Here is a 57,671-nt window from a genome sequence, read left to right as displayed (position 1 = left end):
CGCAGATCAACCAGACGGGCTATATGCACAACCGCCTGCGTATGGTGGTGGCGAGCTTTCTGGTCAAAGACTTGGGTATTGACTGGCGCTGGGGCGAGGCTTACTTTGCCACGCACCTCAATGACTTCGACCTGGCCGCCAACAACGGTGGCTGGCAATGGGCCAGCTCCAGCGGGTGCGATGCCCAGCCTTATTTCCGCATCTTCAATCCGGTAAGCCAGAGCGAGAAGTTTGACCCGGAGGGCAAGTTCATCCGCCGCTACCTGCCGCAGCTGGCCGAGCTGCCCACCAGGGCATTGCACGCGCCCTGGCTGGCACGCCCCATGGAATTACAAGGTGCGGGAGTGCGGCTGGGGGATACCTACCCGCTACCGGTGGTGGAGCACGACACGGCGCGGCACCGCACCCTGGAACGGTATGCAGTGGTGAAGTCAGCCGCAGCCTGAGCCCCACACTCAACGGCGCGCGGTAGGCGGTGGAACGCTATCTGGCCCGGCAGGCTCGTCGGGACTCATCTGCATGCCCTCGCTCCCGAGCGAAGCACCGGCCGCCAGCCGAAGTCGTAACCGCACATCGGTGCGGTTGTCGGCGTTGGCAATCGCTTCTTCGGGAGATATGGCGCCGGACTCGACCATGGCCAGCAAGGATTGGTCGAAGCTCCACATACCCTGCTCGCCGCTGCGGGTGATAGCAGTCTTGAGCTCATCAATCTGGCCCTTCTGGATCAGCTCCGCCACGTAGGGCGTGAGCAACATGATCTCGGTGGCAGGCACGAGGCCGCCCGCCCGCCCCGCCACCAAGCGCTGCGCCACGACTGCGCGCAGGTTGAGGGAGAGGTCCATGAGCAGCTGGCGGTGGGCCTCTTCAGGAAAGAAGTTCAGGATGCGCTGCACCGCCTGGTTCGCATTGTTGGCATGCAACGTGGAGACGCACAGATGGCCGGACTCGGCATAGTGCAGCGCGTGCTGCATGGTGGCCCGGTCGCGGATCTCGCCGATCATGATGACGTTCGGGGCCTCGCGCATCGCGCGGCGCAGGGCCTCGTCGTAGGACAGCGTATCGAGCCCCACCTCGCGCTGTGTCACGAGTGACTTCTTGTGGGTGTGCAAGTACTCAATGGGGTCTTCCACCGTCAGGATATGCCCGCCAGTGTGCGCATTGCGGTGGTCCAGCAACGCCGCCAATGTGGTGGTCTTGCCCGAGCCTGCCGACCCCACCGTGAGCACCAGCCCCCCTTTGAGAAATGCCAGTTGCTGGAGTACGGGCGGAAGACCGAGCGCCTCCAGGCTAGGGATGTGGGCAATGACATGACGGATCACCATGCCCACTTGGCCACGCTGCCGGTGCACATTCACACGAAACCGCTCACCCTCCGGGGTCTGCAGGGAGAGGTCGCACTCCATGGTGGCATCGAACTCCTGCCGCTGCGTTTCGCGGAGGATGGAGTGCGCCATCTGCCTGACATCGTCTGCCGACAGCAGTTGCTGCCCCAGTGCCACGAACACCCCTTGGCGCTTGAGCGTTGGCGGCGCGCCCGCCATGATGAAAAGATCAGAGGCCTTTTCCCGCACCACCACGGCCAGACAAGCCAGGAGACGGGGGTCGGGAGAGGAAGCAGTTGCCGGCGATTCCATCAGGACAACCTCTGGAACGAAACTGACAAAGCAGCTGCCGGAATCGATGCGTGCATTTGCTGGCCACAAGCCCGCCGGTTCAAGGCAGGCCTGTGGTGCATCTGCATGCTGGCTAGGCCTCTGCGGTCGCCGCGATGCGGGCGTAGTGCTGGATGAGGCTCAGCAGTTCTTCGTCGGAGTACGGTTTGCCCAGGTAATGGTTGACGCCCAGCTCCATGGCATGCTCGCGGTGCTTTTCAGCAATGCGCGAGGTGATCATGATGATGGGCAGGTCGCGCAAGGCACCGTCTGCACGAATATTCCGCGCCAGGTCGAACCCATCCATGCGGGGCATTTCGATGTCGGACAACACGACGGTCGGACGCTCTTCCTGTAGGCGCTCCAGCGCTTGCAAGCCATCGGCCGCGAGCGCAACACGGTAGCCTTCGCGCTGCAGCAACCGCTGCGTGACCCGACGCACCGTGATTGAATCGTCCACCACCAAAACCAATGGCACCTGGCTGGGGCCAGCAAGCTGGGGAGAAACGACCGACTTGCCAGCACCTGATGAGCCATCAGCCTCCAGGACTGAAGGCAGACCTGCGCTGGCGGCACGCACCTGATCTCCGTACACCGTGGCCAACGCCACAGGGTTGTAGATCAGAACCACGGCACCCGACGCCAACACAGACATGCCGGCCAAGCCGGGCAAACGGGACAACTGAGGGCCCAGGTTCTTCACCACGACTTCCTGGTTGCCCAGAACTTCGTCCACATGCATGGCGATGCGCTGCGATGCGCTGCGGAAAATCACCACAGGTCGCGTCTTGCCAGCCGGCTCGTTGCTGCGCGCAGAAGCCTGCAGCAGCGCCCCGGACCAGAAGAACTGCAGCTGCTCCGTGCCATCGTCGAAATGGCCGGTGCGGTATGCAACTTCAAGGTCTGCCGCCGAGGTGCGCCGCACGATCTCGACCACGTTGGCGGGCACACCGATCGCCAGATCACCGGCACGCAGCATCACCACCTGCGTCACCGCCGTGGTCAAGGGCAGCACCATGCGGAAGGCGGCTCCCCTGCCAGCTTCTGTCGATGTCTCGATCCGACCGCCCAAAGCGTTGATTTCGGCACGCACCACGTCCATGCCAATGCCCCGCCCTGCCAAGCCGGTCACCTCGGAGGCCGTGGAGAACCCGGGCATGAAAATGAGGTTGGCAGCCTCGGTATCGCTCAGCTCGGTATCAGGCGCCACGATGCCTTGCGCCAGCGCCTTTTCACGGATGCGGGGCAGATTCAGCCCGGCCCCGTCGTCCCGGAACTCCACCGACACGTCGTTGCCTTCATGGTGCAACTCCACGGTGATCGTGCCCGAAGCAGGCTTGCCCGCTGCCGTGCGCACCTGGGGATCTTCGATACCGTGTGCCACGCAGTTACGCAACAAATGCTCGAACGCGGGGGTCATACGATCCAGCACGCCACGGTCCATTTCGATGGAGCCGCCGGTAATATCAAGCTTGATCTGCTTGCCGGTTTCCTTGGAGGCCTGCCGCACCACGGCATACAGGCGCTCTGCGATGCCTTCGAACTCCACCATGCGGGTGCGCAACAAGTCGCGCTGCAGTTCCCGCGCCTGACGGCCCTGGGCAATCAGGTCATCTTCCGCACCTTCCATGGCGCGCTGCAGGTTGCGCTGCACGGTGGCCACGTCGTTCACCGACTCGGCCATCATGCGCGTGAGTTCCTGGACGCGGGTGAAGCGGTCAAACTCCAGCGGATCGAAGCCGGCAGCGGAATCCTTCGACAGGGCCAGGCGCGACTGCATCTGCGATTCAGCTTGCAATTCGATGTCCCGCAACTGCTGGCGCAGGCGGTCCAAGTTCCCCGACAAATCGGTCAGCGAACTGCGGAACTGCCCCAATCGCACGTCCAGGCGCGAACGGCTGATCATCACTTCACCCGCCTGATTGACCAGGCGGTCCAGCAACTGGGCGCGCACGCGCACCGACTGATTGGCGGCCACGCGCAAAGGCGCAAGCTGCGACGGACCAGGCAGGCGTACCGCTGGGGCGGCAGGCGTCACCGATGCGTGGACAGCGGCAGATGCTGGAGCCACCTGTGCCTCGGAGGCTTCGGGACGGGTGCGCGGTGTTTCCACCGGCAAAGAGACCACCGTATCAGCAGGCCCCTGGCCAATGGCGCGCAATGCGTCGAAGTTCGCCTGAAGACCGTCGAAACTCCCTTGCAAAGGCTCGATCTGGTCCGCTGTCACCGTTTCAGCGTCAAGCTGCTCGATAGCGGACTCCAGCCGGTGGGCCATTTCACCCAGGCGCATGGCACCGGCCAACCGCGAACTGCCTTTGAGGGTGTGGAGCGCACGCAGCACTTCACTGCGGGCACCCAGATTGTCGGGGCGCGAGGCCCATTGACGCAACGCACCACCGAGCTGGGGCAACAGCTCTGCAGCCTCTTCCTCGAAGATCGGGAACAGATCCGGATCAATAACGTCGATCGCGTCGATGTCGTCATCCACATCCGAACCGAGCGCCACAGCGTGGGCAATCGCGTCATCAACGTACTGGTCGTGGTCGTTGTCGTGGACCACGGCAGACAAAGCGGGAGCCACGTGCCCCCTGGGCACCACGACCGGTGCGGGCTCTGGCATGGCTGCCACGTCGGGTTCAGGTTCTACTGGGGGCAACGGCTGCGCTGCTTCTGCCTCCACGGGCGTGATGGGCTCTTGCTCCAACAGGTACTCGCCTGCAGCCTCTTCTTCGGGTGGAGACAACGTGTTGTCCACCTCGGTTTGCAAGATCTGACGCAGTTGCTCCAACACCTCCTGGCTGGGCTCCTTGAGGAAACCCGCTGCGAACTGGTGCAGCAAACGCCGGATATCCTCGGCTGCCGCCATGAAGGCCTCGGCCTGCTCCTGTGTGCCGCCAGACTGCAACTGCACGTGCTGCAGCGCATGTTCAAGCACCCTGGCCATCTCCGACAGGGCATTGAACCCCACCGTGGCCGAACTGCCCGCCAGCGAGTGCGCGAGCGCCACCGCCATGTCCGGCAGAGGTTCATGCAGTTCCAGCGACCATTCCTGCAGGCAGGTCACCAGTCGGCGCGACCACTCATCGGCTTCGTTCAAATAAACGTTGTAGAGCGGGATGCCAATGCGCAGCGTGTCAATGACCTTGACCGCTTCATCACCTGCACTGTCCTCCAGTTCCTGCGCCAGCGCATCGACTACCTGTGGTTCTTCAGGAGACGCTCCCGCAGCCACATCTTCTGCGACTTCTGCAGACACTTCCTCCTGGGCCACAGATTCCAGCTCATCAGTGCTTGGCAGCATCGGCTCGGGCTCTGCCAGGTTCTGCACCTCCAGCGGCTCGGCTGCGTCCATCAATTCGACAGGCAGCGCAAAAGCACCATCCGCCACCGGTTCATCAGGCAACACGGTGACCTGCGGCAGAGCGCCCACATCAGGACCCGCTGTGGCTGGCTCCAAGTCCGGCAGTTCGAGATCCAGTACGAAATCGATGCTGGAGGGATCGAGAACCCCAGGGACGGCAGGCGCTTCGTTGAGCGCGGCAGCAAACACGGAGAAATCGATCTCCTCGGCTACTTCGGGGGCCGAAGTAGCCAGGTCTGCCGGCGGTTCTGGCGCATGGTCGAAAATCTCGGTAGCTTCAAAGTCTGGTACCACCAGCTCTTCTTCCACAGCCAGGGGCACCTCTGCAATCGCCTCTTCAGGCGCCTCAAGGGGCAGATCCTCCAGCGCTGCGACCTCGGGCTCAGGCGCAATGATGGCCAGAACAGGGCTCTCTGCCCCGGCGGAGGGCACCACAAGCGGCAACAGGGTTCCGTCCAGGCGCATGGCATCCGCCGACTGGCGGAATGCGTCCTGCTGCCAGCCAGAGGCACGGCCCGCTGCGATGTCGTCAGCCCAACGGCTAAAGGCACGCAACGCATCGGAAGACAGATCCAACAAACTTGGTTGCATCGGTTTTTGCTCGGCCAACCAGGCGTTGAGCAATTGCTCCATCGACCAAGCGGCCTCGCCAAAATCGTTCAGCCCCACCATCCGCGAACTGCCCTTGAGGGTATGGAAGGCACGGCGCAGCGTGGTCTGTTCGCTGAGATTGCCCGGCTCATCCCTGAGAACGTCGATCGCGGCCAAGCCATTGACCACCACCTCACGGGCTTCTTCCAGGAAAACCTCGAGCAATTCATCTTCGATTTCAGGCACCGATACAGGTGCAGGCGTTGCCGCAGCCTGCGGCAGCGGTGCCTCGCCACTTTCTGCCACGGCGGGCAGATCGAACGAAATATCGGGGGCGAGTGAATCAGGATCGACCGAAGCAAGGGGCGGGTTGGCTGCAACGCCGGGAATGTCCGGCAAGGAAGGCAACGAACCAAAATCGGTGGGCTCGCTGAGGGGTTCCTGCACAGGAAAACGCGGCACCACATCGGGCATGGGAATGGCCGACCGCTCCTCCAGCTTGGCAGGGGCCTCTTCCACGGCGTCTGAAGCGCGCGGCCGGGTTTTGCCCATGAGGATGCGCAATTCGCCCAGTTCTTCGTCATACACGAACAGCTTGCGCGCCATCGTGCGCTGGTAGCTCAGCATGTCGATCAGGAACCCCAAGGCGCCCAGGCTGTTGCCCAGCTTCTCGAACACTCCTTGACGATCTGCCTCTGGGACTTCGTTGATAAGCAAGCGCTCCACCATGTCGCGCATGCGGACCACTGCGAGCGAAGCCTGATCAAGGCCCAGCACCGACAACACACCGCGCATTTGAGCGAGGTGTCCCGGAACAGTTGCCAGGACAGCGGTGTCCTGAGGACTGCGGAAGAACTGGTCAAGCGCCTTCTCCGCTTCGCCGAGCGTAGAGCGCAGTTCGTCGACCACACTGCCCATGGTCTGGTTGTCGCTGACCCTGCGGTACAGCTCTTCCATCCATTGTTCAAGGGGCTCCGGCTCCGCGCCAGCGCCCACCGCATCCAGACGCTCTGCCAGCCGAGCGGCGCGGATTTCCATCTGATCGTCGTCCGCATCCAACTCTTCAAAAGCTGCTTGCAGATACAGGACTGAGGTTGCCACCTCCATGGCCAACGCGGCCGAAGGAGGTTCACCGGAACGCGTGGTGGACTCCAGCACGCGAGTCAACGCCTGGGCGAGGCTTTCACTGCCAGGATGCAACTTGCGCAGCGAGTCGCAGACCAGGCTGAATTGATCTGCAGCGGGCTTGAGCTTGTTACGATCCCCTCCCGCCAGCGCAGACCAAGTTTCCGTGGCAGCGGCAATCCGCTTGCGTGCCTGGGCCAGCATGGCAGGGTCAAACCGGCCAAAACGCGCAGCCTCGTAGTCCACGGGCTTGAACCGGTCCAGCGCAAAAGCCTGACGCACCGCCTGCAGAGACGGCGCTGCGATACCCGCCGAATCGGCTGGCTTGGCCTGTGAGCAGAAAAACAGCAGATCCTGAACCAGGCGGTCTGCAATCGTCGTATCACCCTTGGCGAGCGTGGCGTACTGCATCAGCACGCGGGATGCCACGCGTTTGACATAGACGTCAGCAGGCAAAAGGCCTGAACCGAAGGCTTCAAAAAAGCCTGCACATATTTTCCAGAATGCGCGGGACTGGCGGTCATGCTGTGCCGCCACAAATCCCAGGCAGGTATCCCGCAGACTCAATGAGGCACGGAGATCCCCGGATTTCACGATTCTCAGAACCGCAGCATCCAGCCGAGCACGCGCTTCGGGCCCATAGGGCAGCGGCGTGACAGAAACAGCACCCTCGGGCTCGCGAAACCGGCGCTCCACCGGCCACAGATCGGCAGGATGGACACGGTCCGCGCCCGCCAATGCCTGGGCATCGCGGTACTGAGGGAACAGCGCAACGGGCGAAGCCGCCTTGCCGGCCAGAACGGTTTCCAGATACTCAATCAGCGCAAAGCTCGCACGCTCGATCACCGCTGCAGCATCGTCGCTGCAGGTTTCCGGACGTTGCACGAACTTCTGGACCGCCGACTCCATAGCCCGCAGGACCAGCGCCGGAGGGCCCATGCCCACCATTTCCAGCGCGCCGCACGCTTGGTGCAGCTGCTGGCGGGCGATACGCAATGGGCCTGCGTCCAATGCCGCAAGATCTGATTCGCGGGCAGCTTCTGCATCGCGCACAAAGCGCCGCATCGCCTTGACAGCTCCGTCAAGGGATTTGCGCAGTTCGTCAAGCACCCAAGCCAAAGGACCCAGGTCCTGATCCCCCTGGGTCCCATCCGCGGCCGGTGCATTGTTGACATCAATAGATGACATGGATTCGTCCCCGGCTGCTATGAGCCAGCTGGTTGATGACTAAGCGTCAGGCGATCTTGAACCGTGCCACCGATTGGCGCAGTTCCTCAGCCATGTGCGAGAGCTCGCGCACCTGCTGCGCTGTGGTGCGGGTGCCCTCACCCGTCTGCTCGGTCACCGCAAAAATGTGCTGGATGTTGTCGGCCACTTCGTTGGCCAGAACAGCTTCCCGCGATGTTGACGACGAAATCTGCTCAATCAGTTCGGCAAGGCGACGTGACACACGGTCAATCTCGGTCAGTGCAGTACCTGCGCTGTCGGACAGACGAGCCCCTTCCACCACACCCTGCGTGGAGCGTTCCATAGCGGCCACGGCATCCTGGGTATCGGTCTGAATCGCCTTCACCAGCGCAGAGATCTGGCGCGTTGCATCTGCGGAACGTTCAGCCAGTCGCTGCACTTCTTCGGCCACCACTGAGAAGCCTCGGCCGGCCTCACCGGCGGACGCGGCCTGAATGGCGGCATTCAGGGCCAGCACGTTCGTCTGTTCGGTAATGTCGGAAATCAGCTCGGTGATTTCACCGATCTCCTGCGACGATTCGCCCAGGCGCTTGATCCGCTTGGAGGTGTCCTGGATCTGGTCGCGGATGGAATTCATACCGCCGATGGCGTTCTGCACGGCCTGGAGACCCGAGTCAGCAGCTTGCAGCGACTGGCGGGCCACTGTGGCCGACTCTTGGGCCTGTGTAGACACTTCATTGATTCGGGTCGCCATGTCCAGAACGGAGCGGCCGGTTTCGCGAATTTCGCGCAGTTGCTCGGTCGAAGCGGCCAGCAGTTCCGTGGATGTGTTGTCCACCTGGGCGGTCGTCTGGGCCACGCGGGTGGCCGTGTTCTGCACGCTGCCCACCAGTTGGCGCAACTCTTCCACCGTGTAGTTCACCGAGTCGGCAATGGCGCCCGTGATGTCTTCCGTCACGGTGGCTTCCTGGGTCAAGTCACCTTCAGCGACCGATTGCAGTTCGTTCATCAAACGCAAAATGGCGGCCTGGTTGGCGTCATTGACACGCTTGGCTTCCTGCTCCTGGCGCTTGGCGTCTTTTTGCTGCATTTCAGCTGCAGCCTGGCGTCCCCGGCTGTCCAGCAGTTGGACGCGGGAAATTCCCACACCGCAAAAGATCACAAACAAACCGGCGAGCGCGAGAGCTGCCAGCTGACCACCACCCACACCCGTCTGGGCCGACAGCTTGGTTTGCAGGCCTTCGAGCTGGCGACGCAGCGGCTCACTGTCGGCAATGATGGCGGATTGTGCTTCCCGGGCAGACACCAGGCCTTGCAGATTGCCCAGAATGGCACTGGCTTGGGTGCGGGTCTGCTCATAGAGCTTCACTAGGGCTTCCAGCTGTTCGCGGGTCTGGGCGTCCTTCGTCGCAGCCAAGCGCAGTTCAGGGCTTCCATCCAGCAGGCCCTGGGCGATTTCCTTGAACGAGTTCAAGTCCTTGCCCAGCAGGAACACGGCCTCAGGGCTCACGCCCTCCATGGTCTGGAATTCATTGGCGGATTTGCCGATACGCTGGGTCAACATCACGAGCTGACCGGCGGCGGAAATCTCAGCAGCAGGAGCGTTCTGCTGCAGCTTTAGGGACGACACGGTTTCTGCGATTTCGAGCAGATCCGAGGACTGGCGATTGATGGTGCGCAGAGCATCGCCCACCTGCGTCAGGATCTTCTGCTGGCCCATCACGACGCTGGCATTGCGTTCTGCACGCTCCATGAGCGGATTCACAGCATCCAGGTCAGGCTTGTAGGGCTCACCCAGGGATTCGACGCCCAGCTCTCCATCGCCCGCGTTGAGGGCGCGCACATTGCGCGCCAACACGCCGGAGCTTTCCACCACGTCCGGGAAGGCCTGGGGGCTGCCCACCAGCGCCTGCGACACCGACTTGGCCAGCCGCTGCGACTGCATCAGGGATTGACCGGTCGCCGCAAGTTGCTGCGCAGAGCGGTCGGCTTGGCGCAACACCCAGGCTGCGATCAACGCCAGGACGATCACACCAATAGCCAAAAGCCCGAGCAGTCGCCGCTGGTGGGCCGCAGCCGTGGAACGGCCAAGCAGCGGCAAAGCAATGAGATCCTCCTCCGCATCGGGGGCCGTCAATTCCGGCACATAACCATCTGGATCGCCTTGAACGCTGTTCATCGCTTCAGCCTGGTAGGTGTCGCGCAGCTGCCCGCCGTCCAGCGAGCCCGCAGCAAGGAGATCCTGCCCGTCATCGGCGGTGCCGGCAGTCGCGCCGGTATCCGGCGTGGCAGGTTTCCGGTTGAACAGTTTTCCAAATTGATTGACGACGGACATGGTGCAGCCTTACAGAAAAACTCAAGCACTGATGCTCAGGAAAGCGGGATGTTGGGACAGGATCTGCAAGTTCAGCTCCTGCCAGCGTGTGCCGCTGGAATCGATATAGGTGGTGCCAAAGAACGCGGGCGAATCTTCGGCGGGTGGCTCGGACGACACAAATGCGTCGGTTCCACGCAGTCCCGCAAGGCGATCCACCAACAGCGCGGCGTTCACCTCCAGGGCAGCGTTGAAGGCCAGCAGGCTGGTTTCCGACAGTGCTTGCTCTGTGCGGGGCGCTGCAGAACCCAAAAGGCCGGCCAAATCCACCACACCAACCAAGCCACCGCGCAGGTTGGCAACCCCCAGAAACCAGTTCTGGGTATAGGGCACCGCCTGAATCGAGACCCAGGGGAAGATTTCCCCCGACTGTCCCAGTGGCAGCAAGTAGAAACTCCCAGCGGACTCGACAGCCAGCCAGGATGAAACAGAGGCCCCTTCGGTTCTTGCTGCCTGAAGGCGGCTGGCAAGTCGGGTCTGGAGCTCTCGCAGGGCTTCGCGGTTGGCCATGAACGCGCCGCTGCCTTAGTTCAGAGCGTCGATTTTGGCCTGCAGTTCAGCGGGATCCACGGGCTTGGTGATATAGCCCCGTGCACCCTGCCGCATCCCCCAGACGCGATCCGTTTCCTGGTTCTTGCTCGTGCACATGATGATGGGCACATCGGCATACAGCGGGTCGCGGGTGATGGCGCGTGTAAGCTGGAAGCCATTCTGCCCGGGCATCACGACGTCCATGAGGATCAGGTCGGGCTTTTCCTCCGCCAGACGGCGGAAAGCCTCGTCGGCATTTTCTGCGGTGCGGACCTGCATGCCTTTTTTCTGAAGCAGGTCCGTCAAAAACATCAACTCGGTCTTCGAGTCGTCGACGACCAATACTTTCTGGATGGGCATTACATCGCTCCTTGTTGGGAATTGCCAAACTGCTGCACTGCCTGCAACAGCTGGTCTTTGGTAAACGGTTTGGTGAGATATTCCTGGCAGCCGACCATGCGCCCGCGCGCTTTGTCGAATACGCCATCCTTGGAGGACAGCATCACCACCGGAGTATCTGCAAAACGGGCATTGCGCTTGATGATGGCGCAGGTCTGGTACCCGTCGAGCTTGGGCATGAGGATGTCGCAGAAAATCAGCTGAGGCTGGTAATCATTGACTTTGGCCAAAGCATCAAAGCCGTCGTCGGCCAACAAGACTTCGTGCCCCCCCTGCTTGAGAAAAATCTCGGCGCTTCGACGGATGGTGTTGCTGTCATCCACCACGAGCACTTTGAAAGATGCGCCTGTTGTAGTCAATTGTTACTGCTCCTGATGGAGAAAAAAACAACGCAGCAGCACATGATGCTGGTGCGCCTCAAATCTGAACCATCTCGAAGTCTTCCTTGCGGGCCCCACACTCGGGGCAGGTCCAGTTCATCGGAACCTGATCCCAGGGTGTATTGGGTGCAATGCCGTGCTCAGGTGAACCCTCTGCTTCGTCATAAATCCAACCGCAAATCAAACACATCCAAGTTTTAGAGTCGATCACAGCTTAAAGGGCCTTCACATAGAATGCAACGATTGTATCTAGTCATCTCCGTGGGCTGCGGCTTCGGTGCCACCCCTCAAGCAGGATCTGGTCCATGACCACCAAAGCATCCCCTCCCCCCCCCGAAAGCATAGACATTGAAGATGACGGTTCTGAGGACGCAAGCCCTGCGTGTGTCCTCGTCTTCAATGCCAGCGACCCCAGCGGTGCCGGTGGGCTGACAGCCGACATCACCACCATTGCCTCCGTGGGCGGGCATCCGATTGCCGTGGTCACAGGCGCCTATGCCCGCGACACCGCAGAGATTTTTGACCACTTCAGCTTTGACGACGAGGCTGTGGCCGAGCAGGCCCGGGCCGTGCTGGAGGACCTGCCAGTACAGGCCATCAAGGTCGGTTTCGTGGGCAGCCCAGAGAACATCAGCACCATTGCCGAGATCACGACCGACTACGACGAAGTCCCCGTGATCGCCTACATGCCCAACCTGTCCTGGTGGCGCGACGAGCTGATCGACGAGTACCTGGATGCCTTCCGCGAATTGTTGTTACCGCAGACCTCGGTGTTGGTTGGAAACCACAGCACCTTGTGGCGTTGGCTGCTGCCCGACTGGACCAGCGACCGCAGTCCCACTGCCCGCGACATTGCCCGGGCCGCCTCCGAGATGGGCGTGCCTTACACCCTGGTCACCGGCATTCCGCTGCCCGAGCAGTTTGTCGAGAACGTGCTCGCGTCCCCCCAGACCGTGCTGGGCAGTGGCAAGTTCGAACTGTTCGACGCCACCTTCTCCGGCGCGGGCGACACCTTGTCCGCCGCCCTCACGGCCCTGGTGGCCAGCGGCAACGACCTGGGCGAAGCCACCAGTGAAGCCCTGGGCTACCTCGACCGCTGCCTGGACGCCGGCTTTCGCCCCGGAATGGGGCACATCGTGCCCGATCGCATGTTCTGGGCCCAGCCCGACGATGACGAGGCCGACGGCGACGAAGAAGAACCCCTGATTGACGAAGCGCAAGCCCTCGAAGGCTTTGTGATGCCCCCCCATGACACCAAGCACTGATCTCAACATCCCCCTGTTCGAACGCGCCAAGGCGCTCATCCCCGGCGGCGTGAACTCGCCCGTGCGGGCCTTCAAGGCCGTCGGCGGCACGCCCCGTTTCGTGAAACGTGCCAAGGGCGCCTACTTCTGGGACGCCAATGACCAGCGTTTCATCGACTACATCGGCTCCTGGGGCCCGATGATCCTGGGCCACGGCCACCCCGCCGTGCTCGAAGCTGTGCAGAGCGCCGCGCTTGAAGGCTTCAGCTTTGGTGCGCCGACCGAGCGCGAGGTGGAGCTGGCCGAGGAAATCCTGAGCCTCGTCCCCTCGATGGAGATGATCCGCCTGGTCAGCTCGGGCACCGAAGCTGGCATGAGCGCAATCCGCCTGGCGCGCGGTGCCACGGGCCGCAGCAAGTTCATTAAGTTTGAGGGCTGCTACCACGGCCATGCCGATTCGCTGCTGGTCAAGGCCGGCTCGGGCCTGGCCACGTTTGGCAATGCCACCAGCGCGGGCGTACCACCCGAAGTGGTGCAGCACACTCTGGTGCTGGAATACAACAACGTCGCCCAGCTCGAAGAAGCCTTCGCCCTGCATGGCAAGGAACTGGCCTGCGTGATGATCGAGCCCATCGCGGGCAACATGAACCTGGTGCGCGCCAGCGTGCCGTTCATGAAGCGCTGCCGCGAGCTGTGCACCGAACACGGCGCGCTGCTGGTGCTCGACGAAGTGATGACCGGCTTTCGCGTGGCCCTGGGCAGCGCGCAGAGCGTGTACGCCAAGAGCATCCCCGGCTTCAAGCCCGACATCACGGTACTCGGCAAGGTGATCGGTGGCGGTATGCCGCTGGCCGCCTTTGGGGGCCCGCGCGCCATCATGGAACACCTGGCCCCGCTGGGTGCCGTGTACCAGGCGGGCACGCTGTCGGGCAACCCGGTGGCCACGGCCTGCGGGCTGGCCACGCTGCGCGAGATCAAGAAACCTGGCTTCTTCGACGCCCTCTCGGCCACCACACGCTCGCTGGTCGATGGGCTGGCCGCTGCGGCGGCGGCCGAGGGCGTGCCCTTCAGCACCGACAGCGAAGGCGGCATGTTCGGCTTCTTCCTGATGCCCGAGCTGCCCCAGAACTACGCCCAGGTGCTCAAGACCGACAGCGCGCGTTTCAACCAGTTGTTCCACGGCCTGCTGGACCGCGGTATCTACATTGCGCCGGCGCTGTACGAGGCGGGTTTCGTGAGCTCGGCCCATACGGCCGACGACATTGCCGCCACCGTGGCAGCCGCCCGCGAAGTGTTCAAAGAACTATCAAAATAATAGCTACTGGCGCTTTACCATCAAGCGCCAGAGGCCATTTTTACTGATATTCCTGCTTACCTACCCGCTTTAGCTTTCACAACAGCCCCCGCAACTCGCGGGCGGCCTCCTGCAGCAGTGGCAGCATGTCGCGCTGCAGGCTGCTCTCATCCACCTGCTTGGGCGACGCCACCACATTGAGCGCCGCCACCGTGTCGCCCTGCAGGTTGCGCAGGGGCACGGCCAGCGCGTGCACGCCCAGCTCGTGCTCTTCCACCGCCAGACAGTAGTCGTCACGCCGCACCTTGGCAATCACTTGCCGCAGCGGGCCGACCTGGGTGATGGTGTGGGGTGTGAGGCGGTGCAACGAACAGGCCTTGAACCACGCCGTCAGCCCCGCCGGCGGCAACGCCGCCAGCAGAACCCGCCCCGTGGACGTGGGGTGTGCTGGCAGCCGCGCCCCCAGGTGCAGTCCATAGGCCAGCACACGCGACGGCGCACCATACACCCCGCTGCGCGCCACGATCACGACCTCGCTGCCATCCAGCACCACCGCCGAAAACGACTGCTGCGTCTGCGCCGCCAGCCGGTTGAGCGTGGGCTGCAGCACACGCGGCAGCCGCGCCGAGGCCAGGTAGCTGCCCGAAAACCGCAGCACCTTGGGCGCCAGCCAGAAGTAGCTGCCGTCCGTCTCCAGATACCCCAGGTGGGCCAGGGTCAGCAGGTGCCGCCGCGCCGCCGCGCGCGTGAGGCCGGTGCGCTGGGCTGCCAGCGTGGCATTCAGGCGCTGGCGTTCGGTGTCAAAACTCTCCAGCACCGCCATGCCCTTGGCCATGCCTTCGATGAAGTCTGCTTTGGCGATGGGAACGGTGGTCATTCGGGTTCCAGAGTGGGTGGGTCAGTCGGCCGATGGGTGGCCTGAGACACGATGCGGCTCAACGGGCGAACCATCGGTTGGCGTGCCGAGGTCCCTTGGCGCGGAAGATTGCGCGATGATCGCACATTGCATCTATCTATCGCCCGCTAGCGCCGTGGCCGGACCCCAGATTGACCTGGATCAACCTACGCTTGACCCTGTTCATCTACCGCTCTCCAACGCCTTTGTGAGGTTGTCCACCATGCGTACCCAAGTTGCCATCATCGGCGCAGGCCCCGCCGGCCTGCTGCTCGGCCAGTTGCTCTACACGTCCGGCATCGACGCCGTCATCATCGAACAGCGCAGCCCCGACTACGTGCTGGGCCGCATCCGCGCAGGCGTGCTGGAGCAAGTCAGCATGGACCTGCTGGACCAGGCTGGCGTCGGCGCCCGCGCCCATGCCGAGGGCCTGCCGCACGACGGCATCGAGCTGCTGTTCAAGGGCGCACGGCACCGCATCGACCTGCACGCGCTGACCGGCGGCAGCCGCGTGACGGTGTACGGCCAAACCGAAGTGACGCGCGACCTGATGGACGCCCGCGCCGCCGAAGGCCTCGCCACCGTGTACGACGCCCAGAACGTGAGCGTGCACGACTTCGACGGCCAGCAGCCGCGCGTGACGTATGAGAAGGACGGCCAGACCCACGAGGTGCTGTGCGACTTCATCGCAGGCTGCGACGGCTACCACGGCGTGTGCCGTGCCAGCGTGCCCGAGGGCGCGCTGCGCACCTACGAGCGCGTCTACCCCTTCGGCTGGCTGGGCGTGCTGGCCGACGTGAAGCCCGTGTCGCACGAGCTGATCTACGCCAACACCGAGCGCGGCTTTGCGCTGTGCAGCATGCGCAGCAACACGCGCAGCCGCTACTACCTGCAGGTGCCTTCGACCGACAAGGTGGAGCAGTGGAGCATCGAGCAGTTCTGGGCCGAGCTGGGCAACCGCCTGGACCCCGAGGCGCGCGCGCACCTGGTCACCGGCCCGGCGCTGGAGATGAGCATCGCCCCGCTGCGCAGCTTCGTGGCCGAGCCCATGCGCTTTGGCCGCCTGTTTTTGGCGGGCGACGCCGCCCACATCGTGCCACCCACCGGCGCCAAAGGTCTGAACCTGGCGGCGAGTGACGTGGGGTACCTGTGGAATGCGTTGTCGGATTACTACCGCGACCAATCCAGCGCGGGCATCGACACGTATTCCGACCGCTGCCTGCGCCGCGTCTGGCGCGCCGAGCGCTTCTCGTGGTGGTTCACCTCGCTGATGCACCGCTTTCCGGACACGGGCGAGTTCGGGCAGAAGATGCAGGAGGCGGAGCTGGATTACCTGGTCAACTCCCGCGCGGCCTCCACGTCGCTGGCCGAGAACTATGTTGGCCTGCCGCTGGACTTTGCGGTGCAGACACGGTTCGAAACGGCAGCGTAACGATATTGATCGCAGCCAGCGCTTGCTTGGCAAGCGCTGTCAGGTCAAAACACTTAAATTTTGAGCATGGGTCAATGGTCTTTTGGTATCTCGCCTTCGACACTGACATTCGGCTCTCTCGTTCTGCGAAGAAAGTCCTCAAGGATGAGGACACGGCATTCAGCGACGGTTTGCTCATCGCGTTGGGCATATAGACGTGCGGCGTGCTCGTACAGATCGGCCAACAGCTCCCCGAAATCTTCCGCCCCACCTTGCAAGCCACTGTTGATCATCACGTGCAATTGGCCACCACCAGCCCACAGTCGCATGATTTCAAAGGCGCCTGGGTCGTTCAGAGCTTCCTGTGGAATTGGTAGTTCAGGCGAGTCGTCTTCCAGCGTCATCGCTTCTCCTGCGTAAGTCTCACAGTTGGGCTGCTCGCTGAGGGTCAGTGGCGGAAATGGCGAACGCCGCTGAACACCATCGCCACACCGCGCTCGTTGGCAGCGTCGATGACTTCGTTGTCGCGCATGGAACCACCGGGCTGGATCACGCAGGTGGCGCCTGCATCGACCACCACATCGAGGCCGTCGCGGAAGGGGAAGAAGGCGTCGCTGGCCACCACGGTGCCCTGCAGCGACAGGTTGGCGTGCCCGGCCTTGATGCTGGCGATGCGGGCCGAGTCCAGGCGGCTCATCTGGCCGGCGCCCACACCCATGGTCATGCCGCCCTTGCAGAACACGATGGCGTTGCTCTTGACGTACTTGGCCACCTTCCAGGCGAACAGCAGATCTTCCATCTGTTCCAGCGTGGGCTGCTTCTGGGTCACAACCTTGAGGTCGATGAGCGAGAGCTCGTGGTTGTCGGCCGTCTGCAGTAGCAGGCCCGAGCCGATGCGCTTGGCGTCCATGGCATTGCGGCCGCGCGCCCAGTCGGTCTTGCCACCGTGTGCGGGCAGTGCGATCTTGAGCAGGCGCACATTGGCCTTGGCCTTGAACACTTCCAGCGCTTCGGCCGTGAAGTCGGGGGCCATCAGCACTTCGACAAACTGCTTGGAGATCTGCTGCGCGGCGTTGCCGTCCACCGTGCGGTTGAAGGCGATGATGCCGCCGAAGGCGCTGGTCGGATCGGTCTGGAAGGCCTTGCTGTAGCTGTCCAGCGCATCCAGGCCCACGGCCACGCCGCAGGGGTTGGCGTGCTTGACGATCACGCAGGCCGGGGCCTCAAAGCTCTTCACACATTCCCAGGCAGCGTCGGCATCGGCGATGTTGTTGTAGCTCAGCTCCTTGCCCTGCAGCTGCACGCCCGTGACGAGCGCGCCGGGCGCGGGATGCAGGTCGCGGTACAGCGCGGCCTGCTGGTGGCTGTTTTCACCGTAGCGCAGGTCCTGCACCTTGGTGAAGATGCCGTTGCTCTGGCCGGAGAACTGGGCGCGTGTGGGCACATAGGTTTCCGACAGCTTTTCTTCTTCAAACGTGACGGACGAGAGGTAGTCGCTGATGGCGCCGTCGTACTGGGCGATGCGGTTGAACGCGGCCACCGACAGCGCGAAGCGCAGCTTGTTGGAGAGCTTGCCGCCCGCTTTCAGCTCGGCCAACACGGCGTCGTACTGGTCGGCCGAGGTGATCACGCCCACGTCGTTCCAGTTCTTGGCGGCGCTGCGCACCATGGCGGGGCCGCCGATGTCGATGTTCTCGATGGCGTCGGCCAGCGTGCAACCGGCCTTGGCCACGGTGGCTTCAAAGGGGTAGAGGTTGACCACCAGCAGGTCGATGGTGTCGATGCCGTGTTCCTTCAAAGCCGCCATGTGTTCGGGCAGCTCGCGGCGCGCCAGCAGGCCGCCGTGCACCTTGGGGTGCAGCGTCTTCACGCGGCCGTCCAGCATTTCAGGAAACTGCGTGACCTCGGCCACTTCGGTCACGGGCAGGCCCTTGTCGGCGAGCAGCTTGGCGGTGCCGCCGGTGGACAGCAGCTTGATGCCCAGTGCATGCAGGGCTTGCGCGAATTCGACGATGCCGGTCTTGTCGGAGACGGAGAGGAGTGCGTTCATGGTGTGGGTGGGGAGGGTTTGAATAAAAACAGGCTCCAGCGCTTATCCATCAAGCGCTAGCAGCTATAAAGTGAATAGCAAATGACACAATGGCGTCAGAGCAGCTTGTGCTCGACGAGCTTTTTGCGCAGCGTGTTGCGGTTCAGGCCCAGCCATTCGGCCGCGCGGGACTGGTTGTTGTCGGCGTGCGTCATCACCACTTCCAGCAGTGGCTTTTCGACCACACGCACCAGCATCTCGTACATGCCATCGGGTGTCTCACCGCCCAGGTCGCGAAAGTAGCCCTGCAGGCTCTCGCGCACGCATTCTTCTATGTGTTTCTTGCTCATGCAGCCAATCCCTCTTGTTCTTCTGGTTCTGCATCCACGCCCGTGGCGGCGGGTAGCCGGTCCATCTGTTGCGCGAGGGCATCCAGGTGGTCGGCCACGGCCTGCCACTGCGTGGTGCAGTCTTCGATCGTGTTGATGTGTTGCCTGAAGGCCTCGCCGCCCGGCAGCGCGCGCAGGTACCACGCAATGTGCTTGCGTGCACTGCGCACCCCGGTCAGCTCGCCGTACAGGCTGTAGTGGTCCTGCAGGTGGTCCAGCAGCAGGCGCCGCACCTCGGCCACCAGCGGTGGCGCCAGGTGTTCGCCCGTGGCCAGAAAGTGGCCGATCTCGCGGAAGATCCACGGGCGGCCCTGGGCGGCGCGGCCAATCATGATCGCGTCAGCGCCGGTGGCAGCCAGCACATCACGCGCCTTCTCGGGCGAGGTGATGTCGCCATTGGCCACCACAGGCACCTTCACCGCCGCCTTGACGGCCGCGATGGTGTCGTACTCCGCATGGCCCTTGTAGCCCTGCTCGCGCGTGCGGCCGTGCACGGTGAGCATCTGGATACCCACGGCCTCGAACTGCCGCGCGAGTTGCACCGCGTTCTTGTGCTCCTGGCACCAGCCGGTGCGCATCTTCAGCGTGACGGGCACGTTGAAGGGCGCGCAGGCCTGCACCACGGCCTCGGCAATTTCCACCGCCAGGGCCTCGTTCTGCATCAGCGCGGAGCCCGCCCACTTGTTACACACCTTCTTGGCCGGGCAACCCATGTTGATATCGATGATCTGCGCGCCACGCTCCACGTTGTAGACCGCGGCCTCGGCCATCATCGGCGCATCGGTGCCGGCGATCTGCACGGCAATGGGCCCCGGTTCCCCTTCATGGTTGGCCCGGCGCGAGGTCTTGAGGCTGTTCCACAAGTCCTTGCGCGAGGTCACCATCTCGCTCACCGCATACCCAGCCCCCAGCGCCTTGCACAACTGGCGAAACGGCCGGTCGGTGACGCCCGCCATCGGGGCGACGAACAACCGGTTCGCCAAAGGAATGTGGCCGATGTGCATGGACGGGGGGTGAGATAGAGGCAGCAGCAGATGCTGAAAAAGGAGGCAGGATTGTACCTGCTGAAAATTTCAGCAAATGAAATGTTTTGCCCCCTGAAAAATTGAACGGGAGCGCCTCCGTGGGACCCACGCGTCCATCAAGCGCTGTCCCGGCTGGGCAAGCTCATCGTGCAGCGAGGTCGGCGTCTGCGGTGCGCACAGGTGCAGTGCCGCGCTGCGCAAAGCGCCACCAGGCATCCGGGGTGTTTTCGAACTGATGGCGGGCCATCATCGCGCGCAGCCAATCACGGTTGTGCCGCACATCGGGCGAAAAGCCCTGCGCAGCCGCTGCCGCGCCTGCCAGCTCCACACCTGCGGGCGTGCCCATGTCCACGTCATGCCCATCTGCCAGCGGCCCACGCACCACCTTGCTGGCCTTCATTCCGTCCACCACACGCACCTTCACCACCCAGCCACCGCCAGCCGCCGGGCAGGTGGCTTGCAGCACCATGCCGTGCGCCTGCAGCTCCTGGCCAGCACGCTGCAAGGCCGCGCGCGCCGACGGTGTTTCGGTGCAGGTGGTGATGGCGGCGGTCGGCACCTCGGCTGCGGGCAGTTCGGGCACCGCAGCCCGTGGGCTGTGTGCACATGCGGCCAGCAGCAGTGCCAAGACCAACGGTGCCCAGCGCGGACCTACCGGCAGGCCCGTCTGGGCCGGACTGCCAGTAACGACATGGGGTTGAAAACTGTGCATGGGGCCTCCTCCGTGTGGATTTTTTGAGGGACGGTGTGGGTATCACGATACGAAAGACGCCATCTACAGGCCATGCGCAGATGGCGCGGACCGGCGTAGGACGGCGCCCCCTGGCAAGAAAGCACGGGCTGCACCGCCCTACACTTGCCGCTTATGGAAATCTGGATGCACCAGCTGCTGGAATGGCTTGCGCTGCCGCAGTTCGGCCTGAGCACGGTTTTTGTGGTGGCGTTCATTTCTGCCACGCTGCTGCCGCTGGGCTCGGAGCCTGCAGTGTTCGGCCTGATCAAGATCAACCCCGAACTCTTCTGGCCCGCCATCCTGGTGGCTACGGCCGGCAACACGCTGGGCGGTGGTGTGAGCTGGTGGATGGGCCTGGGCGCCCACAAGGCGGTGGACAAGGCCCGTGGCAACGCCACCGACGTGCGCGCCCTCCACTGGCTCCAGCGTTTTGGTGCGCGCGCTTGCCTGATGAGCTGGCTGCCCGTGGTGGGCGACCCGCTGTGCGCTGTGGCGGGGTGGTTGAAGCTACCGTTCTGGCCCTGCCTGGCGTACATGGCAGTGGGCAAGTTTTTCCGTTATTTGGTGATGACCAGCGTGCTGCTGTACTTCATGCCCGGGCACATCGTGCCGTGACAGTGCCGGCGATGTGTGCAGGCGCAGGCCGCCGCATCAGGCGATGTAGCCCAGCTCCCTGAGCAAGTCATGCGCAACCGCGTCAAATTCGAGGATCTCATCCGCTGACAAGATGCTGCGCCAGGCATCCAGCAATTGCGGGTCTGGTGCCTGCAGGGTTCTGGCCTGCTGCGCTCGCCGCCGCTCTTCGGACACGATGACCGCACCATCTGCGGTGACACGACCTTTGTGCTCCTGGAGCCGTTCTCCGCTTCGGGTGTGGTAATCCAGCATGGCGGTATCAAAATCGAGCCGGATGAAATCGCACACCCTTCGCAGTTCTGCTTCGGTATTGGCAATGAGGTTCTCGTAGCGGAGTTCCAGGTAGTTCTGGCACTGCGCGCCGTTGCTTCTTGTGGTGGTGACGTTGTCCCGCCAGTGCCGCGCCTGGACAGCCATGGATCTCCCGGGTGAAAACCACTGATCCCGCAGCGAGGCAGCGCATGCCCGCCCATCGCGAACGATGTGGATGAAATGCGCTTCCGGCAGCAGTTGCTGCAGATAGGGCATGTGCAGGCCATACAGCGGCGTCTTGTCGCCCCACCGCGTCTTGTGGAACCTGGCGGCATACATCCGATAGAACACCCGGAAACCGTCGGGGAGACTGAAGGGATCGACGCATTCCAGAGCCTGTGAAAAAGCAGCCCGGTCGATGCCAAAGTCCGCCCATCCAGGCGCGTGGGGAGGAAAACCCGTGACGGCGTTGCAAAACCAGGTGCGCGGATCGGGTGTGCCAAAACCGTCCAGGGGCATGGCGAGAAACCCTGTCTCTGGCGGAATGGCGAGCGCGGGGTGTGCATCCAGCATCAGCCGCAAAAGGGTGGTCCCCGATCGGGGTGAGCCGACGATAATCGGCATGGGGGGAAGGGCTGGCAAGGGTGCTTGCACCGCTCGGCCTTTGCAAAGCCGCTGCCAGTAATGCTGGAGGCCCATCGCGTATCATTTCCTTTACTGGCAAGCGCCCGCTACAGCTTCGCCTTCAGACATCCCAGAGTTCAAAGGTCCCCTGTGCAAATCCTTATTGCAGTGTGCGGCATGCAATATCGCAGCGGTGCAGAGCTTTTTGTTCGCGATCTTGCACTCGCCCTCCACCAGCGTGGCCATTCCATCGTGGTGTATGCCCCCATCATGGGTGATCTGGCGGACGAACTGCGCTCGCGCTGTATTGCTTGTATTGCCGAGTTGTCTTGTATGTCCGAACCGCCGGACATCATTATCGGAAATATGCGCGACGATACGGTGGCCTGCATGGCGCATTTTTTGTCCACCCCGGCGATATCCATTTGCCACGACCGCACAGCTTTGCACGGAAAACCGCCGCGCTTGACCCGCATTCGGCAACATGTGGCGGTAGATGAGAATTGTGCGGAACGCCTGTATCTCGAAAATGGCATTCCGCGATCGTCTTTAGAAATCATTTCCAATGGCGTCGACCTGGAAAGATTTCGCCCTCGCCCACCGTTGCCCGCCAAACCGCTGCGCGCGGCGATATTCAGCAATTACTCCACAGAGAGCGAAGAAACCGCAGCCATCCGATCAGCCTGCGCGGCGCTTGGCATATCGCTGGAGGTGATTGGAAAAGGCGTCGGGCGGCAGGAGGCTTCTCCAGAAAAAGTCCTGGCGCAGTTTGACCTGGTGTTTGCAAAGGCCCGCTGTGCCATGGAGGCGATGGCGGTGGGCTGTGCTGTCATCCTGCTCAACGAAGGCACGGGCCTGGCAGGCATGGTCACGCCAGGCAACGTCAAGGAATGGCATCGCTGGAACTTTGGACGCCGGCTGATGCAACAGCGCATTCACCGCGATACCATCGAGCAGGAGATACAACGCTACTGTGCGCCAGATGCGCAGGCCGTGAGCGCCTACGTACGCGAGCATGTCTCACTGGCCGCCACTGCGGACGCCGTGGAGCGCCTGGCACAACGCATCGTCCATGCCGAAGCCACCCGCCGCCCGGTCAGCCCTCAGGAAGAACTCCGCGAGTTCGCCCAGCATGTTGCAGACAATCTCATGCCGTTTGGCGTTGCACAGGTGGCGGTGCAAACCGGCATCCTGCTCGAACGGGTCGAATCGCAGAAGGCACGGCACAGCCCGACCTCGCCCATCGCCGACCCGCCAGCGCCCGCCCCCCATCCCCACTCCGATCCACAGGCGCTGGAACTGGCTGCCACGAAGGCCCTTGCGGCCGATCTGGAGGGGCAAATTGGCGCATTGCGCGCCAGCTGGTCCTGGCGATTGACCGCGCCCTTGCGCTGGTTCGGGGCGCACCGAAGCACTTAAACCCCAACGACCATGAAGCCTCTTCTTTTGGTAGCCCACCCGGGCCACGAACTGCGCATTTTTGAGTGGGTGCGCCGAGTGAAGCCCCATGTGGTGATCCTGACGAACGGTGACGGCTCCATCGGGCAGGCACGCCTGAGCGACACCCAGGATCTGCTGGCCGACATCGGCGTTCGCGTGCGCCGCGACTGGCTGGAGCCGGTGTCAGACGCTGCGGTGTACCAAGCCTTGCTCGGCACCGCACCATCCCCATTTGCCGGTTGGCTGACCCAGCTCACCCAGGCCGCCCTGCAAGAGGGCATCGATGTGCTGGTGTCCGACCAGGCAGAGGGCTACAACCCAACGCACGACCTGTGCCGGGTACTGGCAAATTGTCTGGTGCAGCAGATGGGGCAGGCCGGACGGCAGGTCCGCAACCTGGAGATTCCACTGGTCGGCCACCCCTGTGACCCCGCCCATGAGGAACAGGCCGAGGTCAAGATCACCCTGTCAGCGCCAGAGTTGGCCCAGAAACTCGCCAAGATGCAGGACTACGCCCGGCGTTGCAGTCCAGTGCTCGAGCAAGAGCTCCAGACCATGCTGGATAGCTATGGGCAGCAAGCGTTCGCCACAGAGTGCCTGTACACAGCGCGCCGCACCCCCTATGAGGACGGCAAGGTCCCCGACGCGATGCCCAGTTTCGAGCGCATTGGCGAAGAGCGACTTCTGGCAGGTATTTACAAGCACGTCATCCAGGCCCAGCACCTGAGGCAATTGGTGCAGTCCTTCGCACCCCAGCGCTGAAGTGGACCCCATGGCGAACCGCACCCGCATCGCAGTGATTGGCTATGGCCGCTTTGGGCGCGTGCATGCCCTGCGTGCCCAGGCACACCCTGCGTTCGAAGTGCTGTGTGTGGTCGACCCCCAACGCGGTGCCCGAAATGCGGCGCAAGCCGACGGCTTCAACGCCATCGCGTCCCTGAATGACCTCCCCCGTGGCGTGGAGGCGGCCTCGGTGGTGACCCCCGCAGATACCCACGCCGAGATTGCGATCGCGTTGATGCACCGGGGGATCGATGTGCTGGTAGAGAAACCCATGGCGAGCTCAGAGGCGGAGATCGACACCATGCTCGATGCGGCCCAGGCGACCCATCGCCGGCTCTTCACGGGACATATCGAGCGCTTCAATCAGGCGCTGATGTCCGCTCCGTGGGACACAACGCCGGGGAGCATCGTGTTTTCACGGCAGTCGCGCCTTCCAGGGTGCAGCCATTCGGTGGTGTTGGACCTGATGGTCCACGACCTGGATCTGGCCGCCCACCTGCTGCGCTGCCACACACCGGACTCGTTTCACATCCTTTCCGTCCAGGAGCACGGCGACGGCGTCTCCGCACAGGTGGCGATGGGGTCGACCGTCGTGAATTTCCACGCACTCCATGGCGCGGACTCTTCCAGTGCGACCATCCGCTGGCACAAAGCCACGGCCGTCTGCGAACTGCCCCTGTCGCACCGCGCAGAGCCGACCCAACCGGACGCACTCACACGCCAATACACGGCCTTTCACAGCATGCTCAAAGGACAGCCTTCGCATTTGGCCAGTGCGATGGAGGGCGCAACCGCTGCCCGCCGCGCCCTCGCGATCGCGGCAAGGCTATGACGGTGCCCTTTTTTCGCAGCCCCTGGCAGGTGCCTGCGAATGCCACTGGCCTCGGTGCTGCGTTTGCAGAAATTCTGGAAAGTGGCCAGTACATCCTGGGGCAGCATGTGCGCAGCTTTGAACAAGCCCTCTCCGCCAGACTGGAAACCCCAGTGGTTGCATTGAATTCGGGAACCGATGCCCTGGTGCTCGCGCTCCGGTTGCTCAACCTGGAACCTGGTGATGAAGTCGTTCTCCCCTCCTACACATTCTTTGCCTGCTTTGAAGCAGTGGTCCGCACAGGGGCCGTGCCGGTGCTGTGCGACTCCCAGGCCCACGACTTCGTCTGTGGCGAACCGGAAGTGATTGCCTGCATCACACCTCGCACCCGCGCAGTGATGGCGGTTCCGTTGTTTGGCGATGCCAGTGCGATTCCAGCCATCGCACAGAGTTGCCGCGCGATGGGGGTGCCGCTGATAGAGGATGCCGCACAGGCGCTGGGTGCCCAGGTGCATGTTGAAGGTCAGGGGTTGCTGCAGGCCGGCACCCTGGGCGACCTTGGAACGCTCAGTTTCTACCCCACAAAAACCCTGGGCGCGCCGGGCGACGCCGGTGCGCTGACCAGCCGCCATGCGCATTTCGTTGACCGTGCGATGTCGCTGCGCAATCACGGGCTGCACGCAGGATGCCATTCCGAGGTTGGCTACAACAGCCGCATGGATGAATTTCAGGCTGCGGCGCTGGCGCAAGGCCTGAGCCAGCTAGACACCTGGCTGAGCCAACGGAAAAGCATCGCGGGGCGTTACCTGGCGGGCATGGGCAGGCTTCCCGGCATTGCACTGCCTCACCATCACGATGGACACGCCTGGAACTACTTTGTCCTGCGGTGCGCACAGCGCGACAGGCTGCGCGCAATGCTGGCACAAGAAGGTGTGCAAACCCGGATCTACTACAGCGATCCGATCCACAGGCAACCGGCGTATCTGAAGTGCTTTCCCGAGGTGCACCTCCCCCATGCCGAGGCCCACGCGCAGCAGGCGCTTGCACTTCCCATCTTTCCAGGCATGACTGATGGGGAGGTTGGCCGCGTCATCGAGGCGGTCGTGCTCGCGGCGGGTCGACCTTGACGAATGCATCCCCAGGGAACGCACGGTTTAGATGACCACTATTGCGAAAGCATCGACTGATCCGCGCGGAAACCCGGCTGCGCAAGCATGGGTCAATTCGCTTTGAGATGTACCCGCAGGAGTAGCCCTGCACCTCATAGAAAAGAGTGGGCGCTGGATGCGGGCAGCAACGAATGCCCCCTGGCAACCGGCTCTTCGACCACCACCTGGTTGCGCCCGCCTTCCTTGGCCATGTACATGGCGGTATCGGCGCGTGAGAAGAACTCCAGCACCGACTCGCCCAAAATATACTGCGTGACGCCAATGGAAACCGTCACCCGGCCCTTGAGCAAACCGCTCCAGGCATGGGTTTCTACCTGGGCACGAATGCGCTCGCAGGTATTGAGCGCAGGCAGCAACGACGTGCCAGGGAAGATGAGCAGAAACTCTTCACCCCCATAGCGGCCAAACACATCGCCTCCGCGAACGCCCTGCTGTGCAATGCGGGCAAAGGTGCGCAACACCTCGTCGCCCCCCAAATGTCCCAGCTCGTCGTTGATGCGCTTGAAATGGTCAATATCCAGCACGGCCAGGCACAGCGGGATGCCACTTTCGTCAGCCAACTGCTTTTGTTCTTCCAGCGCGGCCAACACATAGCGCCGGTTGAAGCATCCCACCAGCGGGTCGCGCTGGGCGTCTTCCTGGATATTCTTGATCTTGCGGCTGGCGTGGTACAGGCTGCGGTACAGGCGCTGTACCCGGCCCATGAGCGCAATGAAGGCAGGCAAAGAAACCGCCAACGCCAGCCAATGCAACGCCTCCAGGCGCAGCAGCGCTTCGTTTTGCTGCTCCAGGTAGTGCAGCCCCATCACCACGGCATACAGGCACAACATACAAGCAGACAGGGCGAGCAGGGTGGATCGCGGAACGGTGAAAATGCCATAAGCCACAGCCACAAAAGTGAACGGCGCCAGCAGGATCTGCGTGACAGGGGCCAGATAAAACAGCCCGAGCATGCACATCAGCGCTGTGGCCACCATGGCCAACTTCAGGTGGCGATGGCGAACCTTCTGGTAGAGGCCCGAGCGAAAAATACCCCAAAAGGCCGTACAAACCACAGCGACCAGCACACCGAACACGGCGAGCACCAGCAGGTCCACCACGCCCAGTGTGCAAAACGCCGCCACCGCCAGCCCGTACAGGCCCATCAGCCCCAACGCCATCAGCCATTTCTCACCCGCGCTGCGTCCGTTTCGCGGCCCCACGCCATCCAGCGCGCGACGTGCAGGGCGCACCGAGGCCGAAGACGAGTCATCGAACTCCATGACAGCGTCGGACAGGGGGAAGGCGTCCGTCGTCGAAAACGGATTCTTGCGACCAAAAAACATGTGGAGGCAGGCCTGGGCCCAGGTTCGTTCGGGTGACAGCTCACCGAAATGCGCTAGCTGCAGGAACCGACACCCGGCAGGCAGGCCCGCGCATCTTACGCAGAACTGACACGGTCGCGCTCCGTGTTTTCCAGTAGCTCAGGCCGTGCAGACAAGCCCGCACAAAGGTGATTTTCACCGTGGGTCAAGCTTCCCGATCTTCACTCGCGCGCCTGGAGACCGACGCCGTCAGGCCGCGATAACCTGGCGACGCGTCCACCAGCCCTCCAGGGTGTAGACCAGTAGCGCAGCCCAGATCAAGACAAAACCTACCAAGCGCGTAGGCTGGAACGGTTCATGGAAAAGCCACACGCCCAGCGCGAACTGCAGGCTGGGCGAGATGTACTGCAGAATGCCCAAGGTGGACATCGGAATAAGGCGGGCGCCCGCCGCAAACAGCAGCAACGGAACCGCTGTCATAGGGCCTGCGAGAAACAGCCATCCGATGGTGGTGGGAGGGCCCTGCACCAGCGCACCTTCTCCCTGCCACACCCACCAGCCCAGCACGATGGCGGCCACCGGCGCAAGCACCAGGGTTTCGAGCGCCAGACCTTCCAGAGCACCCAGCACGGCGACCTTGCGCAACAAGCCATAGAAGCCAAAACTCAGGGCCAGCACCAGTGCAATCCAGGGCAAGCGCCCAGCCTGCACGGCTAACCACAGGACCCCGGCAGCGGCCACTGCCACTGCAAGCCACTGGCCTGGGCGAGGCCGCTCGTGCAGGAAGACAAAGCCCAGCGCAACATTCACCAACGGAAGAATGAAATAGCCCAGGCTGGCGTCCACCACATGCTCGTTCTGCACCGCCCACACATAGGTAAGCCAGTTACCCGACAACAGCATCGCTGACAAGGCAAATGCCGCCAGCACTTTGGGCTGGCGCAGCACAGTCCCCATCCAGGACCATTGCCTGCGCACCATCAACACGCAAAAAACAAACACCAGCGACCACAGCGTGCGGTGCATCACCACCTCCAGCGAGGGCACATCTGCCACCTGTTTGAAATACAGGGGAAAGAGGCCCCAGGCGGTGTAGGCCAGGGCGGCGTAGAGGATTCCAGTGTTCATAGAAAACGGCAATGCGTGCTGGCGATGGCCACCACCTCATCAATGGTCGTAAAAAAACCCTGCACGCCAGGGGCCTTGCAGGGATGCGGGGCCATCGGGCCTGTGGCCCGATGCAGCTTTCAGCGTTAGACGTTGAACAGGAAGTTCAGCACGTCGCCGTCCTTGACCACGTATTCCTTGCCTTCAGCACGCATCTTGCCTGCATCCTTGGCACCCTGCTCACCCTTGAGCGCGATGAAGTCCTCAAAGGCGATGGTCTGTGCGCGGATGAAGCCACGCTCGAAGTCGCCGTGGATCACCCCGGCCGCCTGGGGCGCCGTATCGCCGATGTGGATGGTCCAGGCACGCACTTCCTTCACGCCTGCCGTGAAGTAGGTCTGCAGACCGAGGAGCTTGAAGGCGCCGCGGATCAGGCGGGCCAGGCCGGGCTCGGTCTGGCCCATTTCGGCGAGAAACATGTCGCGGTCTTCGTCGCTCATTTCCGCCATCTCGGCTTCCATCTTGGCGCAGATGGCCACCACAGGGGCGTTCTGGCTGGCGGCGTATTCCTTGAGGCGGTCAAGGAATGGGTTGTTCTCAAAGCCGTCTTCGCTCACGTTGCCCACAAACATGGCAGGCTTGGCCGTGATCAGGCACAGGGACTTGAGCAGAGGCTGCTCTTCTTTGGTGATCTCGACCGAGCGCGCAGGCTTGCCTTCGTTGAGTGCGGCCTGGATGCGCGTGAGCAGCGCCACCAGCTTGGCTGCGTCCTTGTCGTTGCCCGACTTGGCAGCCTTGGTGTAGCGGTTGAGCGCCTTTTCCACAGTGCCCATGTCGGCCAGGCACAGTTCCGTCTGGATGACTTCGATGTCAGAGATCGGGTCCACACGGCCGGCCACGTGGATCACGTTGTCGTCTTCAAAACAACGCACCACGTTCACGATGGCATCGGTTTCACGGATATGGGCCAAGAACTGGTTGCCCAGGCCTTCGCCCTGGCTGGCACCTGCCACCAGGCCGGCGATGTCCACGAACTCGACGATGGCCGGAACAATGCGTTCGGGCGAAATGATCTCGGCGAGTTGCTGCAGACGGGGGTCTGGCACTTCCACCACGCCCACATTGGGCTCAATGGTGCAGAAGGGGTAGTTTTCGGCGGCGATGCCGGCCTTGGTCAGCGCGTTGAAAAGGGTGGACTTGCCGACGTTGGGCAGGCCCACGATGCCGCATTGGAGGCTCATGGCAGGGCTTTCTGGAATTCGGAGACAAACCGCCGATTTTACGGGCCTGCCAGCAATCGCATTTCTACTGCCTGTTCACACCCTCAATCAAAGCGCAGATTGGCCGCCACCCGCTGCCCCACACGCAGCACTTGGCCCGCCCCCCGGCCCACTATGGCGTTCATTCCGAACGTGATGGCGCCATCGAGACGCTTGTCCTGCCGGTAGGTCCGCAGCATGTCACCCACCACAGGGGTACTTTGGGCCGTAGTGGGGTCAATGTCGGGAATAGGGCAACGCGAGCACGGCTTCACGGGCTGCAGGTGGATTTCACCCTCGGCAGCGTCCACCCGCACCAGGTCCACCCGGTCTTCGTCGTGTGCATCCACCCCGGCCAGCACCACATTCGGGCGAAACCGCTCGATGCCCACGGCGGCATGGCCTGCAGCCTGAAGGCGCACATTCAGCTCGTCCATGGACGCTTCGCTGGCCACCAGCATAGGGAAGCCATCGGCGAACTGATTCGGAGCCTCGACACCGTCCGTCCACTCCATGCTGGACAAGCGCCGGTATTCGGGGTCAAAACGGACAAGACGACAGGGCTGACCCAGGAAATCAGTGAACCACTGTGCCGCCACGGCGCCCATGTCCCAGGCGGGCACCGTGTCTCGCCATACGGTCACCGTGGCGGGCCCCTCAACGGCATCGATGGCCACATGCAAGGCCAGCATACCGGGGGCGCGCAGCACCATCTCGTCGCTCTTGAGCTGCGGCCGGATCAAGGCCATGCGCGGCAGCGCGCGCTGGGTCAGGAACATGCCCTCAGCATCCACCACCATCCATGCACGGTCCAGATCCAGCCCTGTTTCAGTGAGCTGCGCCTCCTGCACCTCGATGCCCGCGCACGACTTGACGGGATAAACGAAGAGGCGCGCGATGGTGCCGGACAGGTCGGAATCAGGGTAGAAACTCACGCGGAAGTGCTCCTCAAAAAAAGACCAGGGGAATGGGAGCCCGATTTTGCACCGTACCCGGTGGCACAAGCCCCCTCCTACAATGCCGCCATGGCCCAAACCTTTGATATCTGTATTCGCGGCACCGGCATTGTGGGCAAGACTCTGGCGCTGCTACTGGCCCGCGAACGGCTGAAAGTGGCCTTGTTACCCGCCCCCGGCACCGGAGTCTCCGCAGCGGCCGATGTGCGGGCCTACGCGCTGAACACGGTCTCGCGCCACCTGCTCGAATCGCTTCGTAGCTGGCCCGATGCGGAGCACGCTACGGCGGTCAGGTCTATGCGGGTAAAGGGCGACCAGGATGGCGCCGTGCATTTTGATGCAGCCGCCCAGGGGGTTGAGGCCCTGGCCTGGATCGTGGACGTGCCCGCCCTGGAGGCACGCCTTGCCGAAGCCGTGCGCTACCAGCCACAGGTGGAAATGGTCGATTCTCCAGTGCCGGCGGCACTGACAGTGGTTTGCGAGGGCCGTGCCAGCCGTACGCGCGAAGAGTTTGGTGTGGATTTTCGGGTGACGCCGTATGGGCAGCACGCCATCGCCACCCGATTGCAATGCGAACGGGGCCATGAACAGGTGGCGCGACAATGGTTCTTGCCCGACGGCATCCTGGCTTTTTTGCCTTTGGGGGGTCCGCTGGGGAACTCCGTGGCGGTTGTATGGTCCGTCTTGCAGGAGCAGGTAGCGCCGCTGATGACATTGTCCCCCGAAGAATTCGCACAGAAGCTCCAGGTGGTCAGCCAGGAAACCTTGGGTACGCTGGCGCTGAGTGCGGACCGCGCAACCTGGCCCTTGCAGCTTGCAACGGCAGACCGTTGGTGTGGCACCGTGCCCACCAATGACAAGAGCCCGCGAAGCTGGGTGTTGGCTGGTGACGCAGCGCACAACGTGCATCCGCTCGCAGGCCAGGGGCTGAACCTGGGCTTGGCGGATGCCCAGACCCTCGCAGACATTCTGCACGGGCGCGACTATTGGCGCAGCGTGGCTGATCTGCGGCTGCTGCGGAGTTATGAGCGCAAGCGCAAGGCAGCCCTGTTGCCAATGGGATTGGCGACAGACGGCCTGCAGCAGCTTTTCTCTCGTCAGGAGGGGCCACTGCAAGCGCTGCGCAATTGGGGAATGAAGGGCTTTGAACTGAGCGGCCCCTTGAAGAACTTCGTGGCCCGCCAGGCCATGGGAAACTATTGACCAAACCGGTAGCAGCCATCGGCAGACCGCCAGATCGTTTGAACGAGAACACCATGAAACTGATTCCCACCTTGCTCGCAGCCGCTGCGCTGGCCTCAAGTCTCGCTGCTACCGCGCAGGAAGCGGACATCCGCAAGGCACTCGCCGAACGCATTCCCCAAATGGACAAAATCGACGAAGTGCGCTCCACGCCCATGAAGGGCCTCTACGAGGTACGCATCGGGACGGACCTGTTCTACACCGACGCCAAGGGCAACTACGTGATCCAGGGCGAATTGATCGATACGAAGGTGCGCAGGAATCTGACGGAAGACCGCATTGCCAAGCTCACGGCCGTCGAGTTTTCTGCCTTGCCAATCAAAGACGCCTTCACCATCGTGCGGGGAGACGGGAAACGCAAGGTGGCGGTGTTTGAAGACCCCAATTGCGGCTACTGCAAACGTTTTGAGCGCGACCTTCAGAACGTGGATAACGTCACGGTATATCTGTTCTTATACCCCATCCTCAGCCCAGACTCCGCCGAAAAGTCGCGCAATATCTGGTGCGCCAAGGACCAGGTGACGGCCTGGCAGGATCTCATGGTGCGGGACAAACCCGCACCCGCAGCAAGCTGCGATACCAGCGCTCTGCAGCGCAACCTGGCGTTTGGCCGCAAGCACAAGATCACAGGGACACCTACACTGATTTTTGCCAACGGTGCCCGCGTGCCAGGCGCCATCGGTGCCAAAGAGGTGGAAAAACGCTTGGCCGAAGCCAGCAGCGAAACGCCCTCAGCAAACTGACACGCGTTTCGCATTCGCGCAGCCCCTTGCCCTCATGGATTGCGCCACCCCTCCGCGAAGTCCGAACACCAGCAGCAGCCCATGCCCTCACCCCCCAAGCCGGAACCCGCCGCCATCCACTACCGTATTGAGCCGTGGGACCTGCACGCTCATCTATTTCGCATAGCACTGACGATCACCCATCCGAAGGCGCTGCAAGAGGTCTCGCTGCCAACCTGGATTCCAGGGAGCTATCTGGTGCGGGAGTTCTCCAAAAACCTGCAAGAACTGAAAGCCCGCCAGGGCAAGCAGGAGGTGAAGCTCACGCAACTGGACAAGCACCGGTGGCAAGCAGACTGCAGCGCGCACAAGCCACTGGTCCTGACATATGTCGTCTGCGCCTACGACACCTCGGTGCGCACAGCCTGGCTTGACGCATCGCGCGGTTTTTTCAATGGCACCAGTCTGTGCCTGCGCGTGCACGGGCAGGAGAAGCAACGCCACACGCTCGATATTGCAAGCACATCTGCCACAGCCGCCTGGTCGGCGGCCACCGGACTCTCTCCCCTCAAGATAGACAAGAAGGGTCTTGGCCTCTACGTGGCGACAAACTACGACGAGCTGGTCGATTGCCCGGTAGAGATGGGCCTGTTCTGGACCGGCCGTTTCACAGCCTGCGGTGTTCCGCACCGCTTTGTGGTGGCCGGAGCGGCTCCCTCTTTTGACGGCAAACGCCTGCTGGGAGACACCCAGAAGATCTGTGAGACCGCGATCCGCTTCTGGCATGGCGAGGGCAAGGCTCCTTTCAAGAGCTACCTGTTCATGCTCAACGCCGTGGGCGACGGCTACGGGGGGTTGGAGCACCGCAACTCCACCGCACTCATCTGCGGCCGGCGCGACCTGCCACGGATGGATGAGACCCGAACTGGCGATGGATACACCACCCTGTTGGGACTGATCAGCCATGAGTACTTCCACTCCTGGAACGTCAAGCGGCTGCGCCCCGCTGAGTTTGCCGAATACGACTACGCGCGGGAAAATTACACAGAACTGCTGTGGTTCTTCGAGGGCTTCACCAGCTACTACGACGACCTGCTGCTGCGCCGCGCCGGATTGATCGATGATGCGGTCTATCTGAAGCTCGTCACCAAGACCATCAACCAGGTACTGCAGACCCCGGGGCGGACCGTACAGACCGTGGCGCAGTCCAGCTTTGACGCGTGGATCAAGTACTACCGCCAGGACGAAAACACCCCCAACGCGACGGTCAGTTACTACACCAAGGGCTCACTGGTGGCCCTGTGCCTGGACCTCGCCCTCCGCCGTGAGGGAAAGACGAACCTGGACGAGGTCATGCGCACGCTGTGGACGCAGTGCCAGGGTGGCCCGATGACCCAGGAAGATATGCTTGCTGTGTTGAAAGAACTGTCTGGCCGATCTTTCGGTACGGAGCTGGCGCAGTGGGTGCACAGCACCACGGAACTCCCTCTGGTAGAGCTTCTGGAAGCCAACGGTGTGTCACTCAAGGCTGAGACACCCCAATGGGCGCAGCGGCTGGGACTGCGGGTGGGGGAAAACCACAGCATCCATATCAAGACCGTGCTACGAGGCGGCCCTGCCGAAAAGGCGGGCATGGCGCCAGGTGACGAGTGGCTGGGCATCGACGTGAACGGTCAGGGTTGGCGTACTAGCAAACTGGAAGACGTAGCGCTCTACGCTGGCAGCGAGACATCGCTGACCGCTCTGGTGGCACGGGACGGGCGTCTGCTGCGCCTGCAGCTCGATCTCCCAGCCCGCAGCCCGACCGCTCTGTCAAAGAAGGGCTCCCGCAGCACCACGCCGACCACGACGGTGCCAGACACGGTCAGCCTGTCGATTGCCAACGCCGCCGCCGTAGGGCGCTGGCTGAACTGAACAGGGGACATGCGTCTGGCGCGATACGGTGTTTTACCTACCAGCGCGCGGTTCGGGCCTGCTTGGGTATATTCGTCCGTGCAGTCATAACCACCTATAAACCCTGGAGATTTCATGTCCTACGAAACCATCGAGGTCCGCGTCGAAGCGGACAAGGTCGGCATCATCACGCTCAACCGGCCCAAGCAGCTCAATGCGCTGAATGACCAACTCATGAACGAACTGGGCACGGCGCTGAAAGCTTTCGATGCGGACGAAAAAATAGGCTGCATTGTCGTCACTGGCAGCGAAAAGGCGTTTGCGGCAGGTGCTGACATTGGTGCCATGGCGAAATACAGCTTTGCCGACACCTACAAGGGGGACTACATCACCCGCAACTGGGAAGCCATCCGATCCATCCGCAAGCCCGTCATTGCCGCTGTCAGCGGCTTTGCCCTGGGGGGAGGCTGCGAGCTGGCCATGATGTGCGATTTCATCATCGCCGCTGAAAACGCCAAGTTTGGCCAGCCAGAAATCAAGCTGGGCGTGATCCCCGGCGCGGGCGGGACGCAGCGCCTGCCGCGTGCAGTGGGCAAATCCAAGGCGATGGACATGGCCTTGACAGGACGCATGATGGACGCGGTGGAAGCCGAGCGCGCCGGTCTGGTCAGCCGCGTGGTACCCAATGACAAGCTCCTGGACGAAGCGCTGGGTGCCGCCATCATCATTGCAGGCTTCTCACAAATCGCCGTGATGGCAGCCAAGGAATCGGTCAACCGTGCCTTTGAAGGCAGCCTGTCGGACGGCGTGATGTTCGAGCGCCGGCTCTTCCACGCCCTGTTCTCCACCCAGGACCAAAAGGAAGGTATGGACGCTTTCATGAACAAACGCACCGCGAACTTCACACACCAATAATTTTTGTTCTATAATTTGGGGCTTCGGTCGTATAGCTCAGTTGGTTAGAGCGCAGCATTCATAATGCTGATGTCGGTGGTTCAAGTCCACCTACGACCACCAAATCAAACCCACAGTGCGGCAACCCACTGTGGGTTTTTCATTGGTGCCGTGTTGCTGGCGCATGTGCCAGGCATCACTGCATGCCCGTGCAGGCGTGCGTCACCGGCCTCGGATGGCCTGCGGGTTCAAGAGCCCCCTCAAACGGCAGGCACGCCCTAGAATTCTTCTTTCAGCCCCTGGATGTAAACCATGAATCGCTGCACAACCTCCCACGCCTCTCCCATGCGGAATCTCAGTCAGCACCTAGTCGCTGGGCTTGCCAGTGTTTTGCTGCATGCCGCGCTGCCTGCTGCTGCCCAGGTCCAGCCGGGCCTCGGAGGCATGCGCAACTTCCCCGATGCGGCTCTGCGCGGCACCTTGACCCTCAACACGGTGTCGGAGGCCACGCTCAATGGCCGCACCATCCGCATGGCGCCCGGCATGCGGCTGCTAAGCCCACAGAACACGCTGGTCATGGCCCACACTGTGCTAGGCCAGAGTTACAAGGTGAACTACGTCATCGAAACCAGCACAGGCATGCTGATCACCGCGTGGATCCTGACCCAGGGTGAAGCCGAACAACCCCGCAAGGGCAGTGACACGGTCGAGCGCAACTACCGCGCCGAATCCGATCCCATCAAGAAATAACACAGCGACTGCGCCCTACGCCACGGCGCAGTCGATTCAATGCTTGCGGTGCGCAGTGGCGCTCCGCCCTGCCCTTTTTCCGATAGCGAGCCCTCCATGGCCAAAAAAGTCTTTATCAAAACCTTCGGCTGCCAGATGAACGAGTACGACTCGGACAAGATGGCCGACGTGCTCAACGCCGCCCAGGGCTATGAGCCCACGCAAAATGTGGACGAAGCCGACCTCATTCTGTTCAACACCTGCTCGGTACGCGAGAAGGCGCAAGAGAAGGTATTCAGTGACCTGGGCCGCATCAAGCACCTGAAAGCGCGCGGTGTGAAAATCGGCGTGGGCGGCTGCGTTGCCAGCCAGGAAGGCGCCGAGATCATCAAGCGCGCGCCCTATGTGGACGTGGTGTTCGGCCCCCAGACCCTGCACCGCCTGCCTGAGCTGCTGAACCAGCGCGATCGCCTGGACAAGCCCCAGGTGGACATCAGCTTCCCCGAGATCGAGAAGTTCGACCACTTGCCACCGGCGCGGGTCGAAGGTGCGAGCGCCTTTGTCTCCATCATGGAAGGCTGCAGCAAATACTGCAGCTACTGTGTGGTGCCCTATACGCGCGGCGAAGAGGTGAGTCGCCCGTTCGACGATGTGCTCGTGGAGGTGGCGGGCCTGGCCGACCAGGGCGTCAAGGAGATCACGCTGCTGGGCCAGAACGTGAACGCCTACCTGGGAAAGATGGGCGGCACGGCAGAGATCGCCGACTTCGCGCTGCTGCTCGAATACGTGTCTGACATCCCAGGCATCGAACGCATCCGCTACACCACCAGCCATCCCAACGAATTCACGCCCCGGCTGATCGAGGCGTACGCCAAACTGCCCAAGCTTGCCAGCCACCTGCACCTGCCCGTGCAACACGGCAGCGACCGCATCCTGATGGCCATGAAGCGCGGCTACACCGCCATGGAGTACAAGAGCACCGTGCGCAAGCTTCGCGCCATCCGCCCCGACCTGGCCATGAGCAGCGACTTCATCGTCGGCTTCCCGGGCGAGACGGAAGACGACTTCAACAAGATGATGAAGCTGATCGACGACATCCACTTCGACAACAGCTTCAGCTTCATCTTCAGCCCGCGCCCCGGCACGCCTGCCGCCGGCCTGCACGACGGCACGCCACACGATGTGAAGCTGCGCCGCCTGCAGCACCTGCAGGGCGTGATCAACGCCAACATCAAGTCCATCAGCGAAAGCCGCGTGGGATCGGTGCAGCGCATCCTGGTGGAAGGCGCCTCCAAACGCGACGCCACCGAACTGATGGGGCGAACCGAATGCAACCGCGTGGTCAATTTTGTGGGCCAGCCCCGCCTGGTGGGCCAGATGGTGGATGTGACGATCACCGAAGCAAAGGCCTACACGCTGCGCGGAGAAGTATGCATCAGCGAGGCGGCGCTCGCTGCCTGACGCGCACCCGACACCCGTGGCAAAACCTGCAGACAACCTGGCGCACGCAGATCTGCACAAGGCCGACGGCCCGCTGCGCGGCCTCTCGTTCCAACAGCTGCTGCTGCTGGCGTTTCTGCTGATAGCAGGATTGCTGGGGGTGAGCTCATTGCGCGCGCTCTACACGCTGGAACAGCTCATGGTTCAAAGCCGCCATGGTGCCGCCGAGGCCATCGCCCTCAGCACAGCTGCCCAGGCGCTGAACCAGCGCGGGCAAGCGCTGGAACGCGCGGCCCGCCAGTCCCTGGTGCTGCGGGATGCGCCGCTGCGCCGCAGCTTCAACGAAATGTCCGTGGAAGCGCAGGCCATTCTCAACCAGTTGCACCAGGGCGGCCTTCCCGAAGACCAGACCAGCCAATGGCGCGCGCACCTCGACGCCGTCAAGGCGCTGCTGGATGCCCCGCCGGAGCGGGCGCTGGAGAACGAGCAACTGGTCGCGGAAAAATTTGTGGCACTGGAGGCACTGCACACTGACATCGTGCAATCGGTCCAGGACATCAATGCCCAACGCAACCGTGCACTGCAGGACCAGGTGGAGGCGAGCCGCAGCAACGTGACGCACCAGGTGGTGGGAGTGATCGTCCTGGCGCTGGTACTGGCCTTGGCGCTGGGCATCTGGCTCGCCCGTCCTTTCAAGCGACTGGAAGGCACGATCCGGCGGTTGGGCGAAAACCAGCTCGAAGCGCCCGTCGTGATCTCCGGCCCCGACGACGTGCGCCGCGTGGGGCAACAGCTGGAATGGCTGCGGCTCAGACTGCTGGAACTGGATTCCGACAAGGCCCGCTTCCTGCGCCATGTCTCGCACGAACTGAAGACACCCTTGGCCGCGCTGCGCGAGGGTGTGGCACTTTTGCAGGACGGAGTGACCGGTGAACTCAATGCCGGTCAGCGCGAAGTGACACAGATCCTTCACCACAATACGCTGGTCTTGCAGGGGGAGATCGAAGCCTTGCTGCGCTTCAATGCAGCGGCCTTTGAGGCGCGCCAGCTGCAGCGGCGCGATACCGACCTGCTCGCGCTGCTGGAAGCCCAAGTGGAGGCCCAGCGCCTGCAGTGGCAAGCCCGGGGCCTGAGGTTACTCGTGGAAGGCCCCGCCGTCTCGTTGCAGATCGATGCCGACAAAATCGCCTCGGCAGTCAGCAACCTGTTGTCCAATGCCATTCGTTTCTCACCCAAGGGTGGAACGGTGCGGCTTGCTCTTTCCCGCCATGCGGACTGCGTGCGCGTGGATGTCTCGGACCAGGGACCCGGCGTGGCCAAAGCCGACCGCGACCGCGTGTTTGAGCCCTTTTACCGGGGCATACGCCAGCCCGACGACGCCGTGCGAGGCACCGGAATCGGGCTGTCGATCGTCCAAGAGTACGTCGTCGCCCACGGCGGCAGCGTGCGGCTGGTGGAAGATGGCGTCCACTCCTTTTTTCGCATGGAACTACCGCATGCTGCCTAGCAGTCTTTCCGCACACCCGCTCCACCCACGCCCGCTGAACCTTCCGGCGTGGGTCTTGTTGCTGGTGGCGGCACTCACGATGGCAGGCTGCAATGCAACCGCCCCCCAGGCAGTGGCCGCACCTACACAGCCCACGGCCATTGCGCCCCCACCCTCCGTGGCGGCGGAATCTCCCAACGCCCGCCAGATCTCCGCCACGGAGCCCCCCCAGGATGCAGCCCCGGTGTTGCAGTTGCTGGCGCAAACGGACCGTACCCTGCGCATGGCCCCCGCAGAACTGGCCAAAGAGATTGCCCGCCTGGGAGAGGCGGAAGATGCATCGGTGGAGACCTCGCTTCTTCTGGCCACAGCGCTGGCGCAAACGCGCCAACCCGTCGATACGGCCCGCGCCCTGGGCCTGGTGCAGCGCGTGATGGGCAACACCGCGGCTGCGGCGCAAGTCCTGCACCCCTTGGCGCGACTGATGGAATCGCGGCTTCTGCAGCAACGCCGACTGGAAGACCAACTGGAGCGGCAAACCCAACAACTGCGCGAAGCGCAGCGCCGCAATGATCAACTCAATGAGCGGCTGGAGGCGGTGCGCGCTATCGAACGCAGCCTGACCACACGCCCGGCCCCGCTTCCCGCGGCACCGGCATCTCTCCCGGGCAGCAGCCCCCAACGCCCAGCGCCCTGACCTTCTCCAGAAGGTGCGAAAGAACCCGCCATGGCAGCCACCTCCACCCCATCCCGCGCAACGCCACGCGCCCGTGTCCTCGTGGTGGACGACGATGCCGACATGCTGCGACTGCTGTCGCTGCGCCTTCAGGCCGCAGGATACGACGTGGTCGCCGTGGGCTCGGCCGAGGCGGCGCTGGCCCAGCTGGACATGGCGCGCCCGCAGCTCGTGCTGAGCGATGTGCGCCTGCCTGGGCGAGACGGCCTCGCGCTGTTCGACGAAGTGCGTGCGCGGCACCCTTCGCTGCCGGTCATCCTGCTCACTGCGCACGGCACCATTCCCGATGCCGTGGAAGCCACGTCACGCGGGGTATTCACCTACCTCACCAAACCCTACGACGGCAAAGAACTGCTGGAAAAAATTGCCCAGGCCCTTGCCCTGAGCGCACCTGCCGTCACACATGCCCATGCCAACGAGGCTTGGCGCGCCGAGATCGTGAGCCGCTCCAACCGCATGACCGACCTGCTGGCCGAGGCCTACATGGTGGCCCAGTCGGACGCCAGCGTGCTGCTGCTGGGCGATAGCGGCTCGGGCAAAGAGCTGCTGGCCCAGGCCATCCACCGCGCCAGTCCGCGGGCACGCCACCCCTTTGTGGCCGTCAACTGCGGCGCCATCCCCGAAGCCCTGCTCGAATCCGAACTGTTTGGTCACGTCAAAGGTGCCTTTACCGATGCAGTGAGCAACCACAAGGGGCTGTTCCAGGCTGCGGAAGGCGGCACCTTGCTGCTGGACGAAATTGGAGACATGCCGCCCGCCCTGCAGGTCAAGCTGCTGCGGGTGCTGCAAGAGCGTGCTGTACGCCCCGTGGGGGCCAGCCAGTCGATTCCCATCGACGTGCGCATCATCTCGGCCACACACCGCGATCTGGAGGCCGCCATGGCCACGACCCAGTTCCGCGAAGACCTGTACTACCGGCTCAATGTGGTCACACTGGCGCTGCCCACCCTCGCAGACCGTCGCGAGGACATCGCGTTGCTGGCCAACCACTTTCTCGACAAGCTGGCGCGCAAGTACGACAAGCGCCTGTCGGGCTTCGCGCCCGAGGCGCTCAAGGCCCTCACCCTGGCCGCTTGGCCCGGCAATGTGCGCCAGCTCTACAACGTCGTCGAACAGGTGTGCGCCCTGTCCACCACGCCACTGGTGCCCCTGACGCTGGTACAGCGCGCATTGCGCACGCCGTCCACCCAGGTGCTGAGCTTTGCCGAGGCCCGCCAGCGCTTTGAGCGCGAGTACCTGGTGGGTCTGCTCAAGATGACGGATGGCAATGTGGCCGACGCCGCGCGCCTGGCACAGCGCAACCGCACGGAGTTCTACAGGCTGCTGCAAAAACATGCACTGACCCCCGGGCACTTCAAGAACGACGCAGCAGACAATGAAGACGTCGCTGATGAGCGACACGACTAAGCCTTTGATTTTCCTCAGTTTTTCTCAAGCGCTTCGCCTCGCTGTCGCCACATGGCGACAGAAACTCTGTATTTGCACGCCGATCCACGGACTGCACAACTGCTTACATGCGGTTAGCTACATAAGCCATTGATTTAAAACATTTTTTCCAAGCTGGCACAGGGTTTGCCCTAGTTCCAGCATGCAAGCTGTTTTTTCTCACCGTTCACGCTTCACCGGTCGGCTCCCCCAGGCCGCAATGGCGCTGGCCACCGCCCTGTTGGCAGGCGCAGCACAGGCACAGAGCTTCGATTTCGACAGCGTCACCCGCATGGCCCGGGAACGGTCGGAGAAGCCGTATCGCACATCCAGCGACAAGCTCCCCGCCGACCTCGCCAAACTCAACTACGACCAGGTGCGCGACATCCGCTGGCGCCCCGACCGTGCCCTGTGGCGCGCCGAAAAGTTGCCGTTCGAGGCCATGTTCTTCCACCTGGGTCTGTACCAGAAGGAGCCGGTGCTGATCAATGAAGTGACGCCCCAAGGCGCGCGCCACATCGGCTACAGCCGTGCGGACTTCGACTACGGCAAGAACCAAGTGCGGCCCGAGGCCTGGGGCGACCTGGGCTTTGCGGGCTTTCGCCTGCACAACCACCTCAACTCCAGCGCCTACAAGGATGAACTGGTGGTCTTCCAGGGCGCCAGCTACTTCCGCGCACTGGGCAAGGGCCAGCAGTACGGCCTGTCCGCGCGCGGACTGGCCATCGACACCGTGGGTGGCAGTGGCGAAGAGTTCCCACGCTTCACCGAGTTCTGGCTGGTGCGGCCCGATCCCTTGTCCACGCAAGTCACGGTGTATGCGCTGCTCGATTCGCCGCGCGCCACTGGCGCCTACCGCTTCGACATCCAGCCGGGCACGCAGACCACCACTACCGTGCGCAGCCGCATCTTTGTGCGGCCCGGCGTCGGCAACAAGCCCATCGCCACGCTGGGCATTGCGCCGTTGACCAGCATGTTCTTCTTCGGCGAGAACCAGCCCCGCAAGGACGACTTCCGGCCCGAGGTACACGACTCCGACGGCCTGATGATCGCTACCGGCGAGGGCGAGTGGCTATGGCGCCCGCTGCAGAACCCCAAGCAGACCCTGGTCACGTCGTTCGCCACAAAGAACCCCAAAGGTTTTGGCCTGATGCAGCGTGATCGCCAATGGGCGAACTATGAGGACGTGGAAGCCCGGTATGAGCGCCGCCCCAGCGCCTGGGTGCGCCCCCTGCACGACTGGGGCGCAGGCCGCGTGGAACTCGTGCAGCTCAACACCCCCGATGAGACGCACGACAACATCGTGGCGTATTGGGTGCCTGCCCAGATGCCCGCACCCGGCCAGCCCCTGGAATTTGCCTACGAGCTGAGCTGGCAAGGCGATGAGCAGCAGCGGCCGCCCGGCGCCTGGGCCACGCAATCGCGACGCGGCATGGGCTACACCAAAGAGACCGCAGCCGCCTTGCGCCAGCAGGCGCAGTTTGTCGTCGACTTCGACGGCCCCGCACTCAAGGCCCTGCCGGCCGAAGCTGTCGTCAAGGCGGTGGTGAGCGCCGACGCCAACGGCAAGGTGCTGGAAAACATCGTCTACCGCAATCCCGCCACCGACCAGTGGCGCATGACTGTTCGCGTACAGCGCCAAAAAGCCGATCGTCCGATCGAGCTGCGCGCTTTTCTTCAACACGACAACAACGCTGTGAGTGAAACATGGACGCACATCATTCTTCCCGAGTAAGCCCCACGGTGCACCACCACCCCCAGCGCAGCGCACTGCGCGAGGAACGGCACCCGAATGCCGTCACCGCACCGCCGGTCCACCGAGGCTCCATGGCGCCCGTCCCCTGGCGCGGCTTCTGGAACAGCGTGGGCACAGCCCTGCTTCTCAAGCTGACCGGTCGCGCCAAGGTCAGCCATCCCACATCACCCGAAAACCGGCCAACCCAGGCATGGGAAGGCGCCGCGCAGCGCCGCCGTTGGACCTTTGCCGTGCTGACCGTGCTGACCACGGCCCTGGCAAGTTTTCTGTTTGCGGGGGTGCAACCCGAGTATGAGAACCCCTGGTTGGGCTACGGCCAGATCGCACTGTTCGCGCTGCTGTCTGCCTGGGTGGTCACAGGCTTCCTCACGGGGCTGATGGGCTTTTGGGTGATGCTGCGCGGCGACAAACATGCGCTGTCCGTACGCAGCGTTGTGGAGCATGCGCTGGCGCCTGACGCGCGCACGGCCATCATCATGCCAATCTGCAACGAGGACGTGGCCACGGTGTTTGCAGGGCTGCGGGCAACGTGCGAGTCGGTGGCATCCACCGGCCACGGGGCCACCTTCGACGTGTACGTGCTGTCCGACAGCTATGACCCCGCCATCGCCCGGGCCGAGCGCGCCGCATGGGAAGAACTGCGCAGCGCCCTGGCACAGCACAGCCAACAACCGCAAGTGCAGGTGTACTACCGCCTGCGCGCCCGCCGCACACACCGCAAGGCCGGCAACGTGGCGGACTTCTGCCGCCGCTGGGGCCGGGACTACCGCTACATGGTGGTGCTGGACGCCGACAGCGTGATGAGCGGTGACTGCATCGTCTCGATGGCCAAGCTCATGGAAGCCAACCCCACGGCTGGCATCATCCAGACCGCGACGCAGGCCATTGGCCACGTCACGCTGCACGCCCGCGCGCAGCAGTTCGCATCGCGTGTCACGGGCCGTCTGTTCACGCTGGGCATGCAGTACTGGCAGCTGGGCGAATCCCACTATTGGGGCCACAACGCGATCATCCGCGTGGCTCCCTTCATGGAACACTGTGCACTGGCCCCCATCAAGGGCAAAGGCGGCCTGGCGGGCGGCATCATGTCGCACGACTTTGTCGAAGCTGCGCTGATGCGCCGCGCCGGCTACCACGTGTGGCTGGTATCGGACCTGATCGGCAGCTATGAACAGCAGCCCCCCGACCTGCTGGCCGAGCTGCAGCGCGACCGCCGCTGGTGCCAGGGCAATCTGCAGAACGCACGCCTGATGGCCGAACCTGGCATCCACGCCGTGCACCGCTCGATGTTCATCACAGGGGCCATGGCCTACCTGTCGGCACCGTTGTGGCTGGCCTTCCTCACGCTGGGCACGGCCCTGTGGCTTTCGGGCGCCAAGCTCGTGGCCGACTGGCACATTCTGCCGGCCGAACTGCTCTCGCTGTGGGCATGGACGCTGTGTATGCTGTTCCTGCCCCGCATCCTGGGCGTGGCCGCCGTGTTCATGCGCCGCGAGCAAAAGGAGTACGGCGGCACCGTCAGCCTGCTCAAGAGCGCTGCGCTGGAGAGCGTGTTGGCCATCCTGCAGGCCCCTATCCGCATGTTGGCGCATTCGCTGTTTGTACTGATTGCACTCACAGGCCTGAAGCTGGAATGGAAGTCGCCCCCGCGCGAAGCCCACGCCGTGCCGTGGCGCCATGCCGCACGCCAGCTGGCTCCGATGAGCCTGGTGATTGGTCTTCTGGCCGTGGGCGTGGCATTGATCGACAGCAGCGCCTTGTTGTGGCTCATGCCCGTCGGACTGCCGCTGGCCTTGGCGATTCCGCTGGCTGTATTGACGAGCCAGATCGCTCTGGGCAAGGCCATGCGCGCGCAACGCCTTCTGCTCATCCCCGAGGAATCCTGGTCGCCCCCCGTGCTGCGCCGTGCATGGTTGCACGCAAGCCGACTGGCACGACCAGCGCCGCTGGCAACGCTGTGAAAGTGTGAGAAATTTCACACAAACCACAAGCCGGTGCATGCACCGGCTTTTTTGATATCGCTACCATATCAATAGCAATAAAATGTTTACCATCAAGCGTAAGGGCCTGAAAATAGCATAAACATGGAGCATCAATACGCTCTGAACCTCGGTCTTGCGCCCGTTACGATGCGTATCCTTTCCACCCAGCCCCTATACCTAAAACCGCTTATTGCGGTTTTAGGCAGTGCGCGGCCCCGCTATCAATGCCCTCGTCTCTGTTTTCACCTGTCGCCCACTGGCGGCTGTTCCGCGCAAGCACACTCACCCTGGCTGTAGCACTCACAGGCTGCGCCATGCCCCCCGCGCAAGCGCCTGTCACAGCATCTGCCCCGGTCGCCGCACCAGCACCCCCTCCTCCTCCCCCCGAGCCCCCAGGGCGCGTCATCTTTGCGGGATTTGCGATGCATTCGCAGTCCAAAGCCTTTCGCAATGACGTGCTGCTCGCCGAAAAGCTGGTCAAAGCCATCGATCCAAATGCGCTGATGCTCAAGCTGGCCAATCCTGCACGCGACCAGCCCACCGATTGGCCACAGGCCACCCCAGAGAATTTTTCGCTGGTGATGTCAAAAATGGCTGAAGTGGCGCGCCCGCAAGACCGCGTTTTGCTGCTCATATCGACCCACAGCAACCCCGGCCTGCTAAATATCAGCGTGGGCGGCAAACACGTACCGCCCATCACCACCAAAGCCCTCAGCGATGCGCTGGCGCCGCTGAACAAGGTGCCCACGCTGGTGGTGCTTTCCGCCTGCTACAGCGGTGCGTTCGTCGAGCCCCTGAAGGCTCCGAACCGGGTGGTGCTCGCGGCCACGGACGTGGGCCGCACCACCTTCAATTGCCAATACAACGGCAACAACACGCCATTTGCCGAAGCGCTGTTTAGCCAGTCAGGTGCAGAAAACCGTTCGATGACCGATTGGATGGGAGAAGCGCAAAAGGCCATCGCAGCACAGGAAAAGCGCCGCAAGGTCTCAGCGTCCCAGCCACGCATCTTTGTCGGAGACAAGGCCAAGGCCTGGGCAGACCAACCCCTCAAGAACTGGCTGCAAGAGCCGTAGGCACGGCCGCTTCCAAGAATGCAAAAACCCTGAAGAAGCAGCGCCTCTTCAGGGTTTTTTCATGCCAGTGCCCGCGGTGCTCAGAAAGGCATCTTGGGCATGCCGCCCCCGCCCATGCCCTTCATGCCGCCCATCTTCTTCATCATCTTCATCAGGCCGCCGCCCTTCATCTTTTTCATCATGCCCTGCATCTGCTCAAACTCCTTGAGCAGGCGGTTGACTTCCTGCACATGCACGCCCGCGCCGCCCGCGATACGCTTCTTGCGTGTGGCCTTGATGAGGTCGGGCTTGCGGCGCTCCAGCGGCGTCATGCTCTGGATGATGCCTTCCTTGCGCTTGATGTCCTTCTCGGCCTTGTCCATGTCCACGGCACCGGCCTTGGCGGTGAGGTGCGACGGCAGCTTGTCCATCAGGCTGGAAAGCCCACCCATCTGTTTCATCTGCTGAATCTGAGAGAGGAAGTCGTTCAGATCGAATCCGTCACCGCTCTTGACCTTGGCCGCCAGTTTTTGCGCCGCCTCCATGTCCACACCGGCGGTGACCTGCTCCACCAGCGCCACGATGTCGCCCATGCCCAGAATGCGGCCCGCGTGGCGCTCGGCATCGAACACTTCCAGGCCATCGAGCTTTTCGGACACCCCGGCGAACTTGATGGGGGCCCCCGTGATCTGTCGCACCGAAAGCGCGGCACCACCACGCGAATCGCCATCGAGCTTGGTCAACACGATCCCGGTGAGAGGCAACGCCTCCTTGAAGGCCTTCGCGGTGTTGATCGCATCCTGCCCCTGCATGGCATCGACCACGAACAGCGTTTCCACCGGGTTCAGCGCTGCGTGCAGGTCTTTGATTTCCTTCATCAGGACTTCGTCGATAGCCAGGCGACCAGCGGTGTCGACCAGCAGCACGTCGAAGTAATGCTTCTTGGCATAGTCGAGCGCGGCCAGGCCGATATCGAGCGGCTTCTGGTCAGGCGTGCTCGGGAACCACTCCGCACCGGCCTGTTTGGTGACCGTCTTGAGCTGCTCGATGGCCGCAGGACGGTACACGTCGCCCGAGACGGTGAGCACCTTCTTCTTGCGCTTTTCGATCAAATGCTTGGCCAGCTTGGCTGTGGTGGTGGTCTTGCCCGCGCCCTGCAGGCCGGCCATCAGGATCACGGCCGGTGGCTGGGCGGCCAGATTGATATCGGCCACCCCTTCACCCATGGTGGCGGCGAGTTCCCGGTTGACGATACTGACCAGTGTCTGCCCAGGCTTGAGTGAACCCAACACTTCCTGACCCAGGGCCTTGTCCTTGACCCGGGCAATGAAGTCGCGCACCACCGGCAAGGCTACGTCGGCCTCCAGCAGCGCCATGCGCACTTCGCGCAGCATGTCCTGCACGTTGGATTCGGTGATGCGGGCCTGGCCACGCATCTCCTTGACGAGGCGTGTGAGTTTGTCGGTAAGGGCGGAGGCCATAGGGAAGATGTCCGGTATTGCCTGCGCGTCAGGGTGCTGGCGGTGGGGCGAAAGGCTAAACTGCGATCCATGATTTTACCCAGTGCTTCCCCCGCCAGCTGGCTACTGGCCCTAGCCGCTGCCGTGGCATACGCCGTGCCCGCCGCCGCGTCCTCACGGCTGGGGGCCACAGCGGCACGCAATGCGCTGCTGGTGGCCTGGGTACTGCACGGCGCGGTACTGGTATGGGGCTTGTGGGGCGACACCCCCCGATTTGGTTTTGCGCCCGCCTTGTCGATGACCGCCTGGTTGGTGTTGACGGTGTATGCGGTAGAGCGACAGCTCTTTCCGCAGATGCAGTCGCGCTGGGTTCTGGCGGCACTGGGCGCCGTGGCCATCGTGCTGGCCGTGCTCTTTCCAGGCCAGCCGCTGCATGTAGCGGCTTCCGCCTGGCTGCCGCTGCACCTGGCATTGGGCATTGCCTGTTACGGTTTGTTTGCCGCCGCCGTGGTGCACGCCTGGCTCATGACACGCGCAGAGCAGCGCATCCGCCAGGCCGAAGACCCCCACAGCGGCATCCCCTTGCTCACACTGGAGCGCCTGACCTTCCGCTTTGTGACGGCAGGCTTCATCCTGCTGACCGCCACCCTGCTGGCGGGCTGGCTGTTTGGCGACACGCTGTACGGCAGGGCTTGGCGATGGGACCACAAGGCTGTGTTCTCGCTGCTGTCCTGGCTCACGTTTGCAACCCTGCTTGTGGGACGAGCCCGCTTCGGATGGCGGGGCCGCAGCGCCGTGCGCGTGCTTTATGCAGGCGCGGCACTGCTTTTGCTGGCCTATGTGGGCTCCCGCTTTGTCATGGAAGTCGTTCTGGGCCGCAGCGTATGAAATACCTGGTCTTGCTGGTGGTCCTGGCCATCGCCATCGGTATCTGGCGCAGCCGCCGCGTGCCGGATGCAACCCCTTCAAAACCGCCTGCGCCACCACTGGCGCTCCCTCAGAACATGCTGGCCTGCGCCCACTGCGGCATCCACATTCCGCAGGCCGAAGCCTTGATGGTCGGCAGCAACGCCTACTGCTGCGCAGAACACCGGCACCTGGGCCCCGCCTGATTCCGACCATGCGCACGCTGCCCCCTGGCTCCTTGACATCCGTCATCGATGCGCCGTTTGTGCGCCTGTGGCGCGGCTTTCTGACAGGCCGTGTCATGGTGGCGCTGGCCCTGTTGGTGCTGCAAGGGGCTGGGCAGGTTATCAACCAAGCCACCGAGCCGGCCGTGCTGGCGGTGTGCGCGGCCTATCTGGTGGCCGCCACCATGCTGCGTGTGCTGGCAAGGCACAAACCACCCTCGCCCAGGGTTGGCCCCCAGTGGCTGCCATCCATCGGGCTGGACCTTGCCGCAATTACCGCGCTGCAACTGCTGAATGCGGGCACCATGAACTACACCCCCCTGTTCGGCCTGCCCATTCTGATGGCGGCCGTGCTCGGGACGCTGACCCTGGCACTTGGCACCACGGCGGGCGTCACGCTGCTGCTGCTGGGCTGGGCCTGGTGGCTGGGTTCGGGCACCGCAGGCGACGACGCGCCACGCTACCTGCAAAGCGCGCTGACCGGAACAGGCTATTTCATCGTGAGCTACCTGGTGCACCAGCTCGCGACACGCCTGGCGCGCGAGCAGGAGGTGGCGCAGCAGAGCCAGGTCACCGCCCGGGTGCAGACACAGGTCAGCGCACTCGTCATCCAGAACCTGACCGACGGGGTACTGGTGGTGGACGAAAGTGATGTCGTGCGCATCGCAAACCCCGCAGGACTCCAGTTGCTTGGTGGGACGTCCCTGCCCGAACTGCCGTTCATCCTGGCATCCGAAGCCCCCTGGAATCCGCTCGTTATCCTGGCGCGGCGCACCTTCCGCCAGGAGCAGTCCCAGACCGCTGACGTGGATCTGCTGCATCCGGGGCAAAGTCCCACCGGACTGCATGTACGCACCTGGTTGACTTCGACGCGCGAGGCCGCGCGCCAGACACAGACCGAGCGGCTGTGCGTGATGTTCCTGCACGACCTGCGCGAAATGGAAGCCCGCCTGCGCACGGAAAAACTCGCCGCCATGGGTCGCATGTCGGCCGCTGTGGCCCATGAAATCCGCAACCCGCTGGCCGCGATCGTGCAGGCCAACGCCTTGCTCGAAGAAGATCTGCACGACCCGGCACAAAAGCGCCTGGCCCACATGGTGCAGCAGAATGCCGACCGCCTTGCGCGCATTGCCGAGGAAGTGCTGGACATTGCCCGTGTGCAGCACCAGATCAGCCACGCGCCAGCGTCCACGTTGCCGCTGGACGAAACGGTATCGCAGGTATGGAATGACTGGCAGGCACAGGACCCCGTGCAGCGCCGGGCGGTGGTGATGCTGGAAGCTGGCAATACGCAGGTGGAATTCGACACCGAGCACCTGCGCCGCGTGCTCGTGAACCTGCTGGACAATGCACTGCGCTACGTGGGCCAGGAGCCGGACTCCCTCACGGTGACCACCCGCACCTTGCCCTCTGGCCAGACCAGCCTGCAAGTCTGGAGCGACGGTGCTCCCATGGACAAATCCGTAGAGCGCCATCTGTTCGAACCATTTTTTTCGTCCGAAAGCCGCTCCAGCGGTCTGGGCCTTTATATTTGCCGCGAGCTGTGCCAGCGCCATGGGGCGTCCATCAGCTACCAGCGGCTTACCCGCACCACCCTGCGGGGCGAGGTGGGAGGCAACGCCTTCACCATCGGCTTTCGCCGCACCACACGCCCTGCCGAAGCCGCCACGCTGTTTGACACCATCGTGGTCTGAAACGCCTTGCCATGAACGCCCCTACTGCTTCCATCCTCGTCGTGGACGACGAACCTGACCTGCGCACCTTGTACGAGCTGACCTTGCTGCGCGAAGGCTACCGTGTGGAAACCGCATCCAGCGTCCAGGAGGCTCGCGATCAGCTCAAAGCCCACCGTTTCGATGCCGTCATCACCGACATGCGCCTGCCTGACGGCTTCGGCATGGAACTGCTGCAGGACCTGCGCGACCAGCAGCGCCGTGAGCGCTGCGTGGTCATGACGGCGTATGGGTCGGCCGAGAACGCCGTGGAAGCCCTGCGCTCCGGTGCGTTTGACTACCTGACCAAGCCCGTGGACCTGAAGCAGTTCCGTTCGGTGGTCGCATCGGCCGTGCAGGGTACGGGGGGCGTCCCTGCGCCCCGGGCAACACGTACGGGGGGCGTACAAGGTCGGCAGGGCACTTTCAGCGCAGATCCCTTAGCGGCGGGCTCCGCGCTGGACCGGATGGTGGGGGCCTCCGAGGCCATCCGCAACGTCAAGCAGCGGGTGGCCAAGGTGGCGCGCGGCATGGCGCCCGTGCTGATTCATGGTGAATCCGGCACGGGCAAGGAATTGGTGGCGCAGGCGCTGCATGCCAGCAGCCAGCGTGCAGATGGGCCGCTGGTGGCCGTGAACTGTGGCGCCATCCCCGAGAACCTGCTGGAGGCGGAATTTTTTGGAGCCCGAAAAGGTTCCTACACCGGCGCCAACCAGGACCGGGATGGCTACTTTCAGGCCGCCCGTGGCGGCACACTTTTTCTGGACGAAATCGGTGACCTGCCCCTGGCCATGCAGTCCAAATTGCTGCGCGCCATCCAGGAGCGGAGCGTGCGGCCGCTGGGTTCCACCCAGGAAGAGACGGTGGATGTGCGCATCGTCAGTGCCACGCACCGCGACCTGGCCGCAGACGTGCAATCGGGCCGCTTCCGGCAGGATCTCTACTACCGGCTCAATGTGATCGAGATCGTGATCCCCCCGTTGCGCGAACGGCGCGAAGATCTGCCTGTGCTGTGCTCCGCGCTGCTGGCGCGCATTGCCCAGGAGTCCGGCATGCCGGTGCCCTCCCTTACAGAGCATGCGCTCCAGGCCATTGCGGCGCACCCCCTGACCGGCAACGTCCGGGAACTGGAAAACCTGCTGCACCGGGCCGTGGCGCTCAGTGACGGGGACGAACTGAATGTGGATTGGCCCTCCGGCACCCCAGACCCGCTGAAGGCGCGCCCGATTACAGCGCCCGCCCTTCCCAACCACGCCGAGGCGCAGGCCCCCTACCTACCACCAGCGCCCGCCACCAATGTGGGCGGCTCGGTAGCTCTGCCCAATGACCTTCAGGCTTGGCTGGACCAGCAGGAGCGGGACATCCTGATCCGCGCCCTGCGCGAGGCGGGCTTCAACCGGACCGCAACTGCAGCCCGGCTGGGCATCAGCCTGCGCCAAATACGCTACCGCATCGCCCGGCTGAACATCGCCGTTCCCAATGACCAGGACCCGCATGACGAAATCGGCTGAAGCGGAGCCAGACGGACTCCCGCCTTGGGATGGGGGGTGGCACCGCGCAGCCACAAGACTGGAATCCCCCAACCACGGCTTGCGTCCCACCGCAGCAGCGTCCTTCATCGACCTGATCGTGGTGCACTCCATCAGCTTGCCGCCAGGCGAATACGGAGGGAACGCAGTGCAACAGCTGTTCACCAACACGCTGGACTGGGACGCTCATCCGTACTACCAGAGCATCCGAGGCTTGGCGGTGTCGTCGCATTTCTTCATTGACCGCGCTGGCGCCCTTTGGCAGTTTGTGGACTGCGACCGCCGGGCTTGGCACGCTGGCCAGTCGGCCTATCGCGGGCGCGGCCAGTGCAATGACGATTCGATCGGCATTGAACTGGAGGGCCTTGAGGGGCTGGCGTTCGAGTCCGCGCAGTACCAGACACTGGCCATGCTCTGCCGGGACATTGAGCAGCGCTACCCCATCGAACACATCGCCGGGCATGAACACATCGCACCCGGACGCAAGCAGGACCCGGGGCCGGGGTTCGACTGGGTGCGGGTGCAAAAAGCACTGCACTGGCCACTGCTGCGCTTTCCACCGCCCACCCGGCCCGCCATACAAGCCGCCAGCTGAATGCATGGTGGCAGCGCCACGTCAAGCGACTTTTTTCTTTGTGCAACTGCACATAAGCGGATACCCAGACACCGTGCGGCTTCGGGGAGAAAACCCGCTCGAAACGCTTGTTTTTGCGCGGGTTTTTTTCTACTTTTTCGCAGTGGCAAGGGATTCCAGCAGGGTCATCCCAAGGGCTTCTGGCAGCGCTGACATGCTGTTTCGCTTTTTCCGAGGGTTTAGGGAAGTACACTACCGGTAGTGTCTTGAATGCATATGACACACCATATATAGTGTGCGCCAGACAGTAGTCCGCCGCATCAATCGCACGCTGCGACGGCATCCAAGCCGCGCACCACACCCCAGACAGCCCACAGAAGAGGACCCCCATGCAAGCTGCTTTGAACACGCCTTCCACGCCCCAAGCGATCTCTGCCGAGACCTCGGCCTCCCAGCCCGCACAAACTGCGGCTGGCAACTCGCTGGCGCACTATCAGATCATTCGCCGCAATGGAGCGGTCGTGCCGTTCGAGCCACAGAAAATTGCAGTGGCAATGATGAAGGCCTTCCTGGCAGTGCATGGCACACAAGGCGCAGCGTCCGCCAGCGTGCGCGAGGTCGTGGACACCCTGACCCACAACGTCACCCGGGCCCTGGTGCGCTCGCGCCCCGGCGGCGGCACCTTCCATATTGAAGACGTACAGGACCAGGTGGAACTGGGCCTGATGCGTGGCGGCCACCATGAAATCGCCCGCGCCTATGTGCTGTACCGCGAGCGCCGCACCCAGGAGCGCGCTCGCCAGACCGAGCAGCAAGCTCCGGTGGTGTCTACCCCGCTGCTGCAAGTCATCGACGGTGGCGAGCGCATCGCGCTCGACCCCAGGCGGTTGCAAGCATTGATTGAGTCTGCCTGCGTGAACCTGGGCGCCGACGTGAAGGCCGACCCTATCGTGGCCGAGACCATGCGCAACCTGTACGACGGCGTCCCCATGGACGAGGTCTACAAGGCGTCCATCCTGGCGGCACGTACGCTCATCGAAAAAGACCCCGACTACACCTACGCCACCGCCCGCCTGCTGCTGCACACCATCGTGCGTGAAGTACTGGGCCGCGAAGTCACGCAGGATGCAATGGGCCAAGCGTACATCGAGTACTTCCCTCAGTTCATCAAGAAGGGGGTAGACAACGAACTGCTGGACCCGCGCCTGCTGACGTTCGACCTGGCCCGCCTGGGCGCCGCCCTCAAGGCCGACCGCGACCTGCAGTTCGACTACCTGGGCCTGCAGACCCTGTACGACCGCTACTTCCTGCACGTGCGCAAGACCCGCATCGAGCTGCCCCAGTGCTTCTTCATGCGCGTGGCCATGGGCCTGTCGCTCAACGAAGCCGACCGTGAAGCCCGTGCCATCGAGTTCTACGAGATCCTCTCGAGCTTCGACTTCATGTCCAGCACGCCCACGCTGTTCAACAGCGGCACGCTGCGCTCGCAGCTGTCCTCGTGCTACCTGACCACCGTGCCCGACCACCTCGAAGGCATCTACGACTCCATCAAGGAGAACGCGCTGCTGTCCAAGTTTGCCGGCGGCCTGGGCAACGACTGGACCCGCGTGCGGGCCCTGGGCTCGCACATCAAGGGCACGAACGGCGAATCGCAGGGCGTGGTGCCCTTCCTCAAAGTGGTGAATGACACGGCCGTGGCCGTGAACCAGGGCGGCAAGCGCAAAGGCGCCGTCTGCACCTACCTGGAAACCTGGCACCTGGACATTGAGGAGTTCCTGGAGCTGCGCAAGAACACCGGCGATGACCGCCGCCGCACGCACGACATGAACACCGCCAACTGGATCCCCGACCTGTTCATGCGCCGGGTGATGGAAAAGGGCACATGGACCCTGTTCTCGCCCTCCGACGTGCCCGACCTGCACGACCTGTTCGGCACCGCGTTCGAGAAGGCCTACGTGGCCTACGAACAGAAGGCTGCGCGCGGCGAGATCAAGCCCTCCAAGACGGTGCAAGCCACCGACATGTGGCGCAAGATGCTGACCATGCTGTTCGAGACCGGCCATCCCTGGATCACTTTCAAGGATGCCTGCAACGTGCGCTCGCCCCAGCAGCATGCCGGCGTGGTGCATTCGTCGAATCTGTGCACCGAGATCACGCTGAACACCAGCGACACTGAAACCGCCGTGTGCAACCTGGGCTCGGTGAATCTGCTGCAGCATATTAAAGACGGCCAACTCGACCACGACAAGCTCAAGAAGACCATCACCGTTGCCATGCGCATGCTGGACAACGTGATCGACATCAACTACTACGCAGTCACGAAAGCCCGTGACTCCAACCTGCGCCACCGCCCGGTAGGTCTGGGTGTGATGGCATTCCAGGACAGTCTGTACGAGTTGCGCATTCCCTACGCCTCGCAGGCGGCCGTGGAGTTCGCCGACAAGTCGATGGAAGCCATCTGCTACTACGCCTACTGGGCCTCGACCGAGCTGGCCAAGGAACGCGGCCAGTATTCCAGCTACAAGGGCTCACTGTGGGACCAGGGCATCCTGCCCCTCGATACGCTGGACATGCTGGCCACAGCACGCGGCGGCTATGTGGAAGTGGACCGCTCTGCCACGCTCGACTGGGATGCCCTGCGCAAGAAGATCGCCCAGGACGGCATGCGCAACTCCAACTGCGTCGCCATCGCCCCCACGGCCACCATCTCCAACATCATCGGCGTGGACGCCTCGATCGAGCCTTCGTTCGGCAACCTGTCGGTCAAGTCCAACCTGTCGGGTGAGTTCACCGTGATCAACGGCGGCTTGGTACGCGACCTCAAGCGCCTGGGCCTGTGGGACGACGTGATGATCATGGACCTCAAACACTTCAAGGGATCTTTGCACCCCATCGATCGCGTGCCCCAGGATATCAAGGCTCTGTACTCGACGGCCTTTGAGGTCGAAGCCCAGTGGCTGGTCGAAGCGGCATCGCGTCGCCAGAAGTGGATCGATCAGGCACAGAGCCTGAATATCTATATGGCAGGTGCATCGGGCAAGAAGCTCGACGACACCTACAAACTGGCGTGGATCCGTGGCCTCAAGACCACGTATTACCTGCGCACACAGAGCGCCACGCACGTCGAAATGAGCACCGTGAACACGCGCCAACTCAACGCGGTTTCGTCAGGCAACGACAGCGGCGCATCGTCCGCTTCGGCGCCCGCTCAAGCCCAACCCGGCGCGCTGGAGGCGGCGGCCGCTACAGCCGCCCATCAAGCAGCAGCTGTGCCTGCTACCGACGTTAAGTTCTGCGCCATCGACGATCCCGGTTGCGAAGCCTGCCAATAAGGACTTCGTGCGCGACGCCTCGGACTCTCTTGAGGTGTCGCGCGTGTGCTGTGAAGCAACAAATCGTTGCTGCACAACGCTTCAGTGCTTTTCTTTTTGCAGCACTGCTTTCATAATCCGAACACTGGAAAATCTATGTTGTCCTGGGACGAAGAAGTCAAGCCCTCATCGCAAAATCAACTGGACGGTGGACTGAACAAGAGCCACTCGGTGGGACAGCCGCCCCTGTCTTTCCAGACCCCTTCCTCGCAGGCCGTGCACGCATCGATGACGGCCTCCGCAGCACCGCAAGCAGCGCCCGCCGCAGCCACGCAACGCCGTGTGAACGCTGCCGACAAGCGCATCATCAACGGCCAGACCGACGTCAATCAACTGGTCCCGTTCAAGTACAAGTGGGCGTGGGAAAAGTACCTCGCCACCTGCGCCAACCACTGGATGCCACAAGAGGTGAACATGACGCGCGACATCGCGTTGTGGAAGGACCCGAACGGCCTGACCGAAGATGAGCGCCGCATCATCAAGCGCAACCTCGGCTTCTTCGTGACCGCCGACTCGCTGGCCGCCAACAACATCGTGCTGGGCACCTACCGCCACATCACGGCACCCGAGTGCCGCCAGTTCCTGCTGCGCCAGGCGTTCGAGGAAGCAATCCACACACACGCCTACCAGTACATCGTGGAGTCACTCGGTCTGGACGAAGGCGAGATCTTCAACGCCTACCTGGAAGTGCCATCGATCCGTGACAAGGACCAGTTCCTGATCCCCTTCATCGAAGCGATCATGGACCCCAACTTCCACACCGGCACCTTCGAGACCGACCAGACGCTGCTCAAGTCGCTGATCGTGTTTGCCTGCCTGATGGAAGGCCTGTTCTTCTACGTGGGCTTCACACAGATCCTTGCGCTGGGTCGACAGAACAAGATGACCGGCGCTGCAGAGCAGTACCAATACATCCTGCGTGACGAGTCGATGCATTGCAACTTTGGCATCGACCTGATCAACCAGCTCAAGCTGGAGAATCCACACCTTTGGACGGCCGAGTTCAAGGCCGAGATCAACGCGTTGTTCATGAAAGCCGTGGAGCTCGAGTACCGCTACGCCGAGGACACCATGCCGCGTGGCGTGCTGGGCATGAACGCATCGATGTTCAAGGGCTACCTGCGCTACATCGCCAACCGCCGCGCCACGCAGATTGGACTCGAGACGCTGTTCCCCAATGAGGAGAACCCGTTCCCGTGGATGAGCGAAATGATCGACTTGAAGAAAGAACGCAATTTCTTCGAAACCCGAGTGATTGAATACCAGTCCGGTGGTGCGCTGTCCTGGGACTAGCGCCTCTTTTATTTGCAGGCATCACACCACCATGGATATCTACACCACGCCCACCACAGACAGCGCCTCAGAGCGCCGCCGTGTGGGGCGTTTCCGTGTTCATGGAGATGGAGTTTTTCTCCATCTCCATGGATCGCTTTCTGTCCACTGCAGACAGGAAGTGCTCTTTGCAAATTGACCCAAGGAGAACATGATGGCAACTGCGAAAAAACCAGCCGCTAAGAAGGCTGCACCAGCGAAAAAAGCTGCACCTGCAAAACCAGTAGCAGCGAAGAAGGCT

Annotated in this window: 47 protein-coding genes, 1 tRNA gene and 1 pseudogene (1 of these 49 running past the window's edge); 30 read left to right on the top strand and 19 right to left on the bottom strand. The window is 63.0% G+C overall.

From position 1 onward, the window contains the following. Positions 1–446, top strand: partial view of a deoxyribodipyrimidine photo-lyase gene (locus tag ASE52_RS11555; protein ID WP_057226241.1) — the 3' end only. The gene continues 1,039 nt to the left of window position 1, outside the view; 446 of the gene's 1,485 nt are visible here — the last part of the coding sequence; its start codon lies beyond the left edge, outside the window; the stop codon is at positions 444–446. 9 nt (positions 447–455) lie between these two features. Here ASE52_RS11555 and ASE52_RS11550 read toward each other — a convergent pair whose 3' ends face one another. The 7 genes from ASE52_RS11550 to ASE52_RS25085 form a co-directional block, all read right to left on the bottom strand. Further along, positions 456–1,634: a PilT/PilU family type 4a pilus ATPase gene (locus ASE52_RS11550; protein ID WP_057226239.1), complete on the bottom strand. Its 1,179-nt coding sequence runs from the start codon at positions 1,632–1,634 to the stop codon at positions 456–458. 112 nt (positions 1,635–1,746) lie between these two features. After that, positions 1,747–7,917 (bottom strand): Hpt domain-containing protein, encoded by a 6,171-nt coding sequence (locus ASE52_RS11545; protein WP_057226237.1) that lies wholly within the window; start codon positions 7,915–7,917, stop codon positions 1,747–1,749. 46 nt (positions 7,918–7,963) lie between these two features. Further along, the gene (locus ASE52_RS11540) at positions 7,964–10,252 is read right to left on the bottom strand and encodes a methyl-accepting chemotaxis protein (RefSeq protein WP_010459516.1); all 2,289 of its coding nucleotides are present in this window, start codon (positions 10,250–10,252) and stop codon (positions 7,964–7,966) included. A 21-nt stretch (positions 10,253–10,273) separates the two neighbouring features. Then, a complete protein-coding gene (locus ASE52_RS11535) occupies positions 10,274–10,801 on the bottom strand; it encodes a chemotaxis protein CheW (RefSeq protein WP_029413284.1) in 528 nt (175 codons plus the stop codon). Between the two features lie 15 nt (positions 10,802–10,816). Then, positions 10,817–11,182 carry a response regulator gene (locus ASE52_RS11530; protein ID WP_010459520.1) on the bottom strand — a complete coding sequence of 122 codons (366 nt, stop codon included), beginning with the start codon at positions 11,180–11,182 and terminating at the stop codon, positions 10,817–10,819. After that, on the bottom strand, positions 11,182–11,580 hold the full coding sequence (locus ASE52_RS11525) for a response regulator (RefSeq protein ID WP_005796099.1): 399 nt from the start codon (positions 11,578–11,580) through the stop codon (positions 11,182–11,184). Before ASE52_RS11525 ends, ASE52_RS11530 begins: the two co-directional genes overlap by 1 nt. Positions 11,581–11,638: 58 nt before the next feature. After that, positions 11,639–11,812 carry a rubredoxin gene (locus tag ASE52_RS25085; RefSeq protein ID WP_008903269.1) on the bottom strand — a complete coding sequence of 58 codons (174 nt, stop codon included), beginning with the start codon at positions 11,810–11,812 and terminating at the stop codon, positions 11,639–11,641. A 94-nt stretch (positions 11,813–11,906) separates the two neighbouring features. Here ASE52_RS25085 and ASE52_RS11520 point away from each other — a divergent pair, with 94 nt between their 5' ends. Together ASE52_RS11520 and hemL are read left to right on the top strand one after the other, a co-directional pair. Continuing rightward, entirely contained in the window at positions 11,907–12,866 is a 960-nt protein-coding gene (locus ASE52_RS11520; protein ID WP_057226235.1) for a bifunctional hydroxymethylpyrimidine kinase/phosphomethylpyrimidine kinase, read from the top strand. After that, on the top strand, positions 12,850–14,160 hold the full coding sequence (gene hemL / locus ASE52_RS11515) for a glutamate-1-semialdehyde 2,1-aminomutase (RefSeq protein WP_057226233.1): 1,311 nt from the start codon (positions 12,850–12,852) through the stop codon (positions 14,158–14,160). Before ASE52_RS11520 ends, hemL begins: the two co-directional genes overlap by 17 nt. Before the next feature lie 76 nt (positions 14,161–14,236). On the opposite strand, the gene ASE52_RS11510 is transcribed toward hemL, so the two are convergent. After that, positions 14,237–15,016 carry an IclR family transcriptional regulator C-terminal domain-containing protein gene (locus tag ASE52_RS11510; protein ID WP_057226231.1) on the bottom strand — a complete coding sequence of 260 codons (780 nt, stop codon included), beginning with the start codon at positions 15,014–15,016 and terminating at the stop codon, positions 14,237–14,239. 241 nt (positions 15,017–15,257) lie between these two features. On the opposite strand from ASE52_RS11510, the gene pobA reads away from it, so the two are divergent. After that, entirely contained in the window at positions 15,258–16,466 is a 1,209-nt protein-coding gene (gene pobA, locus ASE52_RS11505; RefSeq protein ID WP_057226229.1) for a 4-hydroxybenzoate 3-monooxygenase, read from the top strand. 71 nt (positions 16,467–16,537) lie between these two features. On the opposite strand, the gene ASE52_RS25080 is transcribed toward pobA, so the two are convergent. The 5 genes from ASE52_RS25080 to ASE52_RS11485 form a co-directional block, all read right to left on the bottom strand. After that, positions 16,538–16,849, bottom strand: coding sequence for a DUF5076 domain-containing protein (locus ASE52_RS25080; protein ID WP_010459542.1), 312 nt, complete (start codon positions 16,847–16,849; stop codon positions 16,538–16,540). A 44-nt stretch (positions 16,850–16,893) separates the two neighbouring features. Further along, on the bottom strand, positions 16,894–18,495 hold the full coding sequence (purH, locus tag ASE52_RS11500; protein ID WP_010459544.1) for a bifunctional phosphoribosylaminoimidazolecarboxamide formyltransferase/IMP cyclohydrolase: 1,602 nt from the start codon (positions 18,493–18,495) through the stop codon (positions 16,894–16,896). Positions 18,496–18,590: 95 nt separating this feature from the next. Beyond that, positions 18,591–18,824, bottom strand: coding sequence for a Fis family transcriptional regulator (locus tag ASE52_RS11495; RefSeq protein WP_010459546.1), 234 nt, complete (start codon positions 18,822–18,824; stop codon positions 18,591–18,593). Next, a complete protein-coding gene (dusB, locus tag ASE52_RS11490; protein ID WP_029413295.1) occupies positions 18,821–19,867 on the bottom strand; it encodes a tRNA dihydrouridine synthase DusB in 1,047 nt (348 codons plus the stop codon). The genes ASE52_RS11495 and dusB overlap by 4 nt, the downstream gene beginning before the upstream one ends. Positions 19,868–20,030: 163 nt before the next feature. Further along, positions 20,031–20,600: a D-Ala-D-Ala dipeptidase gene (locus ASE52_RS11485; RefSeq protein ID WP_057226226.1), complete on the bottom strand. Its 570-nt coding sequence runs from the start codon at positions 20,598–20,600 to the stop codon at positions 20,031–20,033. Positions 20,601–20,753: 153 nt separating this feature from the next. Between ASE52_RS11485 and ASE52_RS11480 the strand changes: the two genes are divergently transcribed. Next, the gene (locus ASE52_RS11480; RefSeq protein ID WP_029413298.1) at positions 20,754–21,236 is read left to right on the top strand and encodes a YqaA family protein; all 483 of its coding nucleotides are present in this window, start codon (positions 20,754–20,756) and stop codon (positions 21,234–21,236) included. A gap of 36 nt (positions 21,237–21,272) precedes the next feature. Here ASE52_RS11480 and ASE52_RS11475 read toward each other — a convergent pair whose 3' ends face one another. Beyond that, entirely contained in the window at positions 21,273–22,133 is an 861-nt protein-coding gene (locus tag ASE52_RS11475) for a sulfotransferase (protein WP_158004155.1), read from the bottom strand. 60 nt (positions 22,134–22,193) lie between these two features. On the opposite strand from ASE52_RS11475, the gene ASE52_RS25075 reads away from it, so the two are divergent. The 4 genes from ASE52_RS25075 to ASE52_RS11455 are packed head-to-tail and all read left to right on the top strand — an operon-like array spanning position 22,194 to position 26,294. After that, positions 22,194–23,552 carry a glycosyltransferase gene (locus tag ASE52_RS25075; RefSeq protein ID WP_082606843.1) on the top strand — a complete coding sequence of 453 codons (1,359 nt, stop codon included), beginning with the start codon at positions 22,194–22,196 and terminating at the stop codon, positions 23,550–23,552. 12 nt (positions 23,553–23,564) lie between these two features. After that, entirely contained in the window at positions 23,565–24,335 is a 771-nt protein-coding gene (locus tag ASE52_RS11465; RefSeq protein WP_029413300.1) for a hypothetical protein, read from the top strand. 10 nt (positions 24,336–24,345) lie between these two features. Further along, a complete protein-coding gene (locus ASE52_RS11460) occupies positions 24,346–25,188 on the top strand; it encodes a Gfo/Idh/MocA family oxidoreductase (protein ID WP_010459561.1) in 843 nt (280 codons plus the stop codon). Next, on the top strand, positions 25,185–26,294 hold the full coding sequence (locus ASE52_RS11455; RefSeq protein WP_010459563.1) for a DegT/DnrJ/EryC1/StrS family aminotransferase: 1,110 nt from the start codon (positions 25,185–25,187) through the stop codon (positions 26,292–26,294). Before ASE52_RS11460 ends, ASE52_RS11455 begins: the two co-directional genes overlap by 4 nt. A 134-nt stretch (positions 26,295–26,428) precedes the next feature. Here the strand turns inward: ASE52_RS11455 and ASE52_RS11450 are convergent, their stop codons facing one another. The 4 genes from ASE52_RS11450 to ASE52_RS11435 all read right to left on the bottom strand — a co-directional run bounded on the left by ASE52_RS11450 (position 26,429) and on the right by ASE52_RS11435 (position 30,941). Continuing rightward, positions 26,429–27,661: a GGDEF domain-containing protein gene (locus tag ASE52_RS11450; RefSeq protein WP_010459565.1), complete on the bottom strand. Its 1,233-nt coding sequence runs from the start codon at positions 27,659–27,661 to the stop codon at positions 26,429–26,431. 228 nt (positions 27,662–27,889) lie between these two features. After that, complete coding sequence (gene rarD / locus ASE52_RS11445; RefSeq protein WP_010459567.1) at positions 27,890–28,768, bottom strand: EamA family transporter RarD; 879 nt, start codon at positions 28,766–28,768, stop codon at positions 27,890–27,892. A 125-nt stretch (positions 28,769–28,893) separates the two neighbouring features. Beyond that, positions 28,894–29,988, bottom strand: a complete 1,095-nt coding sequence (ychF, locus tag ASE52_RS11440) for a redox-regulated ATPase YchF (RefSeq protein WP_010459569.1) — start codon at positions 29,986–29,988, stop codon at positions 28,894–28,896. A gap of 83 nt (positions 29,989–30,071) precedes the next feature. Next, a complete protein-coding gene (locus ASE52_RS11435) occupies positions 30,072–30,941 on the bottom strand; it encodes an MOSC N-terminal beta barrel domain-containing protein (protein ID WP_010459570.1) in 870 nt (289 codons plus the stop codon). Between the two features lie 90 nt (positions 30,942–31,031). Here ASE52_RS11435 and ASE52_RS11430 point away from each other — a divergent pair, with 90 nt between their 5' ends. The 13 genes from ASE52_RS11430 to ASE52_RS11370 all read left to right on the top strand — a co-directional run bounded on the left by ASE52_RS11430 (position 31,032) and on the right by ASE52_RS11370 (position 46,343). Then, positions 31,032–32,165 (top strand): FAD-dependent monooxygenase, encoded by a 1,134-nt coding sequence (locus ASE52_RS11430; protein ID WP_010459572.1) that lies wholly within the window; start codon positions 31,032–31,034, stop codon positions 32,163–32,165. A gap of 53 nt (positions 32,166–32,218) precedes the next feature. Then, positions 32,219–32,947 (top strand): DsbC family protein, encoded by a 729-nt coding sequence (locus ASE52_RS11425; RefSeq protein WP_010459574.1) that lies wholly within the window; start codon positions 32,219–32,221, stop codon positions 32,945–32,947. An 81-nt stretch (positions 32,948–33,028) separates the two neighbouring features. Continuing rightward, positions 33,029–34,840, top strand: coding sequence for a M61 family metallopeptidase (locus ASE52_RS11420; RefSeq protein WP_057227181.1), 1,812 nt, complete (start codon positions 33,029–33,031; stop codon positions 34,838–34,840). A gap of 114 nt (positions 34,841–34,954) precedes the next feature. Next, positions 34,955–35,734: an enoyl-CoA hydratase gene (locus ASE52_RS11415; protein ID WP_057226220.1), complete on the top strand. Its 780-nt coding sequence runs from the start codon at positions 34,955–34,957 to the stop codon at positions 35,732–35,734. A gap of 25 nt (positions 35,735–35,759) precedes the next feature. Then, positions 35,760–35,836: transfer RNA gene (locus tag ASE52_RS11410), tRNA-Met, on the top strand. Between the two features lie 222 nt (positions 35,837–36,058). Further along, complete coding sequence (locus ASE52_RS11405) at positions 36,059–36,463, top strand: hypothetical protein (RefSeq protein WP_140426218.1); 405 nt, start codon at positions 36,059–36,061, stop codon at positions 36,461–36,463. 96 nt (positions 36,464–36,559) lie between these two features. After that, the gene (gene miaB, locus ASE52_RS11400; RefSeq protein WP_057226216.1) at positions 36,560–37,903 is read left to right on the top strand and encodes a tRNA (N6-isopentenyl adenosine(37)-C2)-methylthiotransferase MiaB; all 1,344 of its coding nucleotides are present in this window, start codon (positions 36,560–36,562) and stop codon (positions 37,901–37,903) included. Between the two features lie 52 nt (positions 37,904–37,955). After that, positions 37,956–39,389: an ATP-binding protein gene (locus ASE52_RS11395; protein ID WP_057227179.1), complete on the top strand. Its 1,434-nt coding sequence runs from the start codon at positions 37,956–37,958 to the stop codon at positions 39,387–39,389. Positions 39,390–39,444: 55 nt separating this feature from the next. Further along, positions 39,445–40,065 (top strand): hypothetical protein, encoded by a 621-nt coding sequence (locus tag ASE52_RS11390; RefSeq protein WP_057226214.1) that lies wholly within the window; start codon positions 39,445–39,447, stop codon positions 40,063–40,065. A gap of 30 nt (positions 40,066–40,095) precedes the next feature. Continuing rightward, positions 40,096–41,511, top strand: a complete 1,416-nt coding sequence (locus ASE52_RS11385) for a sigma 54-interacting transcriptional regulator (RefSeq protein ID WP_057226213.1) — start codon at positions 40,096–40,098, stop codon at positions 41,509–41,511. A 238-nt stretch (positions 41,512–41,749) separates the two neighbouring features. Continuing rightward, positions 41,750–43,264, top strand: coding sequence for a glucan biosynthesis protein G (locus tag ASE52_RS11380; RefSeq protein WP_057226211.1), 1,515 nt, complete (start codon positions 41,750–41,752; stop codon positions 43,262–43,264). Next, complete coding sequence (gene mdoH, locus ASE52_RS11375) at positions 43,237–45,246, top strand: glucans biosynthesis glucosyltransferase MdoH (RefSeq protein ID WP_057226209.1); 2,010 nt, start codon at positions 43,237–43,239, stop codon at positions 45,244–45,246. The genes ASE52_RS11380 and mdoH overlap by 28 nt, the downstream gene beginning before the upstream one ends. 335 nt (positions 45,247–45,581) lie before the next feature. Next, complete coding sequence (locus ASE52_RS11370) at positions 45,582–46,343, top strand: C13 family peptidase (protein ID WP_241776982.1); 762 nt, start codon at positions 45,582–45,584, stop codon at positions 46,341–46,343. 80 nt (positions 46,344–46,423) lie between these two features. Here ASE52_RS11370 and ffh read toward each other — a convergent pair whose 3' ends face one another. Further along, a complete protein-coding gene (ffh, locus tag ASE52_RS11365; RefSeq protein ID WP_010459595.1) occupies positions 46,424–47,803 on the bottom strand; it encodes a signal recognition particle protein in 1,380 nt (459 codons plus the stop codon). 69 nt (positions 47,804–47,872) lie between these two features. On the opposite strand from ffh, the gene ccsA reads away from it, so the two are divergent. The 8 genes and pseudogenes from ccsA to ASE52_RS26290 all read left to right on the top strand — a co-directional run. Continuing rightward, positions 47,873–48,670 (top strand): cytochrome c biogenesis protein CcsA, encoded by a 798-nt coding sequence (gene ccsA, locus ASE52_RS11360; protein ID WP_057226205.1) that lies wholly within the window; start codon positions 47,873–47,875, stop codon positions 48,668–48,670. Further along, positions 48,667–48,894 (top strand): PP0621 family protein, encoded by a 228-nt coding sequence (locus ASE52_RS11355; protein WP_057226203.1) that lies wholly within the window; start codon positions 48,667–48,669, stop codon positions 48,892–48,894. Before ccsA ends, ASE52_RS11355 begins: the two co-directional genes overlap by 4 nt. Positions 48,895–48,902: 8 nt before the next feature. Then, positions 48,903–50,606 (top strand): HAMP domain-containing sensor histidine kinase, encoded by a 1,704-nt coding sequence (locus ASE52_RS11350; RefSeq protein ID WP_057226201.1) that lies wholly within the window; start codon positions 48,903–48,905, stop codon positions 50,604–50,606. A gap of 11 nt (positions 50,607–50,617) precedes the next feature. Further along, positions 50,618–52,135, top strand: coding sequence for a sigma-54 dependent transcriptional regulator (locus ASE52_RS11345; protein WP_057226199.1), 1,518 nt, complete (start codon positions 50,618–50,620; stop codon positions 52,133–52,135). Further along, positions 52,119–52,748, top strand: a complete 630-nt coding sequence (ampD, locus tag ASE52_RS11340; protein WP_057226197.1) for a 1,6-anhydro-N-acetylmuramyl-L-alanine amidase AmpD — start codon at positions 52,119–52,121, stop codon at positions 52,746–52,748. The genes ASE52_RS11345 and ampD overlap by 17 nt, the downstream gene beginning before the upstream one ends. Before the next feature lie 368 nt (positions 52,749–53,116). Then, positions 53,117–56,059, top strand: coding sequence for a ribonucleoside-diphosphate reductase subunit alpha (locus tag ASE52_RS11335; protein WP_010459607.1), 2,943 nt, complete (start codon positions 53,117–53,119; stop codon positions 56,057–56,059). Between the two features lie 135 nt (positions 56,060–56,194). After that, on the top strand, positions 56,195–57,391 hold the full coding sequence (locus ASE52_RS11330; RefSeq protein ID WP_010459609.1) for a ribonucleotide-diphosphate reductase subunit beta: 1,197 nt from the start codon (positions 56,195–56,197) through the stop codon (positions 57,389–57,391). Positions 57,392–57,584: 193 nt separating this feature from the next. After that, positions 57,585–57,671, top strand: a pseudogene (locus ASE52_RS26290) (histone); the annotation flags it as partial.

This window comes from Acidovorax sp. Root275 (assembly GCF_001428965.1).
In the GTDB taxonomy this organism is placed as follows: Bacteria; Pseudomonadota; Gammaproteobacteria; order Burkholderiales; family Burkholderiaceae_C; genus Acidovorax; species Acidovorax radicis.
The sequence above is the reverse complement of the archived record's forward strand: the minus strand, read 5'-3'. Positions and strand labels throughout refer to the sequence as shown.

Bases quoted from the DNA above. Each gene is read 5' to 3' on its own strand.
- ASE52_RS11550 (WP_057226239.1), bottom strand. From the start codon at position 1,634: ATGGAATCGCCGGCAACTGCTTCCTCTCCCGACCCCCGTCTCCTGGCT.
- ASE52_RS11545 (WP_057226237.1), bottom strand. From the start codon at position 7,917: ATGTCATCTATTGATGTCAACAATGCACCGGCCGCGGATGGGACCCAG.
- ASE52_RS11540 (WP_010459516.1), bottom strand. From the start codon at position 10,252: ATGTCCGTCGTCAATCAATTTGGAAAACTGTTCAACCGGAAACCTGCC.
- ASE52_RS11535 (WP_029413284.1), bottom strand. From the start codon at position 10,801: ATGGCCAACCGCGAAGCCCTGCGAGAGCTCCAGACCCGACTTGCCAGC.
- ASE52_RS11530 (WP_010459520.1), bottom strand. From the start codon at position 11,182: ATGCCCATCCAGAAAGTATTGGTCGTCGACGACTCGAAGACCGAGTTG.
- ASE52_RS11520 (WP_057226235.1), top strand. From the start codon at position 11,907: ATGACCACCAAAGCATCCCCTCCCCCCCCCGAAAGCATAGACATTGAA.
- hemL (WP_057226233.1), top strand. From the start codon at position 12,850: ATGACACCAAGCACTGATCTCAACATCCCCCTGTTCGAACGCGCCAAG.
- ASE52_RS11510 (WP_057226231.1), bottom strand. From the start codon at position 15,016: ATGACCACCGTTCCCATCGCCAAAGCAGACTTCATCGAAGGCATGGCC.
- pobA (WP_057226229.1), top strand. From the start codon at position 15,258: ATGCGTACCCAAGTTGCCATCATCGGCGCAGGCCCCGCCGGCCTGCTG.
- ASE52_RS25080 (WP_010459542.1), bottom strand. From the start codon at position 16,849: ATGACGCTGGAAGACGACTCGCCTGAACTACCAATTCCACAGGAAGCT.
- purH (WP_010459544.1), bottom strand. From the start codon at position 18,495: ATGAACGCACTCCTCTCCGTCTCCGACAAGACCGGCATCGTCGAATTC.
- ASE52_RS11495 (WP_010459546.1), bottom strand. From the start codon at position 18,824: ATGAGCAAGAAACACATAGAAGAATGCGTGCGCGAGAGCCTGCAGGGC.
- dusB (WP_029413295.1), bottom strand. From the start codon at position 19,867: ATGCACATCGGCCACATTCCTTTGGCGAACCGGTTGTTCGTCGCCCCG.
- ASE52_RS11485 (WP_057226226.1), bottom strand. From the start codon at position 20,600: ATGCACAGTTTTCAACCCCATGTCGTTACTGGCAGTCCGGCCCAGACG.
- ASE52_RS11480 (WP_029413298.1), top strand. From the start codon at position 20,754: ATGGAAATCTGGATGCACCAGCTGCTGGAATGGCTTGCGCTGCCGCAG.
- ASE52_RS11475 (WP_158004155.1), bottom strand. From the start codon at position 22,133: ATGCCGATTATCGTCGGCTCACCCCGATCGGGGACCACCCTTTTGCGG.
- ASE52_RS25075 (WP_082606843.1), top strand. From the start codon at position 22,194: ATGCTGGAGGCCCATCGCGTATCATTTCCTTTACTGGCAAGCGCCCGC.
- ASE52_RS11465 (WP_029413300.1), top strand. From the start codon at position 23,565: ATGAAGCCTCTTCTTTTGGTAGCCCACCCGGGCCACGAACTGCGCATT.
- ASE52_RS11460 (WP_010459561.1), top strand. From the start codon at position 24,346: ATGGCGAACCGCACCCGCATCGCAGTGATTGGCTATGGCCGCTTTGGG.
- ASE52_RS11455 (WP_010459563.1), top strand. From the start codon at position 25,185: ATGACGGTGCCCTTTTTTCGCAGCCCCTGGCAGGTGCCTGCGAATGCC.
- ASE52_RS11450 (WP_010459565.1), bottom strand. From the start codon at position 27,661: ATGTTTTTTGGTCGCAAGAATCCGTTTTCGACGACGGACGCCTTCCCC.
- rarD (WP_010459567.1), bottom strand. From the start codon at position 28,768: ATGAACACTGGAATCCTCTACGCCGCCCTGGCCTACACCGCCTGGGGC.
- ychF (WP_010459569.1), bottom strand. From the start codon at position 29,988: ATGAGCCTCCAATGCGGCATCGTGGGCCTGCCCAACGTCGGCAAGTCC.
- ASE52_RS11430 (WP_010459572.1), top strand. From the start codon at position 31,032: ATGGCCCAAACCTTTGATATCTGTATTCGCGGCACCGGCATTGTGGGC.
- ASE52_RS11425 (WP_010459574.1), top strand. From the start codon at position 32,219: ATGAAACTGATTCCCACCTTGCTCGCAGCCGCTGCGCTGGCCTCAAGT.
- ASE52_RS11420 (WP_057227181.1), top strand. From the start codon at position 33,029: ATGCCCTCACCCCCCAAGCCGGAACCCGCCGCCATCCACTACCGTATT.
- ASE52_RS11415 (WP_057226220.1), top strand. From the start codon at position 34,955: ATGTCCTACGAAACCATCGAGGTCCGCGTCGAAGCGGACAAGGTCGGC.
- ASE52_RS11405 (WP_140426218.1), top strand. From the start codon at position 36,059: ATGCGGAATCTCAGTCAGCACCTAGTCGCTGGGCTTGCCAGTGTTTTG.
- miaB (WP_057226216.1), top strand. From the start codon at position 36,560: ATGGCCAAAAAAGTCTTTATCAAAACCTTCGGCTGCCAGATGAACGAG.
- ASE52_RS11385 (WP_057226213.1), top strand. From the start codon at position 40,096: ATGGCAGCCACCTCCACCCCATCCCGCGCAACGCCACGCGCCCGTGTC.
- ASE52_RS11380 (WP_057226211.1), top strand. From the start codon at position 41,750: ATGGCGCTGGCCACCGCCCTGTTGGCAGGCGCAGCACAGGCACAGAGC.
- mdoH (WP_057226209.1), top strand. From the start codon at position 43,237: ATGGACGCACATCATTCTTCCCGAGTAAGCCCCACGGTGCACCACCAC.
- ASE52_RS11370 (WP_241776982.1), top strand. From the start codon at position 45,582: ATGCCCCCCGCGCAAGCGCCTGTCACAGCATCTGCCCCGGTCGCCGCA.
- ffh (WP_010459595.1), bottom strand. From the start codon at position 47,803: ATGGCCTCCGCCCTTACCGACAAACTCACACGCCTCGTCAAGGAGATG.
- ccsA (WP_057226205.1), top strand. From the start codon at position 47,873: ATGATTTTACCCAGTGCTTCCCCCGCCAGCTGGCTACTGGCCCTAGCC.
- ASE52_RS11355 (WP_057226203.1), top strand. From the start codon at position 48,667: ATGAAATACCTGGTCTTGCTGGTGGTCCTGGCCATCGCCATCGGTATC.
- ASE52_RS11350 (WP_057226201.1), top strand. From the start codon at position 48,903: ATGCGCACGCTGCCCCCTGGCTCCTTGACATCCGTCATCGATGCGCCG.
- ASE52_RS11345 (WP_057226199.1), top strand. From the start codon at position 50,618: ATGAACGCCCCTACTGCTTCCATCCTCGTCGTGGACGACGAACCTGAC.
- ampD (WP_057226197.1), top strand. From the start codon at position 52,119: ATGACGAAATCGGCTGAAGCGGAGCCAGACGGACTCCCGCCTTGGGAT.
- ASE52_RS11335 (WP_010459607.1), top strand. From the start codon at position 53,117: ATGCAAGCTGCTTTGAACACGCCTTCCACGCCCCAAGCGATCTCTGCC.
- ASE52_RS11330 (WP_010459609.1), top strand. From the start codon at position 56,195: ATGTTGTCCTGGGACGAAGAAGTCAAGCCCTCATCGCAAAATCAACTG.